Origin of the sequence: Huintestinicola sp. (assembly GCF_050874005.1) — a bacterium.
In the GTDB taxonomy this organism is placed as follows: domain Bacteria; phylum Bacillota; class Clostridia; order Oscillospirales; family Ruminococcaceae; genus Huintestinicola.
Genome location: NZ_JBNMJV010000018.1, coordinates 1 through 52,631 on the forward strand (window position 1 = coordinate 1; position 52,631 = coordinate 52,631).

Here is a 52,631-nt window from a genome sequence, read left to right on the forward strand (position 1 = left end):
ACTGCGCCCTTTTGAGGAAAAAGGGCAATAATAGAGGGGATTTTGTGGTCAAATAGAGGCTGTTTCGGCTTTTGACACGGAAAATTTTCCTCATATAATTCCGCTTGTTTAAATACCAGGGTTTTTAGAGGTTACCATAATAAAATGATTTTTAATGGCAGTTTTCGGACTGCACGAAAGGGAGATTGAAATGGAACTGACTTTCGGGGCAAGTATTCGCTTACAGATAGCTGCGCTGTGCTTTATCATTATCGTTATCATCGACTTTATCAAGTCAAAGCGCATAAAGCTTCTTACCACAAATCTTTTCAGCGTTATGCTGGGTATGTCTGCGATCTATATGCTGGTAGACATTTCTACCATAATCACCATTACTAATTTTACAGATTCAATTGTCAATGTTATCGTCCATAAGCTGTTTTTTATTATGACGCTGACCATTGTGTTCCTGATGTCGGCTTATGTCGAATTTACGGGAAATGCAAGGAGCAAAAGCGTAAATACCGCTCTAACCGTTGTATGGGTGCTGCCCTATATCCTGTGCGTTATCGGCATTCTTATCGCTGACCTGTATTATCTGTGCGATGACAAGGGCGTTTATTCCTACGGTCCTTCGGTCAGAGTGCTGTTTGTCGGTCTGGCAATATATATTATAGTTACCTTTATCGAGACATTCAGATACAAGTCTGCTATGTCGGAAAAGAAACGGTTTGCTCTTAGAATGCAGCTGATCATATGGGCGATAGTGGGTATCATACAGTTTACAAATCCTTATATGCTGCTGTCGAGCCTTGCAATATCTCTCAGCATCACCGCTCTCTATTTCTCCTTTGAAAATCCCAATGAAAATCTGGACGAGAACACGGGAGCGTTCAATGCACGTGCCTTTTCTCAGGTGTTTTTCGAGAACACAAACTGCTTAGGCGCAAATCCGGTAAGAGTCGCTGCTCTTGTTATCGACGATGAGAATATCGTGGTGGGCAGTATCGGATATTACCGCTTTGAGAGCCTTATGGCTATGGTTGCGGACGATGTGAGATATATGTTTATGAAGCCCGTTTACCGCATTAAGAGCAATGTTTTTGCGGTCATCGTTCCCGAGAGCGAAGCCGATTTTTCCGACAGGCTCATAAAGCTTGAAAGAAAGCTTTCCTTCCCTTACAGGCTCGAGGACGCTTCCATTCAGCTGAAAACCCACGTTGTGACGATGAACTGCCCTGAGATAACAAGCGAGCCTGCGGACATTGCAGAGCTTGTTTCCTGCGGCTCCGAATACGGCGGCACGGGCTTTGTGAGAGAGGTGAACAGCGACATCGTTGACCGCAAAAAGCGCAGCGAGATACTCAGCCGTATGATGATCGACGCCATTGCTAACGACGGCTTCGAGGTGGTCTATCAGCCCATTTACTCAACGGTCAAAAAGGCGTTTGTCTCCTCCGAGGCGCTGGTAAGGCTCAGGGACAAGGAGACTCTCGGCTTTGTTTCTCCCGAGGAATTTATCCCTCTGGCGGAGAAAAACGGCTACATAATAAAGATAGGCGAGATAGTTTTTGAAAAGGTGTGCAAAACCATAAGGACTATGCGGGATATGGGGCTGACCCTCGACTACATCGAGGTGAACCTTTCCGCTCTTCAGAGCATTGATGAGGCTGTGCCGGGAGGCTTTTCCGAGATAATGAAAAAGTACGGCATTTCTCCCAAGTCCATAAATCTTGAGATAACAGAGACTACCGCTGTTGAGTCCGCTTCGATGCTTGAAAAGAATATGAAGCGTTTCAGGGCTATGGGCTGCAGCTTCTCTATGGACGATTTCGGAACGGGTTATTCCAATCTTTCAAAGATGTCAGAGGTGAATTACGACCTTGTGAAGTTCGACAAGAGCCTTATATGGCCCAGCTTCGGGGAAAACAAGAAGGAAAAGTCGGAGATAATCCTTACAAATACCGTGAATATGGTAAGCTCTCTCGGCGCTCACATCGTTGCGGAGGGCGTTGAGACCGAGGAAATGGCACAGGGTCTTGCGGATATGGGTGTGCATTATTTACAGGGTTATTACTACTCCCGTCCCATTTCCGAGGAAGAGTATATTGAATTTATCAGAGAAAAGCAGGCAGGTTAATGGATATCAGAGAACATCTTAAAGAACGTATACTTATTGCAGACGGCGCTTTCGGCACGTATTACGCTGAAAAATTCCGCACGGAGGAAAGCCCCGAGCTTGCAAATACCCTTCACCCCGAGCGTGTAAGGGCTGTGCACGGGGAATACATTGCCGCAGGAGCGGAGTTTATCCGCACAAACACCTTTGCTTCCAATACTATGGCGCTTGATATGCCGAGGGAAAGGGTTTTGGAAAATATTTCCGCTGCTGCCGATATTGCTCTTGAGTGTGCGGGAGACAGGATATTTGTGGCAGGAGACATCGGAGAGGTGAGGGGCGTTTCTGCCGATGCTGCCGCTGAGGAATATGTTATGGCGGCGGATATCTTCATCAAAAAGGGAATTTACATCATAAACTTTGAGTCCTTTTCGGACACGGCTTCTCTGCCGCCTGCAATGGAGAAAATAAGGAGCAGATACGGCTCGGAAGTGTTTATTATGGCTTCATTCTGCGTTGACAGATACGGCAGCAGTCCTTCGGGGCGCAGCGCAGGACGGCTGATGTGGGAAGCGGCGGGGCTTGCGGACTGTGTGGGGCTTAACTGCGGCGTTGGACCTGTGCATATGAGAGGGGTGCTTAAAAACCTGTCTCTCCCCGAAAATGTGTTTATCTCGGCGCTGCCGAATTCGGGATATCCCGTAATGTCACGAAATCAGATATCCTTCGGGAATGCAGCAGAGTATTTCGGGGACAAGATGGGCGAGCTTGCTGAGACGGGTGTGAATATAGTGGGCGGCTGCTGCGGAACAGAGCCTTCATACATCGGAAAGACCGCAGAAAAGCTGGGGGGAGCACGTCCTGCAAAGAGAGCTGCTCCCTTGGAAAAGGACGGCTTGAAAAAGGCAGTTCATTCGGGATTTATTTACGGTGCGGACGGAAATATCCGCAAGGATAAGCTTATTGCCGCAGAACTTGTTCCTCCTCTTGACGGAGACGATGAGAAGTTTATGGAGTCGGCTCATTTCCTTAAAAAAGCGGGAGCAGATGTGCTTACATTCCCCGACTCGCCCTCGGGACGTACAAGGGCGGACTCGGTCCTTATGGCGGCAAAGGTCAGACGGGAAACGGGTATGGAGGTAATGCCCCACATCTGCTGCCGTGACAAGAACGCTCTTGCTATCCGTTCGGCGCTTATGGGCGCTCACATTAACGATATCGGCAATGCGCTGATGATAACGGGTGACCCTGTGCCTGCTTCCGCAAGGCAGTCGGTGAAATCCGTATTCAATTTTGACTCGGTGGGACTGCTGAAGATCGCTGCGGAGCTTAATCTCGAAATGTTTGCCGATCGTCCCATATGCTGCGGCGGCGCTGTAAATCAGAACCGCAGGAACATTGACAACGAAATTCTCAGAGTGAAAAAGAAAATGGCAGCGGGAGCTGAGTTCTTTATGTCCCAGCCTGTTTTTACGTCTGAGGACGCAGAAAGGCTCAGACACATAAAAAACGAAACGGGTGCCTTTATCCTGTGCGGCATTATGCCCCTTGTGAGCCGCAGGAACGCTTTGTTTATGAAAAATGAGATATCGGGCGTGAACGTTACCGATGAGATAATCTCGAGATATCCCGAAAACGGCTCCAAAGAGGAGGGCGAGGCGGCAGGTATTGCTCTTGCAAAAGAGGTCATCCGTATGGTGGACGATTTTGTCGACGGATATTATTTCGCATTTCCGTTCAATCGTGTTCATATGCTGCCTGCGATCCTGGAAAAATAATTTATCGTGAATGGGCGGAAAAACGTTTTATGACGTATGATTGCTCAATATTTTCGGAATAATCTGCCGATTTTTGGTCATAAGGGAAAATTTTATTTTATTACGTGATTTTAAGTTGTGTTTAAGGAAAAATATGATATAATGTAAATTGAATTATATTGATTAAAGAGGCGAGCGTTATGCGGGATTTTTTATACGAACTGAAAAAGGACGCAGATGAGTCCGACAGCAGGACTCTCGGACTTATTACTGCTGCTATTGCTTTTATCGGAATGTTTATGTGTGTTGTGAACATATGCACACATTCCTGGGTGATGGTGGCTATCACAGGTGGACTGAGCCTGTGGTGCATTGTTGTTTTCCTTATTTTTAAAAGATCAGGCGAGCTGTTTGTGGTAAGTATAGGTACTCTTTCCGCTGTGGGCGTTATGATGATGTATTTCGTGGTGACGGGCGGAGTTGACGGCTTCAGTATTGTATGGCTCCTGCTTGTTCCCCCTATCGGGATATACTGCTTCAAAATTTTTTACGGCGGAGCATTCAGCATACTGCTGGGTATTCTTACTGCGATCTACCTGTGGACGCCCCTTCACGAGCTGGGCTATGATTATTCGGACACCTATCTTCTGAGATTTCCTATTGTATATTTCTTTGATACGGTCACAAGCATTTACATAAACTACAGGCTGTGGCTTTCCCGCAAAAAGCAGAGGGAGCTGCTGGAAATGTCCGAGCGTGCCAACAACACCAAAGGCGATTTCCTTGCAAATATGAGTCACGAGATAAGAACGCCGATGAATGCCATTGTGGGTATGTGCGAGCTTATCCTGAGAGAAAGCGACATCAGCCCTGCTGTGAGAGAATACTGCTTCAATATTCAGAATTCGGGCAGAAGTCTGCTTTCTATCATAAACGATATCCTTGACTTTTCAAAGATAGAATCGGGTAAAATGGAGCTTGTTCCCGATGAGTTCAACATTGCTTCTACCTTAAACGACGTTATCAATATGGCGGTCACAAGAAAAGAGGACAAGGACATTGAGCTTATCGTAAGAGCCGACCCCGATATCCCCATCGGGCTTGTGGGTGACGAGATACGGATAAGGCAGGTCATTATCAACCTTGTAACAAATGCGGTGAAATTTACCGAAAAGGGCTGCGTGGTGATCAAGGTAACACAGACAAAGCACGATTACGGCATAAATCTTTCCGTTTCCGTTTCGGACACGGGAATTGGAATTTCTCCGGAAAACCTTGAAAAGCTTTTCAACAGCTTCCAGCAGGTGGACACAAAGAAAAACCGTGCTGTGGAGGGAACGGGTCTGGGACTTGCGATCTCAAAGCGGCTCATCAAGAGTATGGGCGGATTTATAAACGTTTCCAGCGTTTACGGCTCGGGCTCGGAGTTCCGATTCGTTATTCCGCTCAAGGTCTCCGACAGCCGTCCCTTTATCTCCATTAAAGAGGCGGATAAGATACACGCTGCAGGCTATATTGATCTCAGCAAATTTGAGAATAAACGTGTGGCTCAGGAGTACAAGACGCTTATTGGTGAGCTTGGCGAGGGGCTTCGCACGGATATCGAGCTTCTTGACAGCGCAGATGACCTGAAAGCGGCTGTGGCTTCAAAGAAATATACTCACCTTTTTGCGGCAAAGGACGAATATCTGGCAAATGAGGACTTCTTCAAGGAGCAGTCAAGGGACAAAAAGGTGGTCGTTGTTCAGGACAGACAGGGTGCTATAGACATTCCTTCCCATATGCAGTGCATTTACAAGCCTTTTTATTCCCTTTCCGTGGCTTCGGTGCTCAATAACGAAAGCATTCTTACCAATCTGAACGAACGAAGGGATTCTTCTATCAGATTTGTGGCTCCCAAGGCAAGGATACTTGTGGTCGACGATAATATCATCAATCTCAAGGTGGCTGTGGGTCTTATGAGACCCTATCATATGCAGGTGCTTACCGCAGACAGCGGTCAGGCGGCTATCTCTATGCTCCGCTCAAAGGATTTCCACCTTGTGTTTATGGATCATATGATGCCCGAAATGGACGGCGTGGAGGCTACAAAGGCTATAAGGGCTATGGAGGGCGAGTATTACAAGAAGCTGCCGATCATTGCTCTTACAGCCAATGCGGTAAACGGCGCAAGGGATATGTTCATAAGCTCGGGCTTCAATGATTTTATGCCAAAGCCCATTGAGATGTCTTCTCTTGACAGAATGCTCAAGACCTGGCTGCCCAAGGAGCTTATCAAGGCTCCCTCGGGTGAAATGCGCTATCCGGGCGGTGACAGAAGAAAGCCACGCACACCGAACGCTCAGCCCGAAAAGAAGGAAGGTCTTATCAGCGAGGAGACCGGTATTTTCTACACGGGCGGCGACAGAGAGGCATATAATGATATCCTGGGCGTATATGTCCGCAAGAGTCCGGAAAAGCTTGAGCAGATAAGAAGCCTTTTTGAAAATAAGGACTGGAAAAATTATGTTATCGAGGTACACGCTCTGAAAAGCTCCTCTCTTACTATCGGCTCAAAGCAGCTCTCCGAGCTGGCAAAGGAGCTGGAGCTTGCAGGCAAGGGCGGAAATTACCGCCTTATCGAGGAGAAAAATGACGCACTGCTGGAGATGTATTCCAAGGTTGCGGCAGAGGGTGCGGAGCGGCTTGGAATTGAGCCGGATCCTAAGGATACGGCATCTTCTGAGAAAACAGCGTCACCTGCAGAAAGTGCTCTTGCTGAAAACGTTCCCGAGCTTCCCGCTATATCCTCGGAAAAGCTTTCGGAGATGATAAAGCGGATATATGCTGCCTGCGACTCCTTTGACGGCGACGAGATATCCGCCGCCTGCAAAGAGACTGCGGAATACAGCTTTAACGGCAAGTCTCTGAAGCCGCTGTTTGACCCCGTTTGCGCCGATGCTGAGGATTTTGAGTATGACAGCGCCCGTGAAAAAACTGAAAAGCTTGCCGCTGAGCTTGGCATAACGGAGGTGTGATCTATGGGCGATAAAAAAGTGGGTATCATAGCGGAGTGCGTCTGCGATCTCCCCAAAAGCATACTTTACGAATTTGACATTGACACGGTCTATTTTATAGTTGAGACCGACACCGGCGTTTTTACCGACACCGATGAGATAACGGCTGAAAATATTTTACAGTATATGACTGATGGCGGGGGAAAATCCCGTTCTTCCGCACCTCCTTCCGAGGTGTACGAGGCGGCTTTCAGAAAGAAGCTTTCAAAGTATGATGAGGTCATTCTCGTGTCCATAAGCTCGCAGATAAGCCGTTCCTTTGAGAATGCTCAGAAGGCTGTGACGGCTATGGGAGACGAGGGCAAAAGGGTACATATCTTCGACTCCCATCACCTTTCAACGGGACTGGGTCATATGGTAATAAAGGCGGCTCAGCTTGCCAAGGCAGGCTTTTCAGCCGACAAGATCATTGCCGAGCTTGAGGATATGAAGGAACAGGTCTCTACTACATTTATTACGGAAAATGCCGATTTTCTCTGCCGCAACGGGCTTATTTCAGATACTGTAAGGCGGATATGCTCTGCATTTTCCATACACCCCGTTCTTGAGATGAGAAACGGAAAAATTGTCCTTAAAGGTATTGAGATAGGCGACTACGCCGGTGCTGCTGCACGGTATGTCAGAAAAACTCTCAAAAACCCGAAAAAAATTGATACAAAAAGAGTGTTCATCACCTATGCAGGCTGCAGCGTAAAGACTGTTAATATGATAAAAAGGGAGATAGAGGGCTGCTGTGCCTTTGAAGAAATGTTCGTTACAAAGGCGTCTGCCACCATTTCAAGCAACTGCGGTCCCAACACCTTCGGCGTATTATTTGTAAAATCGAAAGGAGTCAGCTTATGAAGCATATTCTTATCGTTGACGATAATAAGACCAATCTTGCTTCCGCACGCTCGGTGCTCAGCGATACATACAAGATAACGGCGGTGACTATGGGAGCACAGGCTCTCAAATTCCTTGAAAACAACACCTGCGACCTTATCCTTCTTGATATAAATATGCCCGAGATGGACGGCTTCGAGGTAATGGCGAAAATTCGTGAAAACGAACGTTGTGCAGGTATCCCTATAATCTTCCTTACCGCTGACAGCGACGCTGCCACCGAGAGCCGCTGCCTTGAAGCGGGAGCACTTGACTTTATTGCCAAGCCTTTTGTGGCAATGGTAATGAAGTCCCGTATCAGCAGGATACTTGAGCTTGAGGATATGCGAAAAAAGCTTGCGGATAAGCTTGAGAAGAAGATCCGGGAAGTAAGCGACATCAAAAACCGCTCCCAGCAGGACGCTCTTACGGGACTGTGGAACAGGGCTTATACCGAGGACGCTGTAAACAAGCTCATAAATGAGGGCGCAAAGGGTGCGCTGTTTATGATAGATATGGATAATTTCAAGGCGATAAACGATAATTACGGTCACCTTGAGGGAGACAAGACCCTTAAAATGTTTGCGGACACTATGCGGAAATTTGCTTCCGACGGCGATGTTCTCTGCCGTATCGGCGGCGATGAGTTCGTTATGTTCGTTAACGGCAGGACTTCCAAGGCTGAGATAGGAAATCTTGCTTCGGACATTATTTCCGACCTTTGTTACAAGATAGAGCAGTGCAAATATGAGACGAATTCTTCCGTTTCCATCGGTATTTCCCAGACTCCCGAGGACGGTTCGGACTTCAACAAGCTTTACAATTCCGCTGACAAATCGCTGTATTATGTTAAGCAGAACGGCAAGAACTCTTTCCACTTTTTCAGCGAGCAGCGTGACGCTGAGAACAGCAGAGGCGGCAATCTGGTGGACCTTAAATATCTCCGTGAGGTTATGTCCCGTGCGGATTCGGGAAAGGGCGCTTATCAGCTTGACCTTGACAGCTTCCACCACGTTTACAACTTTATCCGCCGCTTTGTTGAGAGAAGCGGCAGAGATGTTCAGACTGTGCTTTTCACCGCAGTTTCCTCCGAGAATTCCGATGTGGGTGTTGAGGAGACGGAAATTGCTCTCGAGATGATGGAGCAGGCTATTTACACTTCTCTTCGCAGAGTGGACGTTTCCACAAGATACTCAAGCAAGCAGATAATCGTTATCCTTATGGACGCAAATCCCGAAAACGGCGCTCTTGTGGCTCAGAGGATAATCGACTGCTACAACAGGCTTTACACAGGCAAAAATGTAAGCTTTGAATACGGCATCGCTCAGATGGATAAGCTTGATCTGAAAGTAAGGAAATAATAATACGCTAAAAGCAGTCTGTATAGAATATATGGGCTGCTTTTATTATTCATATATAAAATAAATTGCAGCACTTGATTATTTCCGTCAGAAATGTTATAATATAGATTATTTAGATAAACAATAAAGAGGTATGAGCAGTTGATAAAAAAATGGTTGATAAAAACTCCCGATGAAAATGCGGTAAAGGAGCTGTCGGCAAAGGGCGGACTTACTTCCCTTGCCGCAAGAACGCTGGTATCGGCAGGCATTGACACGATGGATAAAGCGGTAAGCTTTTTCGGTCAGGGAGAGGAAAAGGATTTTGATATGGGATTTTCCGACCCTTTTCTTATCCGTGATATGGAAAAAGCCTGCGAGCTTATGAATGAAGCTGTTGACAGCGGCGAGCTTATCTGCGTTTACGGCGATTATGACTGCGACGGAGTGACTGCTACCGCCGTACTTGCAGGATATCTTACGGATATCGGCGGAAATGTCATCACATATATAAATGAGCGCTCAGAGGGCTACGGAATGAACCTTGAGGCTGTAAAAAAGCTTCACGAACAGGGCGTTTCATTTATCGTCACCGTTGATAACGGAATTTCAGCCTGTGACGAGGCTGCTTTGTGCAAAGAGCTGGGTATGACCCTTATCATAACAGACCACCACCAGCCCCGTGAAATACTTCCCGAAGCTGACGCTGTGGTTGACCCTCACCGTTCTGACTGCCCCTCATTCTACAAGGACTACTGCGGCTGCGGACTTGCACTCAAGCTTATTGCCGCTATGGAGGGCGGAGATATGGAGCGGGCAATTGAGCAGTATTCCGATCTTGCCGCCATTGCCACCGTTGCTGATGTGGTGCCTCTTACGGGGGAAAACAGGGAAATTGTCCGCTACGGTCTTCATTACCTTGAAAACACCGAAAACGAGGGACTGAGGGCACTTATTGAAAAATCGGGGCTTAAACCGCCTTACACCTCCACCTCGGCGGCTTTCACACTTGCACCGAGAATTAACGCTGCAGGACGTATTGGTTCTCCCTCGGACGCACTAAAGCTTCTTATGTCCGAAACTCCCGAGGAAGCGGAGGAATATGCGGAAAAGGTTTGTGCATTAAACACCGAAAGAAAAGAATTTGAAAATAAAATAATCGCAGATATTGCTGCTCAGATAAAGGCTGACAGCACTCTCCTTGACGGCAGGGTGCTTGTATTCAGAGGGAATGGCTGGCATCACGGCGTTATCGGCATTGCCGCCGCAAGGTGCGTTGAGAAATTCGGCAAGCCTGTTTTCCTTATGTCCGCTGACGAGGGGGAGACGGAGCTGAGAGGCTCTGCCCGTTCCATTGAGGGACTGAACGTTTTCAAGGCTTTAAGCTTTGCGGAGGATACGCTGACCAAATTCGGCGGACATTCGGGGGCAGGCGGATTTTCACTTGAAGCGGATAAATTCCCCTTATTTAAGCAGAAGCTGGAGGAATATGCAGGTGTGCAGGCGGCAGAGGGTATTCCCTGCGTGCCGAGTATACAGGTGAGCGGAGCAATATCCCCATCGGAGCTTACTGTGCAGGGTGTAAAGGGACTTACTGTTCTTGAGCCTTTCGGAGAGGAAAATCCCCGTCCCGTATTCCTTTTGCAGGGCTGCCGCATTGATGATATAATTTCCCTTTCAAACGGCGCACACACGAAGCTCAGCGTTTCGGCGGGAGGAACACAGCTTACGGGGCTTATGTTCGGTACAAAGACCGATGAATTTCCCCTGAAAAGGGGAGATGAGGCAAATCTTCTGGTATCTCCCGAAATAAACAGCTTTGGCGGCAAAGAGAGCGTTAGTCTCAGGATCACGGATATCCGCCGGAAGGGACTCAATCAGCAGAAGCTTATCGCCGCCGAGGAAACCTATTATATGTTCCGACGGGGAGAGAAGCTTGACAGCAGGCTTATCCCTCTGATGACACCCGAAAGAGCCGACCTTGCGGCGGTATACAAGGCGGCAGGCAGGCAGAGACTTTCACCTATGGGGCTGTACAGCCGCCTTGAAACGGAAATGAACTACTGCAAATTCCTTCTTTGTCTGGATATTTTTTCCGAGACGGGGCTTATGGAATTTGACCGCTGCGCCGAAAAGATACATATTATCCCCGGTGCGCCCAAGGCGAATACCGAGCTTGCGGCTACTATGCAGCGGCTGAAGGCTTTGCTGTGACGCTCAATATGCGAAAGAAAAGGGGTAATTTTCTGTGAGCAGAAAAAAGAAAATCGGCTTATGTATTATAATCGTGCTGTGCGCAGTTTTCTTCTTTCCCTTGTATGTTAAAAAACAATTCGTTCAGGGCATTGCCGTAAGCAGCAATGATAAGCTGGCTGTGGCTGTGGATAGCGTTATCAGCGGGGAAAGCGTTTATTTATATATCTATTCGGATGATAAATTACAGGGCATAAGAACCTTAACTTTCAGAGGCGGAATTGGAGAAATGACCACCGAAAACGATCTGATCTGCATTTATCATGAGAATTTAAAATTTATCTACGACTTTGACGGTGTACTTTTGCGGAAGGAAACAACTGAAATAGACCATCCTTTATGGCTGCATGAATTTAAAAGCGGCGCTCGGAAAAAAACGGCAGTACGAAATACATATATTTCCAAAACAAAGCAGGCTTTGAAAATGTTAAAAAGCATACCGCTGACGGAAAAATAAAAACCGTATTCGGCGGAAAGCTTTTATATCTGAATAAAATATTGATGAGCCTGGTTATATCTGCCATTGTGGTGCTGATGCTCTATTTACTCATATTTTACCCTATGGTCATGTTTGATCCTGTTCGAGCACAAGAATTTGACATAGATGTTGGAAGCTTTTTTCACAAGCTTTTTCAGAAAAAAGATAAATAGAAAAACTTATTTGAGTCAGGATATTGTTACAAGGCTGTTTTATGGTAACGGCAAAGTGCGATCTCCGATCTCAGAAGAATTTTTCATAAAAGGACGGTCATTGTTATGATAAATAAATCCGAAACGGTGTATACCATAGATTCTCTTATTCAGAAAATACTTGATGATGAAAAGCAGTATGATCTGAGCAAGATAATCTCAGCCTATGAGCTTGCCGCAAAGGCGCACGCAAATCAGGTGCGCTCCTCGGGTGAGCCGTACATCACCCACCCTGTGGCGGTGGCGTATATCCTGCTGGAGCTGGTAATGGATACCGATACCATATGTGCCGCTCTCCTTCACGATGTGGTGGAGGACACCGACACCACCCTTGAGGAGCTGAAAAAGCTTTTCGGTCAGGACGTGGCAATGCTGGTGGACGGCGTAACAAAGCTGGGCAAGATACCCCTTTTCACCAAGGAGGAGCAGCAGGCGGAGAATGTCCGCAAAATTCTCCTTGCAATGTCTCAGGATATCCGTGTAATAATCATAAAGCTCTGCGACCGTCTCCACAATATGAGAACTTTACAGTTCCGCCCCGCAAACAAGCAGAGAAATACCGCTCTCGAGACGATGAACATCTACGCTCCCATTGCCCACCGTCTCGGTATCCGAAAGATAAAGGACGAGATAGAGGACCTGTCTTTCAGATATCTTGACCCCTATGCCTATGCGGAGATCGAGCAGAGCCTTAAAATCAGAAGCGACGAGCGTCAGGCTTTCATCAAATCAATTGAGGAGCAGATAGCAAAGCGTTTTGCGGAAATGGGTCTCCCCGAGCCGCAGATGTCGGGACGTGTAAAATCCGTTTACGGAATTTACCGAAAGGCGTTTATAAAGGGCAAGGGTCTTGACGAGGTGTATGATATCTATGCCGTAAGAATAATCGTAAATACCGTAAACGAGTGCTACAACGCACTGGGTATTATCCACGATATGTTTAAGCCCATACCAAACCGCTTCAAGGATTATATCGCCACACCCAAGGCGAATATGTATCAGTCCCTCCACACCACCGTTATCGGCAGAGAGGGCATACCCTTCGAGGTGCAGATAAGAACGGTGGATATGAACTACACCGCCGAATACGGAATTGCCGCTCATTGGAAATACAAGGAGGGCATAAAGGGCAAGGACAAGCTTGAGAGCCGTCTTGCGTGGATAAGGCAGATAATCGAAGCCCAGCAGGAGACGGACGACGTTGAGGAAATTGTCCGCACCATCAAGAGCGACCTTGCTCCCGAGGATATTTTCGCATTCACCCCCAAGGGAGATATCATTACCCTGCCTGCGGGAGCCACCATTATTGACTTTGCCTACGCTATCCACACCGAGGTGGGCAACAAGATGAAGGGCGCAAAGGTGGACGGAAAGCTTGTGTCCCTTGATTATCAGCTCCAGACAGGCGAGATAGTTGAGATACTCACCTCTCAGGCGCCAGACCACGGTCCTAACCGTGCGTGGCTCGACATATGCAAGACAAACGAAGCCAAGTCAAAGATTCGCTCATGGTTTAAAAAGGAGCGCCGTGAGGAAAATATCGCAAACGGCAAGGAAGCTATCGAGCACGAATTCAAGCGCTTCGGCATAAATATCCCCCCCGAGGATATGGAAAAATTCCTTTCGGACGATATGAAGCGTCATAACTGCGCCGAACTTGATGATTTCTATGCAGCTGTGGGCTATGGCGGAATAATCCTTTCAAGGATAATGCCCCGTCTCAAGGACACATATACAAAGCTCAGCTCCTCTCCTGCCTCAAAGCCCGTTCCCTTCTCTCCCAGAAAGAGCAACACGGGCATTATCGTGGGCGGAGAGAGCAATATCGACGTAAAGCTTTCAAAGTGCTGCAATCCTCTGCCCGGAGAGGATATTATCGGCTTTATCACCAAGGGTCACGGCGTTTCCGTTCACCGCAAGGACTGCTCCAAGTATGTGGAGGCTATGGAAAAGGGTATCGAGACCGACCGCTGGGTAGAAGTTACCTGGGCTGAAAATGCTAAGGAGAACGACAATCCCATATTCAAGGCGGCTATTGATGTGGTATCCTATGACGGCATTACCCTTCTTGCAAATGTTGCCGCAGTTACCGCCGAAATGCGCATACCCGTTTCCGAAATGTCTACAAAGACCCTTAAAAACGGCAATGCAAACCTTATTATGACCTGCTCCATTGCAGGCGTGGGACAGCTTACTCAGCTTATCGGCAGGCTGAGAAAAATTCCCGATGTTATCAGCGCAGAGAGAATAATTAAGTGACAGTCCGAAAGGAGACTTCTATGAAGCTTCATCTGAAAAACGGAAGATATCTTGATGTGCGTTCAATGACCGTAAAACGGGGGAGCGTCTGCATCGACGGCGGTGTATTTTCCTATGTGGGCGAGAACCCTCCCGAGGAGAGGTTTGACCGTGTTATCGACCTTAAAGGAAACCTTGTAATTCCCGGGCTGTGCAATGCACATACTCATTCGCCTATGGTCTTTCTTCGCTCCTTTGCAGAGGACCTGCCCCTTGACAAATGGCTTACCGAAGCGGTTTTCCCTCACGAGGCAAAGCTTACCCCCGAGGATAATTACACTCTCACAAAGCTTGCGGTGGCAGAATATGTCTCAAACGGCATTACCTCCTGCTTTGATATGTACTATTTTCCCGAGGCAATGGCGAAGGCGTTTACCGAAACGGGTTTTCGCTGCACCTTCTGCGGTGCGCTCAATAATTTCAGCGAGTCTCCCGAGAAGCTTGAGGAATATTATCTGCACTTCAATAATTATGACCCGCTCATCTCTTACAAGCTGGGCTTTCACGCCGAATACACTACAAGCCTTGAGCTGATGAAGTCGGTTGCGGAGCTTGCTCACAAATATAAAGCTCCCGTATGGTGCCACAACAGCGAAACAAAGTCCGAGACCGAGGAATGTATGGGGCGCTACGGCAAGACCCCTACGGGAATAATGGACAGCATTGGAATGTTCGACTTTGGCGGCGGCGGATATCATTGTATATACCTCACACCCGGGGACTATGATATATTTGCCCGTCACAATATGACCGTTGTCACAAATCCCTGCAGCAATTTAAAGCTTGCCAGCGGTATTGCCGATGTTTCGGAGGTGTGCAGACGGGGGATAAACCTTGCAATTGGTACGGACGGAGCCGCCAGCAACAATGCTCTTGATATGTTCAGGGAGATGTATCTCTGCTCGGTTCTCCAGAAGCTGAGAAGCAATGATGCCGCCGCAATGCCTGCGGAGAATGTGCTCAGAGCCGCTACTCTCGGCGGTGCAAATGCAATGGGCATAAACAGCGGCGTTATCGAGGCAGGAAAGAACGCCGATCTTGCGGTGATAGATATGTCCGCACCCAATATGCAGCCCGAGAACGATATCGTTAAAAACCTTGTGTACAGCGGCTCGGGAGCGAATGTGATACTCACCGCCGTAAACGGAAATATCCTCTATGAAAAGGGCGAATTTTTCATAGGCGAGGATATGGACCTGCTTTACGGCAGGGTAAGAAAAATCTGTGAAAGGATATTTTCGTGACAGATGAAAATGACCGATAAGATAACCGCCCTCAGCGGAGTTGCCGCAAAGAGGGCGGCGCTTTATAATAAGCTTGGGATAGAGACTGTGGGCGATCTCATAAACCATTTCCCCAAAAGCTACACCGACTATTCGGAAACGGTGAAGATAGCCGACGCTCCCGTTAACGAGCAGGCTGTCATAAAGGGCTTTGTTACAAAGAAAATTCCTGCTGCCCGTATCAGGCAGGGACTTGTGCTGTACAAGGTCATCATTGACGACGGCAGCGACACCCTTACCGTTGTGCTTTACAACAACCGCTTTGCCTATGAAGCCCTGGAAATTGACAAGGAATACCGCCTTTTCGGACGGGTGACCGGCGGCTTTACACGCAAGGAAATGAACACTCCTCAGATAATATCTGCGGACGAAACAAATCTTATCCGCCCGAAATACGCCCTTACCGAGGGACTCAGCGCACAGATGGTCATTACCAATATGACCGAGGCTCTGCGCTCTGTTTCCGAGCAGATAGAGGAGTTTATCCCCGACGATATCAGGCAGAAATATGAGCTTTGCACCGAGGAATACGCCTGCCGCAATATCCATTTTCCCGAATCTGCCCACGCCGCAGAGCTTTCAAGGCGCAGGCTTGGCTTTGACGAGCTGCTTGTAATGCAATGTGCAATCGGACTTATGCGTGACAGGAGCAGGGAGGTCACAGGCTGCCCTATGAAGCCTGCGGATATTTCTGTATTTGAACGCTCACTTCCCTTTGAACTTACGGGAGCGCAGAAAAAAGCCTGCTCGGAGATATTTTCGGATATGTGCAAAGATGTTCCTATGAACAGGCTTGTGCAGGGAGATGTTGGCTCGGGAAAGACCGCCGTTGCCGCCGCTGCCTGCTGGCTTGCGGCACAGAATGGCTGTCAGTCGGCGCTTATGGCACCCACGGAAATTCTTGCCCGTCAACACTTCGTAACACTAAAAGGCTTTCTTGAGCCTTTGGGAATAAAGGTGGGCTGTCTCACAGGCTCAATGACTGCAAAGCAGAAAAACGAGATAAAGGCACAGCTTCAAAGCGGCGAGCTTAATGTTGTAACGGGAACTCATGCACTTATCTCCGAAAGCACCGAATTTAAACGTCTCGGACTTGTCATTACCGATGAACAGCACCGCTTCGGCGTAAATCAGCGAAAGCTTTTTGCGATGAAAGGGGAGAAGCCCCACAAGCTTGTTATGTCCGCCACACCCATACCCAGAACTCTTTCGCTTATAATCTACGGTGACCTTGACATATCCATAATCAACGAGCTTCCCAAGGGCAGACAGCCCGTTGAGACCTATGCGGTAACGGGAAAGCTTCGCAGCAGGGCGCTGGGCTTTGTGAAAAAGGAGCTTGACGCAGGCAGACAGGGCTACATTGTCTGCCCGATGATAGACGAGACCGAGGACGGCAGCGGAGAAGTTCAGGCGGCAAAGGCATATGCGGAAAAAATTGCCTCGGGGGAGCTTAAAGGCTATACCGTAGGGCTTCTTCACGGCAAAATGCTCCCTGCCGAAAAGGACGCTGTGATGGCGGAGTTCAAGGAGGGTAAAATTCAGCTCCTTGTGTCCACCACCGTTATCGAGGTGGGCGTGGACGTTCCCAACGCCACCGTTATAATGATAGAAAGCTCCGACCGCTTCGGACTTTCCCAGCTTCATCAGCTGAGAGGACGTGTGGGCAGAGGAAAATACAAGTCCACCTGCATACTTCTCACCGACAACGCCACCGAGGAAACAAGAGCAAGGCTTAAAATAATGTCTACTCTCCACGACGGTTTCGCCATTGCCGAGGAGGACCTGAAAATGCGTGGAGGCGGAGACTTTTTCGGCAGCAGGCAGAGCGGACTTCCGCCTCTTAAAATTGCCGACCTCTACAGCGACAGACAGCTTCTCGGAGACAGCTCCCAGGCGGCAAAACAGCTTCTGAGTGCTTCTCCCGACCTTTCGGAATATCCGGGTCTAAAAGAAAAGGCAGTTGCACTTTTGAATGAGAATGGCTCGGAGGGAATGAACTGATAATATGGAAATAACTGTATATAAACGTGAATATCACCATAAGCTTATATGTTTCCTTGAAAAATGCCTTCCCGAATCGGGACGTGAGCTTGATATAAACGGGCGGCACAAAGCTTATTCCGATGTGGAAAAATACTACTCGAAATTCTGGTGCCTGTTTGATAATGAAAATATCGTAGGTGCCGTTGCGGTGAAGGAGATCGATAAGGATAGCTGTGAATTAAAATCCTTGTATCTTCTGAAAAATTATCAGGGCAGAAAGCTGGGATATGAGCTTTTGCAGACTGCCGTTTCATATGCAACTTCCGCAGGGTACAAAAAGATGTATCTTGATACCTTTTCCACAAGCACTCGTGCTGTGTCGCTTTACGAAAAAGCAGGATTTGTTTATACGGACAGATACAATGAAAATTATAATGCAGATGTTTTTATGGTTATGGAATTGAAACAGTATATTGATTCCAATGACCGGGAGGAACTAAAATGAACCTTATAATGCTTCACGGAATGATAGGGCGTTTCCTGCGTTTCGATACAAGAAATTCTCCCGAAAAGCTTGGAATGGTCTCCATAATTTTTGATGCTAAAAAATAGCGTAAAATTAAGGTGTGATTTTATGAATTTCGATTATAGGAAACTTGATATTTATTCGGGATTAACTGATGATGAGATCAAACAGGAAATGCGAAAGCGAAAAGCAGATTTGCCAAAGCTGTTTAAGAAGATTAGAAATGACGAGCCCGTTAAATGCGTAATTTGTGAACAGGGTACTTATGTGAATAAAGGTACTTGCTTTTATTGCGATTACTGCGGTCATTACGTAATTTTCAACTGACCATTTTGAGGAGGACAATCAAAAATGAAATACTACATAGCCGACGCATTCACCGATAAAGTTTTCAGCGGAAACCCCGCGGGAGTGTGTATCCTTGACAGCGAGCTTCCCGATGAAATAATGCAGAAAATTGCCTTTGAGAATAACCTTTCCGAGACTGCATTTGTGCGTAAAACGGGAGAGGTGTATTCTCTTCGTTGGTTCACCCCGGGCTTTGAGATAGACCTCTGCGGTCACGCCACCCTTGCATCTGCCTATATCGTGATGAACTTTATTGAACCTTGCCTGCAGACTGTCCGCTTTGAGACGATAAGCGGTGAAATTACCGTCAGCCGCAGGGGAGAGCTGTATGAGATGATATTACCCCTCCGCACCCCGAAAAGGATAGATGTCACAGAGGATATCACCGCCGCTCTGGGATTTGCGCCGAAGGAGGTCTATTCCGAGCGTGACCTTTATGTCGTTATGGACAGCGAATCGGAGGTAAGAAGCTTTTTACCCGACTACAATAAGCTTAGAAAGCTTGATAAATGGCTTGGGGTAGCCATTACCGCCAAAGGAGAGGACTGCGATTTTGTATCAAGATTTTTCTGCCCCGAGCTGGACCTTGAAGACCCTGTCACAGGCTCGTCTCACAGCAGCCTTGTGCCGCTGTGGAGCGGTAAGCTTGGGAAAAAAGAGTTTACCGCCCGACAGCTTTCACGCAGGGGAGGAACACTTTACTGTGTGCTTTGCGGAAACAGCATAAAAATTTCGGGAACGGCGGCGCTGTATTTGCAGGGGGAGATAATGCTTTAAAACAAGAACTAATGAGTCGGGTGTAATTATATTATAGCACATATGTTTAGATTTGTCAAGACCTTTTTCAAAAAAATACGGACTTTCCGAAATCTCTCGGAAAGCCCGTAATTATTTTTATCAAGCCTTGAGCATATCCACCTGCTGTTTAAGAATTCTCGACTGACTGCTGAGCTGCTCGCAGGAAGCGGCAGTCTGCTCGGCAGTTGCGCTGTTCTGCTGAACAACGTCGGAAATCTTTTCAAGTCCCACAGTTACCTGCATAATGGCAGATGCCTGTTCGCCCGAAGCGTCGGATATCTCGTCGATAAGGCGGCTTGTTTCCTTAGCTTTTTCGGTGATCTCACGCATAGACTCGGCTGCGCTGCTTACCTTTTGTGCGCCGTCGTTTACAGCGTCCACCGTTGCGGAGATAAGCTCGGTGGTGAGCTGAGCCGCTTCTGCACTCTTGGAAGCAAGGTTCCTTACCTCGTCCGCAACGACTGCAAAGCCCTTGCCTGCGTCGCCTGCTCTTGCCGCCTCAACTGCGGCGTTCAGCGCAAGTATATTTGTCTGGAAAGCAATGTCGTCAATGGTCTTTATGATCTTGCCGATCTCCGAGGACTTCTTTTCGATCTCGTTCATAGCCTCCATAACGCTGCTCATATCCTTGTTCTGAGCCACAGCGCTGGTCTCAACCTCAGCTGAAAGCTCCTTGGCACGTACAGCATTGTCCGCATTCACGTTTATCTTTTCGGAAATGCCCATAACTGCGCTGTTCAGATTTTCGATAGCGCTCGCCTGAGTTGTGGTGCCGTTTGCCAGTATCTGAGAGCCGCCTGCCATCTGAGAGGAGCCCGACAGCACCTGCTCCGAGGACTGACTGATGTTGTGAAGTATCTCGGACAGCTCCTGTCTGATATCTCCGAAGGCACGCTCAATACGCTCGAAATCGCCTGTGTATTCAACCGACGGACGTTTTGTGAAATTGCCGTCCGCCATAGCCTCAAGAATATCTGTAATGTCCTTGATGTAGCCGTTGAGACTGTTTTTGGTGTTCTGAAGAGCAGCGGCAAAATCACCAAGCTCGTTGTTTCCAAATTTGTAACCGTTTTCGGGAGCGCTGAGACGCCCCTTGCTCATATCCTCGGCAAGCCTGTTCAGCTCAACGATGGGACGGGCAATAACTCTCCTGATGAACACGCCGATAAGCAATATTGCCGCAATGAGAATGACTATCGCCGCTCCTGCCGCCGTAATGATGACCTGCCCAAAGGACTTGTCGCTCTCTGCGGTGGACATACCTGCAAACAATGCGCCGCAGACATTGCCGTTAACGTCTGTGATAGGCTCGTACTGAATAAAATACTCGCCGCCCTGCATCTTTGCTCTGCCGGTTACGCTCTCGCCATCTGTCATTATTTTCTCATAGACCTTCCCGTCTATCTGTGTACCCACCGCTCTCTCGCCATTTTCATCGGTAAAGGTGGTGGCGATAACGGAGTCGCCCGCAATAAGGCTTACCTCGCTGTTTATCTGCTCCTTGATGGGGTCGAGAACTTCGGAGTTTGAAAGATTGTAGCCTAAGACCGCAACGCCCACAAGATTGGAATAACCGTTGGCGTCGTAGTAAACAGGAGTAACGTAAACATAGCTCAAAGGCAGATTTTCATCGCAGCAGAAGCCGGAGTATTCCTCATCAGCCAAGGCTCTTGAAACATCGAAGCCTGAAAGCTTGCAGGTGTCGCTTGCCCAGAGCTTGTTGCCCTCGGCGTCGGTGAAGTAAGCAAATGTAAACTCATCTGCGCTTGAATTGGAATACATTTCGGAAAGCTTGCCCGAATAGCCGCTTTTGACAGCGCTGGCAACGGCATTGTTGCGTGAGTTGGTACCCTTCCAGACTTCAAAAAGGGATTTGAGATACTCATTCTTGTTCTCAACGGTCTTTTGAAGCACATTGATGCCGATGTCGGTTATTGTTCCGTGAGTGTTGTCATTGTGGCTTGAAAAAAGTGAGATCGATATTATAAGCGTTACAGCGGTAATGACAGCGATAATCATTCCCACGATAAACGCAACAGCTTTTTCGATCCTTGTCATAACCGTGATATCCTTTCCTCAAAATGATATAGTTATAATGCTATATTATGATTATAACATACAAATTTTGTCACGTCAACGGTAAAAGTGTTGGATAAAATTGTAATATATACAGCACTATGCACAATTGTGACTTGAATGTTAATGTACTATCTGTAATATATGTCAAAAGAACACGGGCGAAGTAGAATTTTTCTCCTGCTTCCCGTGTTCCGTTTTATTACAGCTCCACAGGCTCAAATTCAAGTCTTACCTTGGGAAGCTTTTCCATTGTATAATAATAGTTTTCAGCCCAGTCGCCGCCCTGAGAGGGATCGTTCTCGCCGCTGGCGGGAGGAGCGAATATCTTGAGGGTCATATCGCATTCGCCCTCAAGAGGCTTCTCATAAAATGCGCTCATAAGGTCAATGGTCTTAGCCTTGGGAGACTTGTAGAACCACTTTCCGTTTATCTCCATCATATAGTTGCCCTCGTCCTCGAAAACGACCTCGCAGAAATGAGGATTTTTCTCAAAATGAAGCTTTATGGCAATGCCGTCAGCGTCCTCTGCGCCGCCCCATCTGAGTGTCACGGGGACTTTGTTATCCGTTTCTTTCTCGGTGATCTCGGGCATAAACCAGTCGGAATGGATTATCTCCTTGTAGGTCTGCATAACCGGCTGCTCGATGCCCACATCGGGATTGTTGGGGTCCTCTATCTCAAGACCCAGACGTCCTCTGTCTCTGAACTGATACATAGTAAAGCCGGAGAACCAGTCAGCCTTTTCGTCAACCAGAATGTCGCAGAATTCCTTTACCATAGCAGCCTGATCGTAAGCACCGGTAACGTCTCCGTCGGCGTTGAACTCGCTCATTACCATAGGCTTTGCCTCGCCGCCGTTAAGGAATTTGTATCTTTCAAAGCTTGCCTTGGTCTTATCAAAGGTCTCTCTTACCTTGCTTCTCGAGTGAGATGTGCCGCCTCTGAGAGCAACATCATAGGGCCAGCCCCAATGGAGAGCCATATACTTGTCCACCGACCATATATCTGCCGCAGGTATAGTAGCCTTGAACTCCTCTTCCTTTTCCATTTCGGTCTTGTTCAGGTCTTCAATGCCGCCTATGCAGATGATAGTCTTCACATTGGGAGCATATTCGTGGATAATGTCTGTGAAATGAACGAAAAAGTCGCCTATTTCCTTGTAGGAAGCCCTCTTTGTGAAGCTGAACCAGTCGCCTGTAGCCTCGTGGTTTATTCTCAGCATCATTCTGCCGAATGTTCTGAGATCCTTTGCAATGGCGATAAGCTGCTCGTCGGTGCAGTGGGGGTCAACGGTGAGGGTAAGGGTAACGTCCTGACCGTGACGGCGCACGTCTCTCATACAGGTGAAAGGCTCATCGTTCAGGTTTCCGCCGATACCGCCCTTGTAGGTGAAATAATCATCGTAGGGGTAGTCCCATTGAAATGAAACATTAGCGTCCTTCATAACTTCGGAAATTCTGCCGGGGAACTGCTCGTCAAAGGGGTAGTAGCAGTACATAAGGCTTATGCTGCGGTGGGGTCTGCCCATTTTATGCAGTATGTAGTCCTGGTTTACGTATTCGCCTCTTTCGGAGCCGTCTCCCAGGTCAACGGCGCACTTTGCCTTGCCCATATGGACTGTGTAAAGGTTTTCATTCATAGGTATACTCCTCCTGAAAAAAATATTTTTAAGTTATATTCATATACGGACCGACAGCCGTCCCCGTATAGGGGACGATCATTCCCGACAGAACAGGGTACAGATCATCTCTGAGGGGGCTGCTGGGGGATATTGTTCATAGGAACAGCAGGCTTGGGAGCCTTTATGGTGCTCTTGGTGCGCTTTACAGCAGTAAGGGTCGCTGCAAGTGTTTCCTCTGCCTTGCTGAGGGTGTCGATGATGTATTCGTCCGCAGCGTTCTTTACGGTCTTAGCCTTTATAAGAGCCTGCTTCTCAATTTCTGTTGCCTTTGCCTGAGCGGCTCTGGTTATCTCGTGCTCGGCGATAAGGGTATTCTTGCGGCTTTCCGCTCTGTTAATGATATCGTCCGCCTGCCTTGTTGCCTCGTCGATAATGGATTTGCGCTCGGAAACGATCTTCTTCGCCTGCTTCACCTCGGTGGGGATATTCATTCTTATATGGTCGATACATTCTCTCAGCTGATCCACGTCCACAAGGGATTTCTTTGCAGAGAGGGGGAACGACTGCGCCTTATCGAGAATTTCGTCCATTGCGTCAAGATAATCTTCAATCATAAGCTCTGCCATTTTATATTCTCCGATCTGCCCGACGGGCGGTTTATTAGAAGCAAGAGGTTTCAGAGGCAAGAGGCAAGAGATGGGAACAATATCTGCCTTCGGCTTCCGAACCCTTTTGGTATTTACAAATTATTTATCGGTCTGCTTGCCCGGAGCATTTTGCTTGTTCGGGCATAATCTTATCCTCGATATCCTATTAAAGGCAAGAGGTTTAAGAAGCAAGAGGCAAGAGTGTGCCTCTGTTCTGACCTCGGATATTTTTTATTCGGTCTTATCATAGGGGGCTGTCTGCTTGTTGGGACACAGCCTTTCCTCGATATCCTTTAAAATACAGCGGGGAACGAATTTGCTGATGTCTCCGCCGTAAAATGCCACCTGCTTTACCACGCTGGAGCTGAGATACATATTTTCCGAGCTGGTGGTGAGGAATACTGTCTCTGCGCCGTCATAGATGTTCCTGTTCACAAGAGCCATCTGAAACTCGTATTCAAAGTCGGTAACGGCTCTCAGACCCTTTACTATAGCTACAGCACCCACCTTACGCACATAATCGGCGATAAGTCCGTAGCATACATCTACCTCCACATTGGGAAGTTCAGCGGTGACTTTTTTGATAAGAGCCACCCTTTCCTCAGGGGTAAAGGACGGATTTTTCTGGGAATTGACCGCAACCAGCACGATCACCTTGTCAAAAAGCATAGAAGCCCTGTGGATAATGTCACGATGACCGAAGGTCACGGGGTCAAAGCTGCCCGGGCATACTGCTATTCTCAAGCGGATCATTTCCTTTCAAAAATGAGGATCATTCCTCTTCTTCGTTTGGGAGAGGAACTCTGTAAACTGTTACCTCGATCTTGCCGTAGCGGTAGGTCTTGGATTTTTTCAGCCTGCCGAACTCATCGGGGAGCACAAGTCCCTTTTCGTGTTCGCAGACAACAATGCCTCTGTCGGACATTTTGCCCTCAAGCAGGGGCATTGCTTTTTCGATAAGTCCGTTTCTGTAAGGGGGGTCGAGAAGGGCGATATCAAAGGTCATTCTCACGCCCCTGAGAAAATCAAGGCTGTCGCTGACGGTAATTCCGCACTCGTCCTTGAAGCCGCAGGCAGCGATATTTTCTCTGGCGCACTCTGCCGACGCCTGGCTTTTGTCCACGAAGCGGCAGTATTTGGCACCTCTTGAAAGGGCTTCGATACCAAGCTGACCCGAGCCGCAGAAAAGGTCGAGGATAACGCTTCCCTCTATATCAAACTGGATTATGGAAAAAATGGCTTCCTTGACCATATCGGTGGTGGGACGGACTTCCTCGCCCTCCAGAGTTTTGAGCTTTCGTCCTCTGGCAATGCCTGTGATAACTCGCACAGAATACGCCTCCTTTTAAACCAAAATTTACAAAGATTACAAATTGATTACAATATACAATATCTATTATACCCCATAAAAAAATAATTTTCTATAACAAACAATGAATTTTCAAAGAGAATTTTGCACAAATTCATAGACCTCTTTTGCAGCATTCTGACTAATGCCTGCCGCCTGAGCAATTTCCTCGGGTGAAGCTTTTTTCAGCGCCTCGGTGGTTTTGAAGGCTGTAAGGAGCTTCAATGCACGCTTTTCGCCTATGCCCTTTATGCTTGTTATGCCAAGCTCAAAGGAGGATTTTCTATGCTTTTTCCGCTGATAGGTTATTGCAAAACGGTGTACCTCGTCCTGTATGCGGGTCACAAGCATAAATGCGGCTTTGGTCTCGGAAATGCTTATCTCTCCGCCGTCTGCGGTTATGGCTCTTGTGCGGTGATTATTGTCCTTTACCATTCCGAAAACGGGAACATCTATATCCATTTCCCACAGTACCTCGTTCACCGCCGCAAGCTGATTTCTGCCGCCGTCAAGCAGAATAAGGTCGGGGAGCCGCTTGAAGCCCTCGTCCGTCTCTTCGGGGTCAAGGTAATGGTTAAACCGCCTGCGAAGCACCTCCTGCATACAGGCAAGGTCGTTCTGAACAAGATTTTCCTTGATGGAAAAACGCTTGTACATTTTCTTGCAGGGTCTGCCGTTCTCGAATACTATCATACCTGCCACCATATCCGCCGAGCCCAGATTTGAGATATCGTAGGACTCAATATAAAGGGGCGTTTTTTTCAGCCCAAGCATTTTGGCAAGAGTCTCAAGGGCGGATATCTCTGCGGCGGTGCGTCCCACTCTGATGGAAAGATATTCCTCGGCATTTGCCTTAGCTATCTCCGCAAGGCGCATAAACCGTCCCCTCTGTGGCTGCATAACGTCCACCGCCCGTCCCGAGCGTTCACGAAGGAGCCGCTCAACGTCCTCAATGTCCTGTATCTCCGTTCCGAGAACGATATTTCGGGGGATTTCCCGTCCCCCCGAATAATACTGGGTAACAAAATCCTCAAGCATTGCGCTTTCCGTATCGTCCTCGCCGAGAAAATATTCGGCTCTGTCAAAAAGCCGTCCCCCACGGTACATTATGACCGCCGCACAGGCTTCTCCGTTGTTTCTGGCAATTGCCACAGCGTCGGTGTCGGGGAGCTTTTCGGCAATGATGTTCTGACAGTCCGCCGCACGGGATATGGCACTTATGCGGTCCCTGAGCTTTGCCGCCTGCTCAAATTCAAGCCGCTCCGCCGCCTCGTTCATCTGAGCGGTGAGCCGTTCAACGGAAGCCTCGGAGCCGTTTTTGATAAAGTCTGCCGCTTCTTTGATGATATCCGCATATTCCTCCTCGGAAATTTTTCCCGTGCATACCCCCATACACCGCTTTATCTGGTAATTCAGACAAGGTCTGCCCTTGCCGATGTCTCTGGGGAAAACCTTTTTGCAGGTGGGGAGCATAAATACCCTGCTCGCTTCCGCTGCCGCCTGCTTTGCCACAAAGCTGCTGGTGTATGGACCTAAAAGCTCGCCGCTTGAGGGCTTCTGCAGCTCGGCGGTTATACGTGAATAGGGGGGCGGAGAAATGCGGATATAGCTGTAGCCCTTGTCGTCCTTGAGCAGGATATTGTACTTGGGCGAGTGCTGCTTTATCATCGAACATTCAAGCACCAGCGCTTCATACTCCGATTTTGTGACGATAAAATCATAGTCATAGACATTCTCCACCATTTTTGCCACCTTGGGAGTGTGGTTGGGTGTCTTGGCAAAGTAGGAGGAAACTCTGTTGCGGAGATTTTTCGCCTTGCCGATATATATGATATGCCCCGTCTTGTCCTTCATCTGATACACTCCGGGGGCGGTGGTGAGCAGATATGTTTTTTCTCTGAGCCAGTCAAGCCGTTCGTTCATATATCTCCTGTCCTTTTCGGGAATTTTCTGTAACTATTATTTTATCATATCACTTTGATTATGTCAAATGCTCCCACGTTAGAAAACTTTATTCTTTATTCTTTATTCTTTAAACGGTTCTGCATTTTAAATTATCCGTAAAATGTGCTATAATAATATCCGAGGAAGGTGATAAGCTTGACGGAGAATATGAAAAAAGCCGTATCAATGCTTGAGGAGCAGGCATTGACCCTTGCGGCGGTAAAGGGCAATGAAACGATAACAAGCCGTGAAAGGGGAGTAAAGCCCCTGATGGAGCTTATTGACGAAGGAAAGACCCTTGAGGGCTATTCGGCGGCGGATAAGGTGGTGGGAGCGGCTGCGGCGTATTTGTACGTTCTTCTCGGCGCAAAGGAGCTTTATGCGGGGGTCATAAGCCGCAGGGCAGCTGATATTACGGAAAAATATGGTATTACAATAGAATATGATATCCTTGCCGAAGCTATAATAAATCGCTCGGGAACGGGATATTGCCCGATGGAGACTGCCGTTTCCGAAGCAGTCAGCCCCGAAAACGCCTTAGAGCTTATAAGAGCAAAGCTTAAAGAGCTTTCGGGCAGATAAAAAAGCGCTGTGCGAATGAGTGCCGCACAGCGCTTGCTTTATACTAATCTTTAATCGTTCTATAGACAAAGGCGGCAGATAGAACGCTGCCAATCTAGGAAAGCGACCGCAGCAAGGCTTGCCGCCTTGCAAGGAAGCTTGACGACGAGTGGCTGCGTTATAGCTGTCGGATTTGTCAATAGGTTGATTAAAGATTAGTATTATTCAGCCATACCCATAAATTCAAATCTGGGCTTTATATTCCCGTTGTCGTTTACGTCCTCGAGGAACATAGAAAGAGGTCTTACCCATACTCTGGGCTTGTCATAAACCTGCATATAAACTACCTGCTTTTCCATTGTCTCGTGGTCGTATGCCACATTGAGAACAACGTAATCGCCGCCCTTGAAATGCTTGTAATGACCGCCGATAACTATCTTTCTGCCCTCGGGTATTCCTGCGGAGGGAGTGCCCTTCTGAACGGGCTTAGCCTCTTCCTTAGGCTGCTCGGGAACGGGAGCAGGCTTTTCGGGAACGGGCTGAGGAGCGGGTGCGGGAGCAGACTGTTCTGCCTTAACGGGTTCGGGAATAGTCTCCGCAGCGGGAGCAGTCTTCTCGGAAACGGGAATGTTTGCGTCCACAAGCACCATAGAGTGATTTTTGGGAACGGTAACGCTCACGCTGCCGTTTGAAGCTGTAAAATGCTTGCCCGAAAGACGGTCTGCAAGGGCATTTGCACCTGTCTGAATGTTGAAGGTATAGTCCCCGTCGCTGATGTTAAGGGCAATGTAAACCACCTGACCGTCCTTTTCACGCTGATAGAGGAAGGTCTGATTTTTCAGGTCAAGCTTTTTGTAGGAGCCTGACTGAACAGCAGGGAACTCGTTTCTGATAGCGCCCAGAGCGGAGATATGTGCAAGGAGCTTGTCGTCTCTTCCGGGGATATCGTCAAGCTCCAGACAGGGACGGATAGCCATATCAGCATCTGCGCCTCTGCCCTTTTCACCCTTTATGCCGAATTCGCTGCCGTAATAAATGGAGGGAACGCCGTACATTGTGTAAAGAAGGGTGTAGCAGCAGTATATCCTGTCATAGTCGGTAAGCTGGCTTGCAAGCCTTGCAACATCGTGGTTATCCACAAAGTTGTACATATATGTGTCGCCGTACTGACCCATCTGGTACTCGATGGAATGTGCGATCTCGAAATAGTTTCTGTCGTTGTGGGAGGAGTAAATTCCCTTGTAGCACTGGTAATTGGTAACGCAGTCGAACATCTCGGGGTTTGCCCATCTTCTGTAATCGCCGTGGATTATCTCGCCCATAAGCCAGAAATCGGGCTTTAAGGAGCGTGTGAAGGAATGTATGCGCTTGATGAATTCGGGGTCGAGACAGTCTGCCGCATCAAAGCGTATGCCGTCAATGTCCCACTTCTCTATCCACATTTTAACAGCGCTCAGAAGGTAGTCGACAACCTCGCCGTTTTTTAAGTTAAGCTTTACAAGGTCATAGCAGTTGTTCCAGCCCTCGTACCAGAAGCCGTCGTTATAGGGGGAATTTCCGCCGAAATTCAGTCCGCAGAACCAGCCGCAGTAACGGGAGCGTTCCCTGTTCTCCTTGACATCGAGAAAGGCGTGATGTTCTCTGCCCACGTGGTTGAAAACTCCGTCCAGGATAATTCTGATACCGTTCTTGTGGAGAGCCTCGCAGACCTCGGTAAAGTCCTCGTTTGTGCCGAGACGGGCGTCGATCTTTGTGTAATCCGAGGTGTCATAGCCGTGAGCCGCAGACTCGAAAATGGGTCCCAGGTAAACGGCGTTTATGTTCATAGATTTAAGATGAGGTATCCACTCGATTATCTTTTTGATACGGTGAACAGGTTCACCGCCCAGCTCTGCTCTTGTTCTTTCACAGCCGCAGAAGCCCATAGGATAGATGTGGTATACAGCGGACTTTTTTATCCACTCGGGAGAATTTGACATATTACTGCATTCCTTTCTGAAACGGGGGATCGGAAAATAATTTTCCGTAGCTATTGCCATTATACCATAAAACGGCAGATTTGGCAAGTATTTTTTCGACCGTTATTCAAAAAAATACGGTCACATACATAGGCTGAGCCGCTGTTTTTCCCAGCGGCTCGCCACTCAGATAATTGATTATTTAGTAAAGAGGTCCGAAATGACCGCAGGCTCTGTAATCTGCGCTCTCAAGTTCTGCTGTGCCGAAGCCGCCCCAGCAGTGAGGACGGAATATCCTGTCGTCGGGAACATTATGCATTGCTACGGGTATGCGGAGCATTGAAGCAAGGGCGATAAGCTCTCGTCCGATATGACCATAGGTGAGGGAGCCGTGATTTGCGCCCCAGTTTGCCATTACTGAGTAAACGTCCTTGAACGCTGCCTTACCCTCCACAAGATTTGGCACGAACCAGGTGGTTGGCCATGTCTTGTCGGTGCGCTGGTCAAGAGGCTTGTGTATCTCATCGGGGAGAACAACGGTATAGCCTTCCGCAAGCTGGAGAACGGGTCCTACGCCGTCAATGATATTAACTCTTATCATTGTAACGGGCATTTCTGCACCTGTCCTGAAGTGAGAAGAAAATCCGCCGCCTCTGAAATACCCGAGGTTTGCCTGACACCAGTCTGCATTTGAGAGTATATTCTTCTTATCCTCCTCGGTAACGTCCCACCAGGGCTTCATAACGCCGTTTCCGTTCTCGTCCTTAGCGGCGCCTGTTCCGTCAAGAGCGGCAGCGCCCGAGTTTATCAGGTGGATAAAGCCGTTTGCAGCTCTGCCTGTGGGCTTGATACCCGTAACTCTCTCCACAGCCTCGGGGCTCCAGTATGTACGCACATCTGCAAATATTGAAGCTGTTCCTGTGAGAAGATTTCCGAAAAGCATTGCCGTTCCGTTGAGACCGTCATTCTCGGTGGCAAGTATGGAGGGGCGCTTGTTGCCGTTCCAGTCGAATGTGGTGTTAAGTATAGACTCGGCAAAATCGGCGTTGGGAAGCCAGTCTGTCCATTGTCTCTGACCCTGGAAGCCGCCGAATATGGCATTTCTGCCGTTTGCTTCCTCGTGCCAGCCCATCTCGTCAAGCTTTTCATTTCCGAGCATTATGTCACGGATAATGAGGGTCATCTTAACGCAGAATTCCCATTGCTCCTCCTTGCTCATAACATCGGGATTTCCGGGGTTGGGAGCGGTGTTTATATCCATACCCTCGGGGCAGTTAGCCTTAGTCCATGCGAGAGCCTTTTCATATTCCGACTTGTCATAGATGCCAAGCTTCACTCTTCTGAGTATTTCCGTCATATCCACCCACTCGGGACGGATACCGAGATAATGCTGCATAAAATCCGCATTGCAGTAGGAGCCGCCTATGCCCATAGCCACTCCGCCGATGTTAACATACGCCTTGTTTCTCATACAGCCCACAGCAACTGCGCACTTTGCAAAGGTGAGTATCTTTTCCTTTACGTCTTCGGGGATAGAGGTGTCATCGGCATCTTTGACATCTCTGCCGTAGATCGCAAATGCAGGCAGACCCTTCTGTGCGTGAGCCGCCATAATAGCCGCAAGATAAACGGCTCCGGGGCGCTCTGTGCCGTTAAAGCCCCATACAGCCTTTACAGTCATAGGGTTTGTGTCCATAGTTTCCATTCCGTAGCACCAGCAGGGGGTAACGGAAAGAGTGGCGCACACATTCCGTGTGCTGAAAAATTCCTCTGTCTTAAAGGCTTCCGCTCCGCCGCCTATGGTGCAGGGACCGATAACGCACTCGACGGGAGTTCCGTCGGGATAGCGCAGGCTGCTTTCGATAAGCTCCTTTGCTGACTTCGCCATATTCATTGTCTGCACTTCGAGAGATTCTCTTATCCCGAACTGCCTTCCGTCAATGACGGGTCTTATTCCTATTCTTGGATTCATCTTTCTTTCTCCTCTTTTATTGCCATAAGCAATGGTTTTATAATATTCTATCATATTACGGGGCAAAAATCAAGGCGTTTTTGTGGAATTTGACATAAAAATTTGAGCGGAAATTTTGGTAAATTGGTTGAAAACGATATCCATTATGTGATATAATTGTAATAATGATCAAACTTGGAGGAATAAAAAATGACCGCCGAAGAAGCTTACACCGAAACATCTGTTACAGAGCAGAGCGAAGCCGTTCAGGGCAATGCTCAGAACTCCGCTCCGGGCTGGGCTATGCTGCTTTCGGGGATTGCCGCAATGGTACTTATCTGCATAGTGACCGTTTATCTCCCGAAAATTGCCGCCGCAGTTGACAGGCTGCTTGGCAGGGAAAACAAGGAAACTACGTCCCCGAAAGAGGAGGAGTACAAGGTTTATGATATTTACGAGGGTGAGAAAAATCTCCCCGATGATGACAAAAAGGAATGACTTCCTAAATAGTGAAAGGAGCAGGGTGATATGTCCGAAAAATACGCCGCAGCTTATGAATTTGCCGCAAAAAAGCACGAGGGACAGCTTCGCAGAGGCGGAGAGCCGTACATCACTCATCCTGCCGCTGTTGCTGAAATTTTAAGGGAGCAGGGAATGGACGAGGAGTATCTTATTACCGCACTTTTTCACGATCTTCTTGAGGACACCGACGCCACAGAGCAGGAAATAGAAGCCTTCGGCGGCGAAAGGGTGCTTCGGGCAGTAAAGCTTCTTACAAAGAGAGAGGGCTATGTTATGTCCGAATATATCTCCGGGATAAAGTCCGACCCCATTGCCTATGCGGTGAAGGGAGCGGACAGGCTCCATAATCTTAGGAGCGCATTTGTGGCGGATATAGATTTCAGACGGAAATACATCAAGGAAAGCATTGAATGGTATCTTGATTTTTCTCCCGAAATACCCGAGGCAGTCAAGGCGCTTTGTGAAAGCATAGGGGAGCCCTTTGATGTGAAATGATATGAAAAAAGCTGTCCGACAGCCTGTGAACGCTTTCGGACAGCTTATATTTTTATCGGTTTTTCAGAGCCTGTCTGACAAGCTCTGTGTCGGCTTCGTAGGTAATGCCGAACCATTTGCTCTGTGTGGGAATGTTTCTGATATCGTAGCCTTTTTTACGTATCTCCCTGTCCGCAGCGTCGGCGATGGTCAGCTCGGAGGAGCAGTCTTCGGGGGCAAGAGAGTTTATAAAGTCTGTAAAGCTTTCCGTGAGACGTTCCATAAAATCGGGAGTAAAGCCCCACATACTCATAGATACGATGTCATTTTCGTCAAGCTCCACGGGAGAGCCGTTTCTCATTCCACGGATAATGCCGTCGGGGTCTCTTTGTATCTTTTTAGTCTCTTCCACCGCTGCAAGAAGCCCGTTATCGTCTGTGCGGCAAATGCCCCTGTTGACTGTGCCGTGATCGGAAAGGGTGTTTTTCAGCACAAATCCCACCGAGCAGGCGGAAGCGTCGGGAGACTTCAGAAAATCCGCAAGGAGCTTAAAAGACTCCTTGCCATAGTAATCATCGGAATTTATAACGGCAAAATTTCCGTCTATAACGCTCTGACAGCAGTATATAGCCTGAGCGGTGCCCCAGGGCTTTGTTCTTTGGGAAAAATCCTCTTTGCGGCAGGGCAGCTCATTTATGTCCTGATAAACGTATTCTGTTTTGATAAGCTTTGAGATACGGTCGCCGATAGTTTCCTTAAACAGCTTCTCAATATCCCGTCTGATGATAAATACCACCCTGTCAAAGCCTGCGTCGATTGCGTCCCTGACGGAATAGTCAATGAGAAGCTCACCCTCTGGGCCCACAGGTTCAAGCTGCTTTATTCGTCCGCCGAAACGTGAACCCATTCCCGCTGCAAGGACAACTAATGTAATGCCGTTCATCTGATCCTCCAAAATTTAAACAAATCTTTTTATCAATTATATCTTCTTTTATTCAATTTGTCAACAAGTGAAAACGTTTGCTGTCTGCGTAATTCAAATTATTTTTTCAGCCTGTCAAAAAATTCCGTGAGATATTCAAAATACCGCACCGCTTCCTCGTGGTCTGCACAGTCGCTGTGAAGGCGGATTATTATATCTCTCCTGCACACAGGGTCGGAGATGGGGATCAGCGCCATAGAGTTTTCGTCGGGCTGTTCCCATGTGTAATGGGGCCAGAAGCCGACGCCGATATTTGCGCCGATAAGGTTTTTTACGGCAGATGTGCTGTCGCTTTCAAAGATAACATCGGGGCGGAAGCCTGCGTGCAGACAAAATCTGTCGCAGATGGAGCGAAGCCCCTTTGAGCCTGCAAGAGCGATAAATTTCCTGTCGGACATTTCTCTGAGTGAAACGCTCTCACGTGAGGCGTAAGGCGAGCTTTTGGGCACGGCAAGGAAAATTTCTTCGGAAAATATGTAATACCTGTCCTTTGTGTTCTGCGGCTGCTGGAAAAATTCACGGGTGAAAACGGTAATGTCCGAATTTTCCTCCTCGTTGTGCTGATGTATCTGGAACCTGATATCGCCCCGCAGCTTCTGATACTCGATAATTGCATCGGTGATGAGATTTGAAGCGGCGAGCACGTTTACCCTTATGAGATTTTTCCTCTCCCCTGCAAGAGTGTGAAGCTCCTCGGGTATCTCGTTTATGCTCTTTAAAACAGGCTCAAGCTTATCCCGAAGGTATACGCCGTACTCGGTGAGGACGATGTTTCTGCCGCTTGTTTTAAAAAGCTTTACTCCCAGCTCGCTTTCAAGGCGGTGAATAGTCTGGGTGAGGGAGGGCTGGGCAATGTGTAGCTGCTCGGCGGTCTTGGTCACGTGCTGAGTGGCAGCAAGGGCGTAAAAATATTTCAGCTGCAAAAGTTCCATAGATAAATCCTTTCAAAAAAATTTCGGCGTTTTTTTATAAGCTTTTCCGATGATCTGTTGTTGAATATGCATAACTTTTTCTTGTCTGTTGAGAAAATACTATTGATAATTAAAAATCGATAGCTTTAAAACTATGAATATCACTCTTAAAGCTATAATTGTTATTGTGCCGACTGTAAATCATAGCTTTAAAACTATTGCTTTTAATATAATTATATATTAGACATTCTTGATTGTCAAGAGTATAATATAATTAAAGTCAAAAAAACAAATGGGGAAAGGAAAGATGATCTATGAGAGGAAAAACACAGTACAGCTTTTTAAACAAGCTTGCAAGAAGCGGCGGCATCGTTATATGGGGTTCAACCACACTTGCGGAGCTTCCCGTAAACGAACTGCTTAAAAACTACGATGTATCACGCTACATCTACAACCGCAGCATACCCGGGCTTACCCTTTCAAACGCCGAGGAATATCTTGATGTATGTGTTCTGGCTCTTTCGCCCGAAAAGCTCATCCTCAATCTGGGCGAGGAGGATATCAGAAAGGGCGGGGATGTTTCCGAACTTATCGAGCAGTACAGATGGCTGCTCTACAGGATACACCTTGCTCTTCCCGGCTGCGCTCTCATAATCACGGGAGTCCGTGGCAGCGGCGAGCTTCAGCATAAATTCAACAGCGCTCTTGAAGCTCTTGCCCGTGAATTCGGCTGTTTATTCTGTGCAGTTGACGGGGGAGACACCGATGAAGAATACGGTCTTTCGTTCATCGGCTCTGTAAGGCTGTCCCTTTACGATGACAATATGAATTATACCGATATCGCATCAAGAGCGGTGGTTTCCGCTCTTATGCACTAAGCTTGGGAGGGCGTTGATAATGAGTTCAATTTTAGAAACAATAATGCTTGTCTGCTTCGGATTTTCCTGGCCTTTGAATGTCATAAAGGCAATAAAGGCACGTTCTGCAAAAAATATGAGCCTGCCCTTTATAATGCTCATCATTACGGGATATATCGCAGGCATAACCGCAAAGCTTATGTCTCATCAGATAAACTATGTGCTTGCCGCTTACTTTTTAAATCTTGCCATTGTGCTGGTAAACCTGGGAGTTTATTTCAGAAACAGGCGGATAGATATGGAGAGCGAGAGCGGACATATCGGTATAAGCGGCGCAGTCATTGCGGAAAAGTGATATATATTCGAAAGGGTTTTCGGGACTTTTTCCGAAAGCCCTTTTTACATTTTCATAGCCGCCGCTCTGCGGTACTCGGTGGGACTTGAGCCTGTCAGATCACGGAAACGCCTGCTGAAATAAAGGGGATCGGAGTACCCGACTGCCATTGCCGCCTCTCCCACCGTCATCAGGGTGGAGCTTAGCAGGCGGCGTGCTTCCGTCATTTTCAGCCTGTCGTGGTACTGCTGCATAGACATTCCCTTTTCTGCCTTGAACACCGCCGCAAGCCGCTTGTAGCTGAGAAAAAATTCACCCTCAATAGCCTTTGCGGAAAAGGGAGCGGCGATGTTTTCGGAAAGATACCTGCAAATTCTGTCCGAGAGCTTTGGGGGCGGTGCGCTTTCGCTTTGGTCAAAGGCTAAAAAGCTCAGAAGCTCCGCAAATCTCAGGTTTATGTACCTGTCCCTATTGCTGCTTTCGGAACAGCAGAAATCGCTGAGATCCATTATTCTTTCTTCGGTGCCGCTGCCCGAGAGACCCTCAAGGCTTTTGGGCAGCGGTGCAAAAACGCTTTCGTAAGCAGGCTTTTCGTCAAAATAAAAATGGGCGTAAAACCACCTTGTTCCTCTTGGTATCTCCCTTTTGCCGAAATGGTGTACGCCGTTTTTGAGAAAAATAAGTCCGCCGGGCTCTGTTTCATAGTCCTCTGTTCCCTCGGTCACGTATATCGCCCCCTCAAGGACGTATATCATCACGTTGAAATCTGCCGTTCTGTCAATATGATAAAAAGGCTCGGAAGCCGCCAGCAGACCGAAGCCGCTGACAACGGGCATTGATGTGTTGTTGTAAATTATCTCGTTCAAGATTATCCTCCATAAAATCGGGAATATATTCTATTTAAATAAGCTTATGATAAGATTATAATGCATATAAAAGCATATGTCAAGGATATTTCTATATGGAGGGAAAACAAATTTTCTATATGGAGGGAAAACAAATGAAAACTCAGAACAGGATACCCGTTAATGCATACCGCCCTTCGGGGTTTATGGGCAGGTACTGCGAGCTTGTCCGCAAAGAGATGATACCCTATCAGTACAAGGTGCTGTGTGACGAGGCTGAGGACGCCGAGAAAAGCCACGTTGTCGCAAATTTCGTAAACGCAGGAAAGGCACTTCGGGGAGAGGACACGGGAGACGGCTTTTACGGTATGGTCTTTCAGGACAGCGACGCCGCAAAATGGATAGAAGCGGCGGCATATTCCCTTGCCCTGCACCCCGACAAGGAACTTGAAAGCAAGGCTGACGGGCTTATCGAACTTATAGCCGCAGCCCAGGACGAGGACGGCTATCTTAACACACGCTTTACCGTTACCGACAAGGAAAAGCGGTGGACAAACCTTCTTGAGGGACACGAACTTTACTGCTCGGGTCATATGATGGAGGCTGCCTGCGCCTATTTTGAAGCAACGGGAAAGAGAAAGCTTCTTGATGTTATGGAAAAAAATGCGGAGCATATCTACCACCGTTTTATTACCGAAAAAACTCCGGGCTATCCGGGACACCCCGAAGTTGAGCTTGCCCTTATGAAAATGTACCGCACTACAGGCAATGCCCATTGCCTTGAGCTGGCGGAACATTTTATAAACTGCCGTGGCGCTGACCCCGAATACTACGAAAAAGAAAAGGCGGCAAGAGACTGGACCGTCTGGGGCAACAACCCCTGCGACCACGATTATCAGCAAAACGGAAAGCCTGTGAGAGAGCAGTCGGACGCCACGGGACACGCCGTAAGAGCGGTATATCTTTACACGGGAATGGCAGACCTTGCCTCGGAAACGGAGGACAAAGAGCTTTTTGCCGCCTGCCGCCGTTTATGGGAGAGCATTGTGAACAGGCGTATGTATGTTACGGGAGGAATTGGCTCCACCGTTCAGGGAGAGGCTTTTTCCGCCGATTATGACCTTCCCTCCGACACCGCATATTCCGAGACCTGCGCCGCTATAGGTCTTATGTTCTTTGCTTCCCGTATGCTTGAAAACGATGTTGACGGGGAATACGGGGATATTATGGAGAGAGCTTTTTACAACACCGTTCTTGCAGGCATTCAGCTTTACGGCAAGAGGTTTTTCTATGTTAATCCCCTGGAAGCTGTTCCCGGTATTTCGGGTGTGGTGCAGACTCAGAGACACGTGCTCATTACCCGTCCGAAATGGTATGCCTGCGCCTGCTGTCCCCCAAATGCGGCAAGGCTCATTTCCTCGGTGGGGCAGTATGCTTACGGCGAAAAGGACGATATGGTATATTGTCATATGTTCGCCCCGGGAGATGTCACATTCGCAAATGGCATAAAGCTTTCCTGCGAGACAGATTATCCCTACGGCTTTGAAATATCCTACACCGTTTCGGGAAAGGGCAGGCTTGCTGTCAGAATACCCCGTTGGAGCAAAAAATATTCGGTAAGCATAAACGGTTCGGAAACCGCTTGTGAATGTGTAAAGGGCTATGTATATATAAATGTTTCGGACGGGGACAGGATAAATATTTCTCTTGACGGTGCTCCACGCTTTGTATATGCCTCGGAAAAGGTGCCTGCTCTTTCGGGCAAGGCAGCACTCTGCAGAGGACCTCTCGTTTACTGCTTCGAGGGAGCGGATAATGGGGGAGACGTGCTTTCTCTGTCGGCAGATACAACGGGGGAGATATGTCCTATGGGCTTTGATGAGGGACTGCTGGGCGGCACGGAAATGTTAGCCGTAAAAGGCTTCAAGCGTGAGCCGCAGAAGGAGCTTTACTCCTCGGAAACTCCGAAAAAAACTCCCGTCACCCTTTACGCCGTGCCCTACAGCCTGTGGGGAAATCGTGGAGAAAATCAGATGAGAGTATGGGTGAATATCCATTAAAACTATAGTTCAAAAAAATTGCGTAAGCCGTATTTTTAAAGAATAAAGAATAAATAATAAAGAATAAATTATAAACATAATTGCCGCAGGGAACGAATCATTTTTTCGTTCCCTGCGGCACAGCATTATCTTCCGATAATTTCTTCGATACGCAGAAGCCTGTTGTATTTGGCGGTGCGTTCACCTCGTGAGGGTGCGCCCGTTTTTATAAGACCCGTGTTCAGAGCCACAGACAGGTCAGCGATAAATGCGTCCTCCGTTTCACCGCTGCGGTGGGAGATGATTGAGTCAAAGCCGTTTTCCCTTGCCATTCTCACAGCCGCAAGGGTCTCGGAAAGTGTGCCTATCTGATTGAGCTTTATGAGTATGGCATTGCCGCAGCTTTGCTCAATTCCCTTTGCAAGGCGCTCGGTGTTTGTTACAAATAGGTCGTCCCCCACAAGCTTTACTTTATTTCCCAGCTTTTGGGTAAGCCGTTCCCAGCCGCTCCAGTCCTCCTCGTCAAGGGGGTCTTCGATGGAGAGAATGGGGTATTTGGAGCAGATGTCCTCCCACTCGGAAATAAGCTGGTCGGTGGTTCGGGGCAGCTTCTTTTTGGGCATATAATATCCGCCGTTATCTCCCTTCCATTCGCTGGCGGCGGCGTCAAGGGAGATAAGAAAGTCTTTGCCGGGCTTATATCCCGCTCTTTCCACCGCTTCAAGGATAAGTTCAAGCGCCTGTCCCTCGGACTCAAGCTCGGGAGCAAAGCCGCCCTCGTCGCCTACAGCGGTGTTAAGCCCTTTTTCCTTGAGCAGCTGTGCTAAGTGATGAAATACTTCGGAGCACATTCTGAGTCCCTCAGCAAAGCAGCAGGCGCCTTTGGGGAATATCATAAATTCCTGGATATCAAGGTTATTTCCTGCGTGAGCGCCGCCGTTTAAGATGTTCATCATCGGTACGGGGAGCTTTGCGGCATTTGCTCCGCCAAGAAATCTGAACAGGGGCATATCATAGCTTTTTGCCGCTGCGTCGGCGCAGGCAAGGCTGGCGGCAAGAATGGCATTTGCGCCTAAATTTGACTTTTCCTTTGTTCCGTCCAGCTCGATGAGCCTGCGGTCGATGTGCCTTGTATCTGCGGCGTCAAGCCCAGAGATACCTTCCCTGATAATTGTGTTCACGCTCTGGACTGCTTTCAGAACGCCTTTTCCCATATAACGGGAGCCGCCGTCACGAAGCTCAAGCGCCTCGAACTGTCCTGTGCTGGCTCCGCTGGGTGCTCTTCCGAAGCCTACAGAGCCGTCGCAGAGAATGACCTCCGCTTCAACGGTGGGATTTCCACGGGAGTCAAGTATCTCCCTGCCTCTGATATCCGCAATTAGTCTTGATGAATACATATCTATACCCATTCCTTTCGGTTTTATTTGGGGTTAGTATATGCAGTCTGAGTTTATTTACTCACAGGAGATAACAGTTGTGCAGCCGAGGGTGGGGTCAAAGCCTTCCTCGCCGCTTACGGGGCGCAGAAAAATGCTGTCACGGGGCATTGCCTTGGGGCTGTGTCCCGTAAGCTCTCTGAACACACGATTAAAGCTTCGTATGGTGCCGAAGCCGCAGCGGTCTGCTATCTCGGTCATAGTCATACCGCCTTGGGATATCATTTCCGCCGCCGCCGAGACACGAACAATGTTCAGATATTCCGTAAAGGTCATTCCCGACATTCTGTGAAAATATTTGGAAAAATATGGGCGGCTCAGACACATAAATCCCGCAGCTCTGTCAAAGCTGTAATCTCTGTAATTTGCGGCGATATCCTTTATCAGAGCCTTGTACTTGTCACCCGAACGTTCCTCGGTGACAGGCTCGGTGTCACAGGAGCGGTAAAGCTCGGCTATAATTATGAGCGCAAGGCTGTCGGCTATCAGATGTCCATATTCCCTTCCCCGAAGCTCACGCCATATCCTGTCCAGTCTGTCTTTCAGAAGAGGGGCGCCTTCGGAACAGGGACAGCAAAGCTTCCTTCGTCCGTTTATCTGCTCGGTGAAAAGGGGGTCGGCTTTCATTATCCATATTTCGCTGTGGGGCGGGGAGCTTATGTAGTGTATCTCCTCGCTTCGGACAAATACAAATGAACCTTCATTAAGGCTGTAGAGCGTCCTTTCCGACATTACCTCCGCACAGCCCTTTGAGGCAAATATCAGCTCGTGCTCCATATGCCAGTGGGGGAGATTTTTTAGTCCTCTGTATTTATGCACCGAGACCCTTGCCGCTCCCGTAAATGCTCTGCTTTCAAAATTGGCTATCATTTTTTATCCTCCCCTTACTGTTTGTAGAAATTATACCATAAAGGATAACAAATGTCCAGTATAGCTTAACAAAATGCTTGATTTTTTTCTCTTTATCAAATATAATTTATTGTAAGTAAGTTCGGTATCATTATTCGGGAGGAATTTTAAAATGAAAAAGCTTTATTTTATTATCGGCAGTCAGGACCTTTACGGAGCGGAGACACTTATTCAGGCTGAAAAGGACGGCAGGGAGATGGCGGAGTATCTTTGCGGTGAGCTGGGTGATATCGCCGCTGTGGAGGCAATGCCTGTCGTAAAAACTGCCGCAGAGGCTGAGGATATCTGCATCAGGGCAAGCGCAGACAAGGAATGCATAGGCGTTATTATGTGGATGCACACCTTTTCCCCCGCAAAGATGTGGATAAGGGCGCTGCAGGCTCTCTCAAAGCCTATGCTCCATCTTCACACTCAGTATAACGAAAGGTTGCCCTATGACAGCATTGATATGGATTTTATGAATCTCAATCAGTCCGCTCACGGCGACAGGGAATTCGGCTTCATCTGCACAAGGCTGGGCATTAAGCGTGAGGTGGCTGCAGGATATTACAAAAATCCTGACCTTATCGAAAAGCTTCGCAGGTTCGCATATGCTGCAGAGGGAGTGAGCTTCGGCAGGACTATGAGAGTTGCAATGTTTGGCAATAATATGAGAGATGTTGCCGTTACCGACGGTGACAGAGTCGAAAGCGAGATAAAGTACGGCTGGAACGTGAATTACTACGGAATTGGTGACCTCTGTGACATTGCAGACGGGGTGAGCGAGACTGATATTGACGGAAAGATGGCAGAGTATTCCGAGAAGTACGATATGGGCACCGATGACCTTGCTGCTGTAAGAGAGCAGGCAAAGTATGAAATTGCTCTCGAACGCTTTCTTGATAAAGAAAATATCTCCGCATTTACCGATACGTTTCAGGATCTTCACGGCTTGAAGCAGCTTCCCGGACTTGCGGTCCAGAATATTATGGCTAAGGGTACGGGTTTCGGCCCCGAGGGTGACTACAAGACTGCCGCTCTCTGTGCGGTGCTTTGCCGTATGGCGCAGGGCAGGCAGGGCGCAACGGGCTTTATGGAGGATTACACCTATGACCTTGCTGCGGGGGAGGAGAAGGAGCTTGCCGCTCATATGCTGGAGGTGTCTCCCGTATTTGCTGCAAATAAGCCAGAGATACAAGTCCACCCTTTGGGAATAGGCGGAAAGGCTGACCCTGCCCGTCTGGTGTTTGACGGAATCGAGGGAGAGGGCATTGCCGTTTCTATGATCGATATGGGCGACCGCTTCCGTCTTGTTTGTGCGGATATCACCCTTATCAAGCAGCCCGAGCCTATGCCGAAGCTCCCGGTTGCAAGGCTTATGTGGACGCTGAAGCCCGATTTTGCCACATGTGCGGCGGCGTGGATATATGCGGGCGGTGCCCATCACGCTGTTGTTTCCACCGCTCTGGATGCTGAGGATATAAGGCTCTTTGCAAAAATGACCGATACGGAGCTTGTGATTATCAACGACAAGACCGATCTTAATTCCTTCGAGCAGCAGCTTGAGCTTCTTGAAATTAAGGCAAGGCTTAAAAAATAATAACGGAAAGGAATGAGCATTTTGACTATTGCGGAAAAAATTGAAGCGGGACAGACCTATCTCGGCATTGAGCTTGGCTCCACACGTATCAAGGCGGTGCTTATTGACGGCTCCCTTTCACCCATAGCCTCGGGGAGCCACACCTGGGAAAACCGCTTTGAAAACGGTATATGGACATATTCTCTTGATGATATCCACAGCGGCATACAAAGCTGCTACAGATCTCTCTGCGCCGAAATTAAGGAAAGGTACGGAGTTTTGCCACGCAAATTCGGTGCAATGGGCGTTTCGGCTATGATGCACGGGCTTATGGCGTTTGACAAGTGCGATAAGCTGCTGGTTCCCTTTCGCACCTGGAGAAATACCTGCACCGCACAGGCTGCAGAGGAGCTTACAGCGCTTTTTGATTTTAATATCCCCCAGCGTTGGAGTGCGGCACATTTTTATCAGGCGGTACTTAACGGTGAGAGTTTTATTCCCGAGACTTCTTACATAACCACACTTGCAGGCTATATCCATTACCGTCTCACAGGGGTAAAGGCGGTGGGAATCGGCGAGGCTTCGGGAATGTTCCCCGTAAGCGGCGGCGGATATGATAAGGAAATGCTCGACAAAATGAACGGTCTTCTTGAAAAGAAGGGCGTTTCCCTTAAAATGGAGGATATCCTGCCCTCTGTAATGAACGCAGGAGAAAGGGGAGCGGTGCTGACGGACGAGGGAGCAGCATTTCTTGACCCGACGGGAATGCTTCAGAGCGGCGTTCCTCTCTGCCCTCCCGAGGGAGACGCAGGTACGGGTATGACTGCCACAAATTCCGTTCGTCCCAGAACGGGAAATATCTCCGCAGGCACTTCTGTTTTTTCAATGCTGGTAATGGACAAGCCTCTTGAAGGCTGTTATCCCGAGATAGATATGGTCACCACGCCCGACGGTGCGCCTGTGGCTATGGTGCACTGCAACAACTGCTGCTCCGAGCTTGATTTCTGGGTCAAGATGTTCGGGGAGTTCGGGTCGCTTTCGGGAAATGCTGTTGACACGTCAGAGCTGTATGAGCTTCTTTATACTAATGCAATGAAGGCAGACCCCGCCTGCGGCGGCATTACAGCCTATAATTTCCTTTCGGGAGAGCCTGCTGTGGGTGTGGAAACGGGCAGACCTATGTACTTACGCACCCCGGACAGTACGCCGAGCCTTGGTAATTTTTTTCGTGCAGAGCTTTATTCGTCCATAGCTTCTCTTAAAATTGGAATGGATATACTTTTTGAAAAGGAAAACGTTTTGGCAGATGGCTTTACGGGTCACGGGGGACTTTTCAAGGTGAAGGGTGCGGCTCAGCAGATACTTTCGGATGCTTTGAATGTTCCCGTTTCGGTAATGACTACCGCAGGAGAGGGCGGCGCCTGGGGAATGGCGCTTCTTGCGGCGTATATGGTTCTCGGAAAGGGAAAATCCCTTCCCGAATGGCTTGACAGCGGGGTTTTCGCCTCTGTCGAAAAGACGACCCTTTATCCCGATGAAAAGGGCAGAGAGGGATTTAATGAATTTATGAAACGTTATGTAAGCGGCCTTTCCGCCGAGAGAGCCGCTTGTGCAGAATGATGAAAGGCAGGTTTATAAAATGCTTGAAGAGCTTAAACGTGAGGTCTGCGAGGCAAATCTTCTTCTTCCCGAATATGGGCTTGTTACATTTACCTGGGGGAATGTTTCCGCTGTTGACAGGGAACGGGGACTTGTGGTGATAAAGCCGTCGGGAGTTTCCTACAAGGGTATGAAGCCGGAGGATATGACGGTAGTTGACCTTGAGACGGGAAAGGTAGCTGAGGGGCAGTACAAGCCTTCTAGCGACACTCCCACACATCTTGAACTGTACAGAGCCTTTGAGGGCATTGGCGGCATTGTTCACACCCACAGCCGCTGGGCGACCTCTTTTGCACAGGCAGGCAGGGGCATCATTCCTATGGGCACCACTCAGGGGGATTATTTTTACGGCGAGATCCCCTGCACAAGGGCAATGACCCCCGAGGAGATAGGCGGAGAATATGAAAAGGAGACGGGAAAGGTCATTATCGAAGCCTTTGAAGGCATTGACCCCGTAACAATTCCCGCAGTCCTCGTAAAAAGTCACGGCCCTTTTACCTGGGGAGCAGATGCTATGGAGGCGGTGCATAATGCTGTTGTGCTTGAGGAAATTGCCTTTATGAATTATCACGCTATGTCAATAAATCCGGACGCAGAGCGTATGCAGCAGGAGCTTCTTGACAGGCATTACCTTCGTAAGCACGGTGCAAACGCATATTACGGTCAGAACTAAAATTTTAGGAGAATGGATATGAAATATACAAATCCCGTAGTAAAAGGCTTTTACCCCGACCCCTCGGTATGCGAGTACAAGGGTAAATATTATATGGTGTGCAGCTCCTTTCAGTATTTCCCGGGAGTGCCCCTTTTTGAGAGCGATGACCTTGTGAACTGGGAGCAGATAGGACACGTGCTTACCCGCAGGTCACAGGTTATGCTTGAGAAGATAAACAGCTCGGGTTGAGTGTTTGCTCCCACCATACGATGCAATAACGGCAGATTTTATATGGTAACCACCAATGACACCACTCACGAGAATTTCTATGTGTATACAGATGATATTTACGGAGAATGGTCGGAGCCTGTGACTGTCGATCAGGGTGGCATTGACCCGTCTTTGCTTTTTGACGATGACGGTAAGGTCTATTTTATCAGCAACGGCACGGACGAATACGGCAGGAGCGGAGTTTGTGAGTGTGAGATAAACATTGAAACGGGTGAAAAGCTCACCCCGACAAAATGCATATGGCAGGGCTCCGGTGGAAGATACCTTGAAAGCCCCCATATGTACAAAATAAACGGGGAATACTATCTCATGGCGGCAGAGGGCGGCACAGAGTACGGTCATATGATAACCTACGCAAGAGGAAATTCGCCCTGGGGAGAGTTTGAGAATTACCCTCACAATCCCGTTCTCACAAACCGAAACAAGGCTCCCTTTATCATTCAGGGTATCGGTCACGGCGACCTTATTCGGGATAAAAACGGGGAGTGGCACATTCTTTGTCTCGGGTTCAGGCAGATACATATGTGGATGCCTTATCATCATCTGGGCAGGGAGGTTTTCCTTATTCCTGCAAGGTTTGATGACGAGGGCTGGTTTACTGCGGGAAATGACGGCACCTGTGATGCTGAGTACGAGATATCGGGTGACTTTGAGCAATGCGAGCAGAAGCATTACGATATTTCGGATATGAAGGGCGTTTACCGCTGTTTCCTTCGTCACCCTCATAGGTCGGATTACGATTTTTCGGGGGACGGAATTGTTCTGCACGGTACGGACATCACCCTTGATGATGTGGATTCGCCCACTTTTGTGGGTATCCGTCAGCGTGATTTTGATATGGAGCTTACTGCGGATATCTGCGTTTCGGCGGGCGAGGGCGGCGTGACCGTTTATTCCTGCGAGAACGAGCATTACGATATCGCTGTGAGAAAGTCGGACGGTGGTTTTGAGGCGGTGCTGAGGCTTAACATCGGCGGCATAAAGCATATTCAGAATACCGTTCCTCTTAATTCGGGAAAGGCAAGGCTTATTATCCGCTCGGACAGTATGTTTTATAATTTCTATGTTTCGGGAAATGGCGATGAAATCCATCTCGGCTGCGGACAATCAAAATATCTCTCAAGCGAGGTATCGGGAGGCTTTACGGGAGTTGTTCTCGGGCTGTATGCTGTGGGGGGACAGGCGGAATTTTCGGACTTTGATATTAAGTATGAGGACTGATATCGGTATTTTACATTGACATAATGTGCAGCTTTATGTATAATAAAATAAAATCACACCGAAAGGAAAATCAATATGAACAATACATCACCTATGGGCTGGAACAGCTGGGACTGCTACGGTGCGGCTGTTACCGAGGATATTGTAAGGCAGAACGCCGATTTTATGGCAAAGTATCTCAAGCAGTACGGCTGGGAATACATAGTCGTTGACATTCAGTGGAGTGCGCCCAATGCTAAAAATCACGAGTATGACCCATTTACGGAGCTTTGTATGGACGAGTATTCCCGTCTTATACCTGCGGAGAACCGCTTTCCCTCGGCGGCAGGGGGAAAGGGCTTTGCTCCTCTGGCAGAATATGTTCACTCTCTGGGGCTGAAATTCGGCATACATATAATGAGAGGTATTCCCCGTCAGGCTGTTCACAGGAACACCAAGATAAAGGGTACGGACAAGACTGCCCGTGAAATTGCCAAGACTGCAAGCATATGCGCATGGAACACGGATATGTACGGCGTTGACCCCGAAAAAGACGGTGCAAGGGCTTACTATGACAGTATTTTCGAGCTGTATGCAAGCTGGGGCGTGGATTTTATCAAGTGCGACGATATTGCCAGGGAGCTTCCTCACGAGGAGGGGGAGCTTATTATGCTGAGCGAAGCACTCAGGGGCTGCGGACGGGAGATGATACTCAGTCTTTCTCCGGGTCCTGCCCTGCTTGAGAAGGCGGAGCTTTACAAGCAGGTCTCCAATATGTGGCGAATTACCGACGATTTCTGGGATAAGTGGGAGCTTTTATATGCAATGTTTGAGCGTGCGGAAAAGTGGTGCACACATTCGGGCGGGGGACATTGGCCCGATGCGGATATGCTGCCAATAGGTGCGATTTTGCAGGATTATGACAAGGCAAACCGCACAAAGTTCACCGAGGACGAGCAGATAACTATGCTTACCTTATGGAGTATTTTCCGTTCTCCTCTTATGATAGGCGGAGAAATGACGAGCTTTGACGAGTTTACTATGAGCCTGCTGACAAATGAGGGCATTCTTAAAATGCACAAAAATGCCCGTCACTCACATCAGGTATGGAGACGGGTGATAGGCGGCAGCGAGTTTATTCTGTGGGCGGCGGCCGACAGCGAGGGCGGCGGTTATTTTGCTGTGTTCAATGCGGGTGAGAATGACGGCTGCGTGAAGATCGACCTTGCCGATCTTGAAGCGGGGGAGCGGCTTTCCTGCACCGAGCTTTGGAGCGGGGAGAGGTCTGAGTTGGACGGGGCGGCGGAGATAGATCTGCCGGCTCACGGGGCTAAGGCGTTCAGATTTGAGTAACAGAAAATGAAAAGAGGAGAAGTGGGTGCTTCTCCTCTAATTTTTACAAATCAAAATAATTTCTGCAGGCTTCTGATATTTTTTCTCTTGCCTTCTCATCGTTCAAAGTGCTGACTTTATTTTTTAATCTGCTGTGCGAAACAGTCCGTATCTGCTGAACCATAGCAACGGACAATTTAGGAAGTCCGCTTACCTCGGGGGTCAATATCACCTCTGTGGGGTATATTTTGCTCCCTTCTTTTACGCTTGAAAGCGGCAGAACTGTGGAGACGGTCAGATTATGATTTACGCTGTCGGTAGAGACAACAAGCACAGGACGGGTGCCTCTCTGTTCGCTTCCCTCAGTTGGGTCAAGACTGCAGAAGTATATTTCCCATTTGCTTACCATTCGCCCTGCACCTCGCTGTCTGCATAGCTGAAATCATCGGCACAGCTCATAGTTCTTTTTATAAATTCTTCGTCCTTTGCGGCTTCTTTCATAAGTTCGTCGTACTGCTTCTTTTTTGCCTGCTTTAAATACTCGTCCACAGCCTGACGGATTGCAAAATTTACGGACGGTATCTGTCCCGAGCTTGCAAGGGCTTTCAGTTCGTCAAGAGCATAGATCGGCAGGGTGGCGGTGTATCTTGCGGTCTGGGTATTGTTCATCATTGTTCATCACCTCATAATTTATTATACTGCGGATATGAGGAATTGTCAATGATTTTATGATGATTATTTTGATGACATTTTATACATCAATTATAGAGCTGAATTTTGAATAAAATGCCCTTTGAAAAAATCCAAAAAAATTTTCCAAAAAAGCTAAAGTTTTTGGAAAGCCTGCCGATATATATAACAGAAGCGAGGGGAAAAGGAAATCCCCCGAGGGCAAGATGCCCGGGACGGTCGCTCAGAGCCTAAGTTCGGCGGACGGTCTGAATCGCGATAGGAACGGAACCCGACAGACAGGCAAAATCAATAATTTAATCAGGAGGATTTTATTATGGTAGTACAGCACAACATTTCCGCTATGAATGCGAACAGATACTTCGGTATCAACAACTCCGGTCTTTCCAAGTCTCTCGAAAAGCTTTCTTCCGGCTACGCAATCAACCGTGCAGGCGATAACGCTGCAGGTCTCGCAGTTTCCGAGAAGATGAGAGCTCAGATCTCCGGTCTTACACAGGCTTCCAAGAACGCTGAGGACGGTATCTCAATGATCCAGACCTTTGAAGGCGCTCTCCAGGAAACAGACTCCATTCTCCAGAGAATGAGAACACTGGCTGTTCAGTCCGCTAACGGCACATATCAGGACGATGTTGACCGTGAGGCTATCCAGCTCGAGTTTGATCAGCTCAACGACGAACTCAACCAGATCGCTGACACAGACTTCAACGGCGTTATCGTTCTTAACGGCGGTCAGATGTCTGACGGCGTTACAGCTGACGGCAACGGCAAGATCGATTATTCTACAGCTAAGCGCAGCGCTCAGCAGGTTGGTACTGCAGGCGGCTTCGTAAAGGCTATCGGTGTTGACGGATATACAGGCACTACTGAAGAAACAGTTACATTTACTGCTGATGTTGATGCAGACGGCAAGGTTACTTGGACCAAGCCCGATTCCGCTGCAGGCGCTCTTGATATGAACGACGATAACGGTGGTTTCTCCTATGCAGGTGCAACTGTTCATATCGACTCTACAAAGATCGTTGCAGGCGACACTGTAACAATAAACTTCAAGCCTGAGGTTGCTGCTAAGGCTCATACTTCTGAGGTTGTAGGTTCTACAACAGATGAAGGTACAACAGGCGACGGCGGTATCACAGCTGTACCCGCACTTACAATTGAAGATGATATTGTAACATCCAAAGCTATTGCTGATGCAGTTAATGCTCTTAACGGTATGACTGTTGAGACTACAACTACTAAGGGTTCCGATGTTGTTTCAACAAAGGTCAACGGTGCTGCAATTCCCAATGCTGCTGATACTTGGGCAGAGATCGCAACAACCGAAGATGGTTCTGTAAGGATCGACCAGAACGGCAATATCAACTTCTTCGCTGTTGGCGATACTACCGGTGTTAAGATCGCTGAACTTGCTGAAGCTGAAGTTGCTGGCGGTAAAGTACAGGCCGGTACTGCTAAAACTGTGATCAATGTATCTCAGGCAAGCTACACACCTAAGCAGAAGGCTCAGATCAAGGTGATCGAGCCCGAGGCTAAGGTTTCCCAGTCCAACTCCAACTACGCTTCCACAGCAGTTCTTACATACACCGACAACATCACTCTTCAGGCAGGCGCAAGAACTAAGGACAGTGTAAACTTCACATTTGCTTACAACTCCAACGGTCTTGGCGAGCTCGACGCTAACCTTGACTGCTCCGCAAGAGGTCTTGGAACAGACAAGCTCTCCCTCGCTACACAGGAAGACGCTAACGCTGCTATCGACAAGATCGACAACGCTATCAACAAGGTATCTATGGTTCGTGCAAGCTTCGGTGCTATGCAGAACAGACTCGAGCACAAGATCGCTAACCTCGATACCAACAACGAGAACCTCACAGCTGCTGAGTCTCGTATCCGTGATACCGATATGGCTAAGGAAATGACCAACTTCACAAAGAACCAGATCCTCAGCCAGGCTTCTCAGGCAATGCTTGCTCAGGCAAACCAGCTGCCTCAGGGCGTTCTCCAGCTCCTCGGCTAATTTTAGCTAAGGTTTCTTGAGAATAATTAAGTAAGCGATAGAGGGCGCCGCTCCATAAGGGGCGGCGCTTTTTTAAAAAAACAATTGTAGAAGAGAGATGTTTGTATGAGTTTACAAATTAAGATGAAGAAATGCGTATCTTTTCTTGTTGCGGCAGTTATGTCTCTTTCCTTGCTTGTTATGCCGGGGGGAAATGTATCGGCGTTCATTACACAGGTTGAAACCAATATCTCGGTTTCAAGCAATACAATAAAAACATCCTCGGATGTTATTGACGTTAATGTTGCATTAACGGGTATACCTATCAAAAGCATTGTTAAGCCTAATGATGTTGTACTGCTCATCGACCGTTCTACCAGTATGGAGGACGATTATGATAATATGATCGAAGCTGCAAGAAGCTTTGTGAATAATATTGATTATACTTATCACAGAGTCGGAATTGTTGCTTATAGTACAAAGGAAACCAGCAAAATACAAAATTTGACAAATAGCGCTTCGGAATTAAAAGCTTTTCTGGACGAGCTGCAGAATGAAGGCGTTAGGGGAAATACCGCAATGGCTGAGGCTATTAAGGAAGCAGACGATATGCTTACTGCAGGCAAACGCACAGATGCACAGGGAATAATCGTCCTTATGACTGATGGCTTGCCAACTACCGGAGATCCTGTGCCAAATTCTGAAACCGCCAAAAATCACGGTAATTTCTTTTTTACCGTTGCACTTTCAGCACCAAACAGTGCTGCTGACGAGAGACTGAAAAAAATGGCTACTTCTGAGTCAGACCATTATTCTGTGTTCTATTCAAGCAAGCTTTCTCAGGTTTATAATGCAATTTCCGAAAAGATCGGCGACTATAATGCTACCGATCTGGTAATTACTCAGAAAATCGATCCTGCGTTTGACCTTGTGGCAGGCTCTGCCGATGATACAATTCCAAAGCCAACATCTGTAAGCAGCGATAAAATAGTCTGGAATATGGATCAGCTTACGACAGGTACTTCTTCTCTGCATTACAGCATAAATATAAAATCAACTGCACCTAACGGAACATATGAATGCGGAGCAGGTACAGTAAGCTACAAAGATCATAATGGTTGTATCCAGACTTTGGATTTTACCCCTGTATATATTAAGAATGAATACATTTCTTTTTCCGTTACCGGTATAACCCCGGATAATGCTTCTGCCGGAGCTTCTCCTGCAGTAACTATAAGCGGCACAGGCTTTACTGCCGATGCTGTTGTAAAAATAGGTACAAAGCAGGCTGATAATATCGTTGTAAATAGTGATGGAACATCAATAACCTGTATTCTTCCTTCCAAGTCGGCAGGTACTTATCAGGTGGCTGTAATCGACGGAACGGAAAAAGGCTACATTGATTTTACTTATACGTCAGTTCCTCCAAAGCCGGCTATGACAGTTACGTCAATTTCTCCCGAAACAGCCGAAGAAAATACAACTCCTGCGGTAACGATTACAGGTACGGGATTTACCGAAAGCACATCAGTCAAGATAGGTACAAAGAGCGCATCAAATATAGTTGTGAGCGCAGACGGAACATCAATAACTTGTAATCTTCCTTCAAAATCGGCAGGCACTTATCAGGTAGCCGTAATTGAAGGAACAGAGACAGAATATATTGATTTTACCTATACAGCAAAAGCACCCGAGCCCGGACTGACTGTTACGGCGATCTCGCCCGAAACTGCGGAAGAAAAAACCACTCCTGCAGTAACTATAACAGGCACAGGATTTAAGGACACCACGTCGGTCAAGATAGGTACAAAGAAAGCGTCGAATATAGTTGTTAGCGCAGATGGAACATCAATAACTTGTAATCTTCCTTCAAAATCGGCAGGCACATATTCCGTAGCCGTAATTGAAGGCACAGAGACAAAAAATATTGATTTTACCTATACGGTAAAGGCACCCGAGCCCAGACTAACTGTTACCGCTATCAATCCCGGCACCGCAGAAGAAGATACTACTCCTGCAGTAACGATCACAGGTACGGGATTTACCGACAGCACATCAGTCAAGATAGGTACAAAGAGCGCATCGAATATAGTTGTAAGCGCAGACGGAACATCAATAACTTGTAATCTTCCTTCAAAATCGGCAGGCACATATTCCGTAGTCGTAATTGAAGGAACAGAAAAGGGATATATTGATTTTACCTATACGGCAAAGGCACCCGAGCCCGGATTTACTGTTACCGCTATCAATCCCGGCACCGCAGAAGAGAAAACAACACCTGCAGTAACGATCACAGGTACGGGATTTACCGACAGCACATCAGTCAAGATAGGCACAAAGAGCGCATCGAATATAGTTGTGAGCGCAGACGGAACATCAATAACTTGTAATCTCCCTTCAAAATCGGCAGGCACATATTCCGTAGCCGTAATTGTAGGCACAGAGACAAAATATATTGATTTTACCTATACGGCAAAGGCACCCGAGCCCGGATTTACTGTTACCGCTATCAATCCCGGCACCGCAGAAGAAGAT

40 protein-coding genes and 1 pseudogene are annotated in these 52,631 nt (G+C 48.0%); 26 read left to right on the top strand and 15 right to left on the bottom strand.

All coding sequences use genetic code 11. The features are described from left to right. Positions 1-190: 190 nt before the first annotated feature. From ACR0QN_RS07655 to ACR0QN_RS07710, 12 genes are all read left to right on the top strand, one after another. A complete protein-coding gene (locus ACR0QN_RS07655; RefSeq protein WP_432650612.1) occupies positions 191-2,119 on the top strand; it encodes an EAL domain-containing protein in 1,929 nt (642 codons plus the stop codon). Beyond that, positions 2,119-3,876 (top strand): bifunctional homocysteine S-methyltransferase/methylenetetrahydrofolate reductase, encoded by a 1,758-nt coding sequence (locus ACR0QN_RS07660; RefSeq protein WP_432650613.1) that lies wholly within the window; start codon positions 2,119-2,121, stop codon positions 3,874-3,876. The genes ACR0QN_RS07655 and ACR0QN_RS07660 overlap by 1 nt, the downstream gene beginning before the upstream one ends. Before the next feature lie 179 nt (positions 3,877-4,055). Beyond that, positions 4,056-6,872, top strand: coding sequence for an ATP-binding protein (locus ACR0QN_RS07665; protein ID WP_432650614.1), 2,817 nt, complete (start codon positions 4,056-4,058; stop codon positions 6,870-6,872). Positions 6,873-6,875: 3 nt separating this feature from the next. Then, the gene (locus tag ACR0QN_RS07670) at positions 6,876-7,754 is read left to right on the top strand and encodes a DegV family protein (RefSeq protein ID WP_432650615.1); all 879 of its coding nucleotides are present in this window, start codon (positions 6,876-6,878) and stop codon (positions 7,752-7,754) included. Further along, positions 7,751-9,133 carry a GGDEF domain-containing response regulator gene (locus ACR0QN_RS07675; RefSeq protein WP_432650616.1) on the top strand — a complete coding sequence of 461 codons (1,383 nt, stop codon included), beginning with the start codon at positions 7,751-7,753 and terminating at the stop codon, positions 9,131-9,133. The genes ACR0QN_RS07670 and ACR0QN_RS07675 overlap by 4 nt, the downstream gene beginning before the upstream one ends. 141 nt (positions 9,134-9,274) lie before the next feature. Then, positions 9,275-11,326, top strand: coding sequence for a single-stranded-DNA-specific exonuclease RecJ (gene recJ / locus ACR0QN_RS07680; protein ID WP_432650617.1), 2,052 nt, complete (start codon positions 9,275-9,277; stop codon positions 11,324-11,326). 34 nt (positions 11,327-11,360) lie between these two features. Further along, positions 11,361-11,822 carry a hypothetical protein gene (locus ACR0QN_RS07685; protein ID WP_432650618.1) on the top strand — a complete coding sequence of 154 codons (462 nt, stop codon included), beginning with the start codon at positions 11,361-11,363 and terminating at the stop codon, positions 11,820-11,822. A gap of 299 nt (positions 11,823-12,121) precedes the next feature. Then, entirely contained in the window at positions 12,122-14,314 is a 2,193-nt protein-coding gene (locus ACR0QN_RS07690; RefSeq protein ID WP_432650619.1) for a RelA/SpoT family protein, read from the top strand. After that, positions 14,311-15,597 carry an amidohydrolase family protein gene (locus ACR0QN_RS07695; protein WP_432650620.1) on the top strand — a complete coding sequence of 429 codons (1,287 nt, stop codon included), beginning with the start codon at positions 14,311-14,313 and terminating at the stop codon, positions 15,595-15,597. Before ACR0QN_RS07690 ends, ACR0QN_RS07695 begins: the two co-directional genes overlap by 4 nt. A gap of 3 nt (positions 15,598-15,600) precedes the next feature. Beyond that, a complete protein-coding gene (gene recG, locus ACR0QN_RS07700) occupies positions 15,601-17,640 on the top strand; it encodes an ATP-dependent DNA helicase RecG (protein ID WP_432650621.1) in 2,040 nt (679 codons plus the stop codon). 4 nt (positions 17,641-17,644) lie between these two features. After that, on the top strand, positions 17,645-18,127 hold the full coding sequence (locus ACR0QN_RS07705) for a GNAT family N-acetyltransferase (protein WP_432650622.1): 483 nt from the start codon (positions 17,645-17,647) through the stop codon (positions 18,125-18,127). Positions 18,128-18,499: 372 nt separating this feature from the next. Next, complete coding sequence (locus tag ACR0QN_RS07710) at positions 18,500-19,273, top strand: PhzF family phenazine biosynthesis protein (protein ID WP_432650623.1); 774 nt, start codon at positions 18,500-18,502, stop codon at positions 19,271-19,273. A 120-nt stretch (positions 19,274-19,393) separates the two neighbouring features. On the opposite strand, the gene ACR0QN_RS07715 is transcribed toward ACR0QN_RS07710, so the two are convergent. From ACR0QN_RS07715 to uvrC, 6 genes are all read right to left on the bottom strand, one after another. Next, entirely contained in the window at positions 19,394-21,352 is a 1,959-nt protein-coding gene (locus tag ACR0QN_RS07715; RefSeq protein WP_432650624.1) for a methyl-accepting chemotaxis protein, read from the bottom strand. Between the two features lie 220 nt (positions 21,353-21,572). Beyond that, positions 21,573-23,012: a hypothetical protein gene (locus tag ACR0QN_RS07720; protein WP_432650625.1), complete on the bottom strand. Its 1,440-nt coding sequence runs from the start codon at positions 23,010-23,012 to the stop codon at positions 21,573-21,575. A gap of 104 nt (positions 23,013-23,116) precedes the next feature. Then, complete coding sequence (locus ACR0QN_RS07725) at positions 23,117-23,620, bottom strand: ATPase (protein ID WP_432650626.1); 504 nt, start codon at positions 23,618-23,620, stop codon at positions 23,117-23,119. A 252-nt stretch (positions 23,621-23,872) separates the two neighbouring features. Further along, positions 23,873-24,385: a pantetheine-phosphate adenylyltransferase gene (gene coaD / locus ACR0QN_RS07730; protein WP_432650627.1), complete on the bottom strand. Its 513-nt coding sequence runs from the start codon at positions 24,383-24,385 to the stop codon at positions 23,873-23,875. A 28-nt stretch (positions 24,386-24,413) separates the two neighbouring features. Beyond that, positions 24,414-24,971 (bottom strand): 16S rRNA (guanine(966)-N(2))-methyltransferase RsmD, encoded by a 558-nt coding sequence (rsmD, locus tag ACR0QN_RS07735; RefSeq protein ID WP_432650628.1) that lies wholly within the window; start codon positions 24,969-24,971, stop codon positions 24,414-24,416. A 111-nt stretch (positions 24,972-25,082) separates the two neighbouring features. Continuing rightward, positions 25,083-26,912 (bottom strand): excinuclease ABC subunit UvrC, encoded by a 1,830-nt coding sequence (gene uvrC / locus ACR0QN_RS07740; RefSeq protein WP_432650629.1) that lies wholly within the window; start codon positions 26,910-26,912, stop codon positions 25,083-25,085. A gap of 177 nt (positions 26,913-27,089) precedes the next feature. On the opposite strand from uvrC, the gene ACR0QN_RS07745 reads away from it, so the two are divergent. Continuing rightward, positions 27,090-27,515, top strand: coding sequence for a DUF1893 domain-containing protein (locus tag ACR0QN_RS07745; RefSeq protein WP_432650630.1), 426 nt, complete (start codon positions 27,090-27,092; stop codon positions 27,513-27,515). Positions 27,516-27,715: 200 nt separating this feature from the next. Here the strand turns inward: ACR0QN_RS07745 and ACR0QN_RS07750 are convergent, their stop codons facing one another. Then, positions 27,716-29,533, bottom strand: a complete 1,818-nt coding sequence (locus ACR0QN_RS07750) for a DUF1653 domain-containing protein (RefSeq protein WP_432650631.1) — start codon at positions 29,531-29,533, stop codon at positions 27,716-27,718. 121 nt (positions 29,534-29,654) lie between these two features. Further along, a complete protein-coding gene (locus tag ACR0QN_RS07755) occupies positions 29,655-31,424 on the bottom strand; it encodes an L-fucose isomerase (RefSeq protein WP_432650632.1) in 1,770 nt (589 codons plus the stop codon). Positions 31,425-31,613: 189 nt separating this feature from the next. On the opposite strand from ACR0QN_RS07755, the gene ACR0QN_RS07760 reads away from it, so the two are divergent. Further along, positions 31,614-31,901 (top strand): hypothetical protein, encoded by a 288-nt coding sequence (locus ACR0QN_RS07760; RefSeq protein WP_432650633.1) that lies wholly within the window; start codon positions 31,614-31,616, stop codon positions 31,899-31,901. A 30-nt stretch (positions 31,902-31,931) separates the two neighbouring features. Continuing rightward, the gene (locus ACR0QN_RS07765; RefSeq protein ID WP_432650634.1) at positions 31,932-32,420 is read left to right on the top strand and encodes an HD domain-containing protein; all 489 of its coding nucleotides are present in this window, start codon (positions 31,932-31,934) and stop codon (positions 32,418-32,420) included. Between the two features lie 52 nt (positions 32,421-32,472). Here the strand turns inward: ACR0QN_RS07765 and ACR0QN_RS07770 are convergent, their stop codons facing one another. Together ACR0QN_RS07770 and ACR0QN_RS07775 are read right to left on the bottom strand one after the other, a co-directional pair. Beyond that, a complete protein-coding gene (locus ACR0QN_RS07770; protein ID WP_432650635.1) occupies positions 32,473-33,342 on the bottom strand; it encodes a nucleotidyltransferase family protein in 870 nt (289 codons plus the stop codon). 98 nt (positions 33,343-33,440) lie between these two features. After that, positions 33,441-34,313, bottom strand: a complete 873-nt coding sequence (locus ACR0QN_RS07775; protein WP_432650636.1) for a LysR family transcriptional regulator — start codon at positions 34,311-34,313, stop codon at positions 33,441-33,443. Between the two features lie 293 nt (positions 34,314-34,606). Here ACR0QN_RS07775 and ACR0QN_RS07780 point away from each other — a divergent pair, with 293 nt between their 5' ends. Then, on the top strand, positions 34,607-35,170 hold the full coding sequence (locus ACR0QN_RS07780; protein WP_432650637.1) for an SGNH/GDSL hydrolase family protein: 564 nt from the start codon (positions 34,607-34,609) through the stop codon (positions 35,168-35,170). 19 nt (positions 35,171-35,189) lie between these two features. Continuing rightward, a complete protein-coding gene (locus tag ACR0QN_RS07785; RefSeq protein ID WP_432650638.1) occupies positions 35,190-35,504 on the top strand; it encodes a hypothetical protein in 315 nt (104 codons plus the stop codon). A gap of 44 nt (positions 35,505-35,548) precedes the next feature. Here ACR0QN_RS07785 and ACR0QN_RS07790 read toward each other — a convergent pair whose 3' ends face one another. Next, on the bottom strand, positions 35,549-36,349 hold the full coding sequence (locus ACR0QN_RS07790; RefSeq protein WP_432650639.1) for a helix-turn-helix domain-containing protein: 801 nt from the start codon (positions 36,347-36,349) through the stop codon (positions 35,549-35,551). Positions 36,350-36,483: 134 nt separating this feature from the next. On the opposite strand from ACR0QN_RS07790, the gene ACR0QN_RS07795 reads away from it, so the two are divergent. Continuing rightward, positions 36,484-38,388 (top strand): glycoside hydrolase family 127 protein, encoded by a 1,905-nt coding sequence (locus ACR0QN_RS07795; RefSeq protein ID WP_432650640.1) that lies wholly within the window; start codon positions 36,484-36,486, stop codon positions 38,386-38,388. A 125-nt stretch (positions 38,389-38,513) separates the two neighbouring features. Here the strand turns inward: ACR0QN_RS07795 and eno are convergent, their stop codons facing one another. Together eno and ACR0QN_RS07805 are read right to left on the bottom strand one after the other, a co-directional pair. Beyond that, a complete protein-coding gene (gene eno / locus ACR0QN_RS07800; RefSeq protein ID WP_432650641.1) occupies positions 38,514-39,764 on the bottom strand; it encodes a phosphopyruvate hydratase in 1,251 nt (416 codons plus the stop codon). A gap of 57 nt (positions 39,765-39,821) precedes the next feature. Beyond that, positions 39,822-40,673 (bottom strand): helix-turn-helix domain-containing protein, encoded by an 852-nt coding sequence (locus tag ACR0QN_RS07805; protein WP_432650642.1) that lies wholly within the window; start codon positions 40,671-40,673, stop codon positions 39,822-39,824. Positions 40,674-40,824: 151 nt separating this feature from the next. Here ACR0QN_RS07805 and araA point away from each other — a divergent pair, with 151 nt between their 5' ends. The 6 genes and pseudogenes from araA (at position 40,825) to ACR0QN_RS07835 (ending at position 47,428) form a co-directional block, all read left to right on the top strand. Then, positions 40,825-42,291 (top strand): L-arabinose isomerase, encoded by a 1,467-nt coding sequence (gene araA, locus ACR0QN_RS07810; protein ID WP_432650643.1) that lies wholly within the window; start codon positions 40,825-40,827, stop codon positions 42,289-42,291. Positions 42,292-42,303: 12 nt separating this feature from the next. After that, a complete protein-coding gene (locus ACR0QN_RS07815; RefSeq protein ID WP_432650644.1) occupies positions 42,304-43,890 on the top strand; it encodes a xylulokinase in 1,587 nt (528 codons plus the stop codon). A gap of 19 nt (positions 43,891-43,909) precedes the next feature. Further along, positions 43,910-44,602 (top strand): L-ribulose-5-phosphate 4-epimerase, encoded by a 693-nt coding sequence (gene araD, locus ACR0QN_RS07820; protein WP_432650650.1) that lies wholly within the window; start codon positions 43,910-43,912, stop codon positions 44,600-44,602. 18 nt (positions 44,603-44,620) lie between these two features. Further along, positions 44,621-45,460, top strand: a pseudogene (locus ACR0QN_RS07825) (glycoside hydrolase family 43 protein); the annotation flags it as partial. A gap of 102 nt (positions 45,461-45,562) precedes the next feature. Continuing rightward, complete coding sequence (locus tag ACR0QN_RS07830; RefSeq protein WP_432650651.1) at positions 45,563-46,096, top strand: hypothetical protein; 534 nt, start codon at positions 45,563-45,565, stop codon at positions 46,094-46,096. 75 nt (positions 46,097-46,171) lie between these two features. After that, the gene (locus tag ACR0QN_RS07835) at positions 46,172-47,428 is read left to right on the top strand and encodes a glycoside hydrolase family 27 protein (RefSeq protein WP_432650645.1); all 1,257 of its coding nucleotides are present in this window, start codon (positions 46,172-46,174) and stop codon (positions 47,426-47,428) included. Positions 47,429-47,471: 43 nt separating this feature from the next. Here ACR0QN_RS07835 and ACR0QN_RS07840 read toward each other — a convergent pair whose 3' ends face one another. Together ACR0QN_RS07840 and ACR0QN_RS07845 are read right to left on the bottom strand one after the other, a co-directional pair. Next, positions 47,472-47,816: a type II toxin-antitoxin system PemK/MazF family toxin gene (locus ACR0QN_RS07840; protein ID WP_432650646.1), complete on the bottom strand. Its 345-nt coding sequence runs from the start codon at positions 47,814-47,816 to the stop codon at positions 47,472-47,474. After that, positions 47,810-48,079 carry a hypothetical protein gene (locus ACR0QN_RS07845; protein WP_432650647.1) on the bottom strand — a complete coding sequence of 90 codons (270 nt, stop codon included), beginning with the start codon at positions 48,077-48,079 and terminating at the stop codon, positions 47,810-47,812. The genes ACR0QN_RS07840 and ACR0QN_RS07845 overlap by 7 nt, the downstream gene beginning before the upstream one ends. 334 nt (positions 48,080-48,413) lie before the next feature. Here ACR0QN_RS07845 and ACR0QN_RS07850 point away from each other — a divergent pair, with 334 nt between their 5' ends. Together ACR0QN_RS07850 and ACR0QN_RS07855 are read left to right on the top strand one after the other, a co-directional pair. Then, complete coding sequence (locus tag ACR0QN_RS07850; protein WP_432650648.1) at positions 48,414-50,117, top strand: flagellin; 1,704 nt, start codon at positions 48,414-48,416, stop codon at positions 50,115-50,117. 105 nt (positions 50,118-50,222) lie between these two features. After that, positions 50,223-52,631: IPT/TIG domain-containing protein (locus tag ACR0QN_RS07855; RefSeq protein ID WP_432650649.1), on the top strand; the 2,409-nt coding region annotated here is incomplete at its 3' end.

Bases quoted from the DNA above. Each gene is read 5' to 3' on its own strand.
- ACR0QN_RS07785 (WP_432650638.1), top strand. From the start codon at position 35,190: ATGAGTTCAATTTTAGAAACAATAATGCTTGTCTGCTTCGGATTTTCC.
- ACR0QN_RS07715 (WP_432650624.1), bottom strand. From the start codon at position 21,352: ATGACAAGGATCGAAAAAGCTGTTGCGTTTATCGTGGGAATGATTATC.
- ACR0QN_RS07725 (WP_432650626.1), bottom strand. From the start codon at position 23,620: ATGGCAGAGCTTATGATTGAAGATTATCTTGACGCAATGGACGAAATT.
- araD (WP_432650650.1), top strand. From the start codon at position 43,910: ATGCTTGAAGAGCTTAAACGTGAGGTCTGCGAGGCAAATCTTCTTCTT.
- ACR0QN_RS07760 (WP_432650633.1), top strand. From the start codon at position 31,614: ATGACCGCCGAAGAAGCTTACACCGAAACATCTGTTACAGAGCAGAGC.
- ACR0QN_RS07835 (WP_432650645.1), top strand. From the start codon at position 46,172: ATGAACAATACATCACCTATGGGCTGGAACAGCTGGGACTGCTACGGT.
- ACR0QN_RS07750 (WP_432650631.1), bottom strand. From the start codon at position 29,533: ATGGCAATAGCTACGGAAAATTATTTTCCGATCCCCCGTTTCAGAAAG.
- ACR0QN_RS07665 (WP_432650614.1), top strand. From the start codon at position 4,056: ATGCGGGATTTTTTATACGAACTGAAAAAGGACGCAGATGAGTCCGAC.
- ACR0QN_RS07710 (WP_432650623.1), top strand. From the start codon at position 18,500: ATGAAATACTACATAGCCGACGCATTCACCGATAAAGTTTTCAGCGGA.
- ACR0QN_RS07850 (WP_432650648.1), top strand. From the start codon at position 48,414: ATGGTAGTACAGCACAACATTTCCGCTATGAATGCGAACAGATACTTC.
- araA (WP_432650643.1), top strand. From the start codon at position 40,825: ATGAAAAAGCTTTATTTTATTATCGGCAGTCAGGACCTTTACGGAGCG.
- ACR0QN_RS07795 (WP_432650640.1), top strand. From the start codon at position 36,484: ATGAAAACTCAGAACAGGATACCCGTTAATGCATACCGCCCTTCGGGG.
- ACR0QN_RS07660 (WP_432650613.1), top strand. From the start codon at position 2,119: ATGGATATCAGAGAACATCTTAAAGAACGTATACTTATTGCAGACGGC.
- ACR0QN_RS07770 (WP_432650635.1), bottom strand. From the start codon at position 33,342: ATGAACGGCATTACATTAGTTGTCCTTGCAGCGGGAATGGGTTCACGT.
- ACR0QN_RS07830 (WP_432650651.1), top strand. From the start codon at position 45,563: ATGAAGGGCGTTTACCGCTGTTTCCTTCGTCACCCTCATAGGTCGGAT.
- ACR0QN_RS07845 (WP_432650647.1), bottom strand. From the start codon at position 48,079: ATGATGAACAATACCCAGACCGCAAGATACACCGCCACCCTGCCGATC.
- ACR0QN_RS07655 (WP_432650612.1), top strand. From the start codon at position 191: ATGGAACTGACTTTCGGGGCAAGTATTCGCTTACAGATAGCTGCGCTG.
- recG (WP_432650621.1), top strand. From the start codon at position 15,601: ATGAAAATGACCGATAAGATAACCGCCCTCAGCGGAGTTGCCGCAAAG.
- ACR0QN_RS07690 (WP_432650619.1), top strand. From the start codon at position 12,122: ATGATAAATAAATCCGAAACGGTGTATACCATAGATTCTCTTATTCAG.
- ACR0QN_RS07840 (WP_432650646.1), bottom strand. From the start codon at position 47,816: ATGGTAAGCAAATGGGAAATATACTTCTGCAGTCTTGACCCAACTGAG.
- ACR0QN_RS07675 (WP_432650616.1), top strand. From the start codon at position 7,751: ATGAAGCATATTCTTATCGTTGACGATAATAAGACCAATCTTGCTTCC.
- eno (WP_432650641.1), bottom strand. From the start codon at position 39,764: ATGTATTCATCAAGACTAATTGCGGATATCAGAGGCAGGGAGATACTT.
- ACR0QN_RS07780 (WP_432650637.1), top strand. From the start codon at position 34,607: ATGAGAGGAAAAACACAGTACAGCTTTTTAAACAAGCTTGCAAGAAGC.
- ACR0QN_RS07775 (WP_432650636.1), bottom strand. From the start codon at position 34,313: ATGGAACTTTTGCAGCTGAAATATTTTTACGCCCTTGCTGCCACTCAG.
- ACR0QN_RS07720 (WP_432650625.1), bottom strand. From the start codon at position 23,012: ATGAATGAAAACCTTTACACAGTCCATATGGGCAAGGCAAAGTGCGCC.
- uvrC (WP_432650629.1), bottom strand. From the start codon at position 26,912: ATGAACGAACGGCTTGACTGGCTCAGAGAAAAAACATATCTGCTCACC.
- ACR0QN_RS07755 (WP_432650632.1), bottom strand. From the start codon at position 31,424: ATGAATCCAAGAATAGGAATAAGACCCGTCATTGACGGAAGGCAGTTC.
- ACR0QN_RS07805 (WP_432650642.1), bottom strand. From the start codon at position 40,673: ATGATAGCCAATTTTGAAAGCAGAGCATTTACGGGAGCGGCAAGGGTC.
- ACR0QN_RS07815 (WP_432650644.1), top strand. From the start codon at position 42,304: ATGAGCATTTTGACTATTGCGGAAAAAATTGAAGCGGGACAGACCTAT.
- ACR0QN_RS07670 (WP_432650615.1), top strand. From the start codon at position 6,876: ATGGGCGATAAAAAAGTGGGTATCATAGCGGAGTGCGTCTGCGATCTC.
- ACR0QN_RS07765 (WP_432650634.1), top strand. From the start codon at position 31,932: ATGTCCGAAAAATACGCCGCAGCTTATGAATTTGCCGCAAAAAAGCAC.
- ACR0QN_RS07705 (WP_432650622.1), top strand. From the start codon at position 17,645: ATGGAAATAACTGTATATAAACGTGAATATCACCATAAGCTTATATGT.